Source organism: Paenibacillus sp. DMB5 (assembly GCF_001517085.1).
Lineage (GTDB): Bacteria > Bacillota > Bacilli > Paenibacillales > Paenibacillaceae > Paenibacillus_AQ.
Genome location: NZ_LRAC01000143.1, coordinates 1 through 57,539, shown reverse-complemented (window position 1 = coordinate 57,539; position 57,539 = coordinate 1). Strand labels below are relative to the sequence as shown.

At 52.8% G+C, this 57,539-nt stretch carries 55 protein-coding genes, 1 other RNA gene and 3 pseudogenes (1 of these 59 running past the window's edge); 40 read left to right on the top strand and 19 right to left on the bottom strand.

Features of this window, described 5'->3' with window-relative positions; translation table 11 throughout:
• The 8 genes from AWJ19_RS24705 to AWJ19_RS24670 all read left to right on the top strand — a co-directional run.
• Positions 1-477: the 3' portion of a histidine kinase gene (locus AWJ19_RS24705; RefSeq protein ID WP_068727908.1), read on the top strand. The gene continues 1,269 nt to the left of window position 1, outside the view; the window shows 477 of its 1,746 coding nt (coding positions 1,270-1,746); its start codon lies off the left edge, out of view; the stop codon is at positions 475-477.
• Complete coding sequence (locus AWJ19_RS24700) at positions 455-2,089, top strand: helix-turn-helix domain-containing protein (RefSeq protein ID WP_068727907.1); 1,635 nt, start codon at positions 455-457, stop codon at positions 2,087-2,089. Before AWJ19_RS24705 ends, AWJ19_RS24700 begins: the two co-directional genes overlap by 23 nt.
• Entirely contained in the window at positions 2,089-3,447 is a 1,359-nt protein-coding gene (locus AWJ19_RS24695; protein ID WP_082708096.1) for an FAD-dependent oxidoreductase, read from the top strand. The genes AWJ19_RS24700 and AWJ19_RS24695 overlap by 1 nt, the downstream gene beginning before the upstream one ends.
• Before the next feature lie 19 nt (positions 3,448-3,466).
• Positions 3,467-5,605, top strand: coding sequence for a family 16 glycoside hydrolase (locus tag AWJ19_RS24690; protein ID WP_068727905.1), 2,139 nt, complete (start codon positions 3,467-3,469; stop codon positions 5,603-5,605).
• A gap of 92 nt (positions 5,606-5,697) precedes the next feature.
• Positions 5,698-5,949, top strand: coding sequence for a hypothetical protein (locus AWJ19_RS24685; protein WP_068727904.1), 252 nt, complete (start codon positions 5,698-5,700; stop codon positions 5,947-5,949).
• Between the two features lie 134 nt (positions 5,950-6,083).
• The gene (locus tag AWJ19_RS24680; protein WP_020426768.1) at positions 6,084-6,386 is read left to right on the top strand and encodes a heme biosynthesis protein HemY; all 303 of its coding nucleotides are present in this window, start codon (positions 6,084-6,086) and stop codon (positions 6,384-6,386) included.
• Between the two features lie 37 nt (positions 6,387-6,423).
• Positions 6,424-6,666: a DUF1450 domain-containing protein gene (locus AWJ19_RS24675; RefSeq protein ID WP_039871963.1), complete on the top strand. Its 243-nt coding sequence runs from the start codon at positions 6,424-6,426 to the stop codon at positions 6,664-6,666.
• A gap of 295 nt (positions 6,667-6,961) precedes the next feature.
• The gene (locus AWJ19_RS24670; protein ID WP_068727903.1) at positions 6,962-7,786 is read left to right on the top strand and encodes an aldo/keto reductase; all 825 of its coding nucleotides are present in this window, start codon (positions 6,962-6,964) and stop codon (positions 7,784-7,786) included.
• A gap of 110 nt (positions 7,787-7,896) precedes the next feature.
• On the opposite strand, the gene AWJ19_RS24665 is transcribed toward AWJ19_RS24670, so the two are convergent.
• On the bottom strand, positions 7,897-9,036 hold the full coding sequence (locus AWJ19_RS24665; RefSeq protein ID WP_068727920.1) for a class I SAM-dependent RNA methyltransferase: 1,140 nt from the start codon (positions 9,034-9,036) through the stop codon (positions 7,897-7,899).
• Between the two features lie 191 nt (positions 9,037-9,227).
• Between AWJ19_RS24665 and AWJ19_RS24660 the strand changes: the two genes are divergently transcribed.
• Positions 9,228-9,857 (top strand): O-methyltransferase, encoded by a 630-nt coding sequence (locus tag AWJ19_RS24660; RefSeq protein ID WP_068727902.1) that lies wholly within the window; start codon positions 9,228-9,230, stop codon positions 9,855-9,857.
• Between the two features lie 16 nt (positions 9,858-9,873).
• On the opposite strand, the gene AWJ19_RS24655 is transcribed toward AWJ19_RS24660, so the two are convergent.
• The gene (locus tag AWJ19_RS24655; protein ID WP_068727919.1) at positions 9,874-11,094 is read right to left on the bottom strand and encodes an MFS transporter; all 1,221 of its coding nucleotides are present in this window, start codon (positions 11,092-11,094) and stop codon (positions 9,874-9,876) included.
• 239 nt (positions 11,095-11,333) lie between these two features.
• Here AWJ19_RS24655 and hemE point away from each other — a divergent pair, with 239 nt between their 5' ends.
• The 11 genes and pseudogenes from hemE to AWJ19_RS24605 all read left to right on the top strand — a co-directional run bounded on the left by hemE (position 11,334) and on the right by AWJ19_RS24605 (position 22,116).
• On the top strand, positions 11,334-12,395 hold the full coding sequence (gene hemE, locus AWJ19_RS24650; RefSeq protein WP_068727901.1) for a uroporphyrinogen decarboxylase: 1,062 nt from the start codon (positions 11,334-11,336) through the stop codon (positions 12,393-12,395).
• Positions 12,396-12,413: 18 nt separating this feature from the next.
• Positions 12,414-13,364 (top strand): ferrochelatase, encoded by a 951-nt coding sequence (gene hemH, locus AWJ19_RS24645; RefSeq protein WP_068727900.1) that lies wholly within the window; start codon positions 12,414-12,416, stop codon positions 13,362-13,364.
• Positions 13,361-14,812, top strand: a complete 1,452-nt coding sequence (hemG, locus tag AWJ19_RS24640; protein ID WP_068727897.1) for a protoporphyrinogen oxidase — start codon at positions 13,361-13,363, stop codon at positions 14,810-14,812. Before hemH ends, hemG begins: the two co-directional genes overlap by 4 nt.
• Positions 14,813-15,248: 436 nt before the next feature.
• Complete coding sequence (locus AWJ19_RS24635) at positions 15,249-16,652, top strand: CapA family protein (protein WP_068727895.1); 1,404 nt, start codon at positions 15,249-15,251, stop codon at positions 16,650-16,652.
• A gap of 80 nt (positions 16,653-16,732) precedes the next feature.
• Entirely contained in the window at positions 16,733-17,470 is a 738-nt protein-coding gene (locus AWJ19_RS24630; RefSeq protein WP_241781871.1) for a glycerophosphodiester phosphodiesterase family protein, read from the top strand.
• Between the two features lie 38 nt (positions 17,471-17,508).
• Positions 17,509-18,132, top strand: coding sequence for a fumarylacetoacetate hydrolase family protein (locus tag AWJ19_RS24625; RefSeq protein WP_068727893.1), 624 nt, complete (start codon positions 17,509-17,511; stop codon positions 18,130-18,132).
• 15 nt (positions 18,133-18,147) lie between these two features.
• A pseudogene (locus AWJ19_RS37685) lies at positions 18,148-18,576 on the top strand (DUF92 domain-containing protein); the annotation flags it as partial.
• Between the two features lie 112 nt (positions 18,577-18,688).
• Positions 18,689-18,949 carry a DUF92 domain-containing protein gene (locus tag AWJ19_RS37680; RefSeq protein WP_347231148.1) on the top strand — a complete coding sequence of 87 codons (261 nt, stop codon included), beginning with the start codon at positions 18,689-18,691 and terminating at the stop codon, positions 18,947-18,949.
• The gene (locus AWJ19_RS24615) at positions 18,882-19,610 is read left to right on the top strand and encodes a TetR/AcrR family transcriptional regulator (RefSeq protein ID WP_241781870.1); all 729 of its coding nucleotides are present in this window, start codon (positions 18,882-18,884) and stop codon (positions 19,608-19,610) included. The genes AWJ19_RS37680 and AWJ19_RS24615 overlap by 68 nt, the downstream gene beginning before the upstream one ends.
• 48 nt (positions 19,611-19,658) lie before the next feature.
• The gene (locus AWJ19_RS24610) at positions 19,659-21,569 is read left to right on the top strand and encodes an ABC-F family ATP-binding cassette domain-containing protein (RefSeq protein WP_068727889.1); all 1,911 of its coding nucleotides are present in this window, start codon (positions 19,659-19,661) and stop codon (positions 21,567-21,569) included.
• Positions 21,570-21,612: 43 nt separating this feature from the next.
• Positions 21,613-22,116: a tetratricopeptide repeat protein gene (locus AWJ19_RS24605; RefSeq protein WP_241781869.1), complete on the top strand. Its 504-nt coding sequence runs from the start codon at positions 21,613-21,615 to the stop codon at positions 22,114-22,116.
• Positions 22,117-22,320: 204 nt separating this feature from the next.
• Here AWJ19_RS24605 and AWJ19_RS24600 read toward each other — a convergent pair whose 3' ends face one another.
• From AWJ19_RS24600 to AWJ19_RS24580, 5 genes are all read right to left on the bottom strand, one after another.
• The gene (locus AWJ19_RS24600; protein ID WP_068727887.1) at positions 22,321-23,157 is read right to left on the bottom strand and encodes a hypothetical protein; all 837 of its coding nucleotides are present in this window, start codon (positions 23,155-23,157) and stop codon (positions 22,321-22,323) included.
• Positions 23,141-24,184, bottom strand: coding sequence for a M42 family metallopeptidase (locus tag AWJ19_RS24595; RefSeq protein WP_068727885.1), 1,044 nt, complete (start codon positions 24,182-24,184; stop codon positions 23,141-23,143). Before AWJ19_RS24595 ends, AWJ19_RS24600 begins: the two co-directional genes overlap by 17 nt.
• Positions 24,185-24,232: 48 nt before the next feature.
• On the bottom strand, positions 24,233-24,535 hold the full coding sequence (locus AWJ19_RS24590) for a lipopolysaccharide assembly protein LapA domain-containing protein (RefSeq protein ID WP_068727883.1): 303 nt from the start codon (positions 24,533-24,535) through the stop codon (positions 24,233-24,235).
• A 97-nt stretch (positions 24,536-24,632) separates the two neighbouring features.
• Positions 24,633-26,423 (bottom strand): oligoendopeptidase F, encoded by a 1,791-nt coding sequence (pepF, locus tag AWJ19_RS24585; protein ID WP_068727916.1) that lies wholly within the window; start codon positions 26,421-26,423, stop codon positions 24,633-24,635.
• Between the two features lie 375 nt (positions 26,424-26,798).
• Positions 26,799-27,032, bottom strand: coding sequence for a hypothetical protein (locus AWJ19_RS24580; protein ID WP_039872008.1), 234 nt, complete (start codon positions 27,030-27,032; stop codon positions 26,799-26,801).
• Positions 27,033-27,203: 171 nt separating this feature from the next.
• On the opposite strand from AWJ19_RS24580, the gene AWJ19_RS24575 reads away from it, so the two are divergent.
• On the top strand, positions 27,204-27,401 hold the full coding sequence (locus tag AWJ19_RS24575; RefSeq protein ID WP_039836470.1) for a cold shock domain-containing protein: 198 nt from the start codon (positions 27,204-27,206) through the stop codon (positions 27,399-27,401).
• A 171-nt stretch (positions 27,402-27,572) separates the two neighbouring features.
• Here the strand turns inward: AWJ19_RS24575 and AWJ19_RS24570 are convergent, their stop codons facing one another.
• Positions 27,573-28,880 (bottom strand): MFS transporter, encoded by a 1,308-nt coding sequence (locus tag AWJ19_RS24570; protein WP_082708094.1) that lies wholly within the window; start codon positions 28,878-28,880, stop codon positions 27,573-27,575.
• Between the two features lie 202 nt (positions 28,881-29,082).
• Between AWJ19_RS24570 and AWJ19_RS24565 the strand changes: the two genes are divergently transcribed.
• Together AWJ19_RS24565 and pfkA are read left to right on the top strand one after the other, a co-directional pair.
• Entirely contained in the window at positions 29,083-30,165 is a 1,083-nt protein-coding gene (locus AWJ19_RS24565; protein WP_068727915.1) for a tetraprenyl-beta-curcumene synthase family protein, read from the top strand.
• Positions 30,166-30,231: 66 nt separating this feature from the next.
• Positions 30,232-31,203 carry a 6-phosphofructokinase gene (gene pfkA, locus AWJ19_RS24560; protein ID WP_068727881.1) on the top strand — a complete coding sequence of 324 codons (972 nt, stop codon included), beginning with the start codon at positions 30,232-30,234 and terminating at the stop codon, positions 31,201-31,203.
• A gap of 131 nt (positions 31,204-31,334) precedes the next feature.
• Here the strand turns inward: pfkA and AWJ19_RS24555 are convergent.
• The 4 genes and pseudogenes from AWJ19_RS24555 to AWJ19_RS24540 all read right to left on the bottom strand — a co-directional run bounded on the left by AWJ19_RS24555 (position 31,335) and on the right by AWJ19_RS24540 (position 35,480).
• Positions 31,335-32,704: pseudogene (locus AWJ19_RS24555) on the bottom strand (MATE family efflux transporter).
• 119 nt (positions 32,705-32,823) lie between these two features.
• On the bottom strand, positions 32,824-34,050 hold the full coding sequence (locus tag AWJ19_RS24550; RefSeq protein ID WP_068727879.1) for a putative glycoside hydrolase: 1,227 nt from the start codon (positions 34,048-34,050) through the stop codon (positions 32,824-32,826).
• Between the two features lie 238 nt (positions 34,051-34,288).
• Positions 34,289-34,483: a hypothetical protein gene (locus AWJ19_RS24545; RefSeq protein ID WP_068727877.1), complete on the bottom strand. Its 195-nt coding sequence runs from the start codon at positions 34,481-34,483 to the stop codon at positions 34,289-34,291.
• Between the two features lie 163 nt (positions 34,484-34,646).
• Positions 34,647-35,480 (bottom strand): YitT family protein, encoded by an 834-nt coding sequence (locus AWJ19_RS24540; RefSeq protein WP_277815838.1) that lies wholly within the window; start codon positions 35,478-35,480, stop codon positions 34,647-34,649.
• A gap of 317 nt (positions 35,481-35,797) precedes the next feature.
• On the opposite strand from AWJ19_RS24540, the gene AWJ19_RS24535 reads away from it, so the two are divergent.
• Positions 35,798-37,459 carry a DEAD/DEAH box helicase gene (locus tag AWJ19_RS24535; protein ID WP_068727873.1) on the top strand — a complete coding sequence of 554 codons (1,662 nt, stop codon included), beginning with the start codon at positions 35,798-35,800 and terminating at the stop codon, positions 37,457-37,459.
• Between the two features lie 105 nt (positions 37,460-37,564).
• Here the strand turns inward: AWJ19_RS24535 and AWJ19_RS24530 are convergent, their stop codons facing one another.
• Positions 37,565-37,663, bottom strand: a complete 99-nt coding sequence (locus AWJ19_RS24530; RefSeq protein WP_068727871.1) for a dihydroorotate dehydrogenase — start codon at positions 37,661-37,663, stop codon at positions 37,565-37,567.
• Between the two features lie 179 nt (positions 37,664-37,842).
• Between AWJ19_RS24530 and AWJ19_RS24525 the strand changes: the two genes are divergently transcribed.
• The 3 genes from AWJ19_RS24525 to AWJ19_RS24515 all read left to right on the top strand — a co-directional run bounded on the left by AWJ19_RS24525 (position 37,843) and on the right by AWJ19_RS24515 (position 39,581).
• Positions 37,843-38,694: a DUF624 domain-containing protein gene (locus AWJ19_RS24525; protein WP_068727869.1), complete on the top strand. Its 852-nt coding sequence runs from the start codon at positions 37,843-37,845 to the stop codon at positions 38,692-38,694.
• Positions 38,695-38,798: 104 nt separating this feature from the next.
• Positions 38,799-38,991: non-coding RNA, 6S RNA (gene ssrS, locus AWJ19_RS24520), on the top strand.
• Positions 38,992-39,191: 200 nt separating this feature from the next.
• The gene (locus tag AWJ19_RS24515; RefSeq protein WP_068727867.1) at positions 39,192-39,581 is read left to right on the top strand and encodes a DUF1499 domain-containing protein; all 390 of its coding nucleotides are present in this window, start codon (positions 39,192-39,194) and stop codon (positions 39,579-39,581) included.
• A gap of 159 nt (positions 39,582-39,740) precedes the next feature.
• On the opposite strand, the gene tpx is transcribed toward AWJ19_RS24515, so the two are convergent.
• Positions 39,741-40,259, bottom strand: a complete 519-nt coding sequence (tpx, locus tag AWJ19_RS24510; RefSeq protein ID WP_068727865.1) for a thiol peroxidase — start codon at positions 40,257-40,259, stop codon at positions 39,741-39,743.
• Between the two features lie 111 nt (positions 40,260-40,370).
• Here tpx and AWJ19_RS24505 point away from each other — a divergent pair, with 111 nt between their 5' ends.
• Together AWJ19_RS24505 and AWJ19_RS24500 are read left to right on the top strand one after the other, a co-directional pair.
• On the top strand, positions 40,371-40,997 hold the full coding sequence (locus AWJ19_RS24505) for a rhomboid family intramembrane serine protease (protein ID WP_068727863.1): 627 nt from the start codon (positions 40,371-40,373) through the stop codon (positions 40,995-40,997).
• A 13-nt stretch (positions 40,998-41,010) separates the two neighbouring features.
• Positions 41,011-41,922, top strand: coding sequence for a LysR family transcriptional regulator (locus AWJ19_RS24500; RefSeq protein WP_068727861.1), 912 nt, complete (start codon positions 41,011-41,013; stop codon positions 41,920-41,922).
• Positions 41,923-41,969: 47 nt separating this feature from the next.
• Here AWJ19_RS24500 and AWJ19_RS24495 read toward each other — a convergent pair whose 3' ends face one another.
• Together AWJ19_RS24495 and AWJ19_RS24490 are read right to left on the bottom strand one after the other, a co-directional pair.
• A complete protein-coding gene (locus AWJ19_RS24495) occupies positions 41,970-42,635 on the bottom strand; it encodes a zinc metallopeptidase (protein ID WP_068727859.1) in 666 nt (221 codons plus the stop codon).
• A gap of 33 nt (positions 42,636-42,668) precedes the next feature.
• Positions 42,669-43,100: a MerR family transcriptional regulator gene (locus tag AWJ19_RS24490; RefSeq protein ID WP_068727857.1), complete on the bottom strand. Its 432-nt coding sequence runs from the start codon at positions 43,098-43,100 to the stop codon at positions 42,669-42,671.
• Positions 43,101-43,700: 600 nt separating this feature from the next.
• On the opposite strand from AWJ19_RS24490, the gene AWJ19_RS24485 reads away from it, so the two are divergent.
• Genes AWJ19_RS24485 through AWJ19_RS24475 form a run of 3 tightly spaced genes read left to right on the top strand, consistent with a single transcriptional unit; the run spans position 43,701 to position 46,950 of the window.
• Positions 43,701-45,095 carry an ammonium transporter gene (locus AWJ19_RS24485; protein WP_068727855.1) on the top strand — a complete coding sequence of 465 codons (1,395 nt, stop codon included), beginning with the start codon at positions 43,701-43,703 and terminating at the stop codon, positions 45,093-45,095.
• 35 nt (positions 45,096-45,130) lie between these two features.
• Positions 45,131-46,204 (top strand): DUF294 nucleotidyltransferase-like domain-containing protein, encoded by a 1,074-nt coding sequence (locus AWJ19_RS24480; protein WP_068727914.1) that lies wholly within the window; start codon positions 45,131-45,133, stop codon positions 46,202-46,204.
• Positions 46,201-46,950 carry an exonuclease domain-containing protein gene (locus AWJ19_RS24475; protein ID WP_068727853.1) on the top strand — a complete coding sequence of 250 codons (750 nt, stop codon included), beginning with the start codon at positions 46,201-46,203 and terminating at the stop codon, positions 46,948-46,950. Before AWJ19_RS24480 ends, AWJ19_RS24475 begins: the two co-directional genes overlap by 4 nt.
• Here the strand turns inward: AWJ19_RS24475 and AWJ19_RS24470 are convergent.
• Positions 46,932-47,408 carry a M67 family metallopeptidase gene (locus tag AWJ19_RS24470; protein ID WP_068727851.1) on the bottom strand — a complete coding sequence of 159 codons (477 nt, stop codon included), beginning with the start codon at positions 47,406-47,408 and terminating at the stop codon, positions 46,932-46,934. The two genes, AWJ19_RS24475 and AWJ19_RS24470, sit on opposite strands and share 19 nt — an antisense overlap.
• A 135-nt stretch (positions 47,409-47,543) precedes the next feature.
• Between AWJ19_RS24470 and AWJ19_RS24465 the strand changes: the two genes are divergently transcribed.
• Complete coding sequence (locus AWJ19_RS24465; protein WP_068727850.1) at positions 47,544-48,101, top strand: TlpA disulfide reductase family protein; 558 nt, start codon at positions 47,544-47,546, stop codon at positions 48,099-48,101.
• A gap of 98 nt (positions 48,102-48,199) precedes the next feature.
• Here the strand turns inward: AWJ19_RS24465 and cimA are convergent, their stop codons facing one another.
• Positions 48,200-49,819 (bottom strand): citramalate synthase, encoded by a 1,620-nt coding sequence (gene cimA / locus AWJ19_RS24460; RefSeq protein ID WP_068727848.1) that lies wholly within the window; start codon positions 49,817-49,819, stop codon positions 48,200-48,202.
• 361 nt (positions 49,820-50,180) lie between these two features.
• Here cimA and AWJ19_RS24455 point away from each other — a divergent pair, with 361 nt between their 5' ends.
• From AWJ19_RS24455 to AWJ19_RS24445, 3 genes are all read left to right on the top strand, one after another.
• Positions 50,181-51,473 carry a DNA polymerase IV gene (locus AWJ19_RS24455; protein ID WP_068727913.1) on the top strand — a complete coding sequence of 431 codons (1,293 nt, stop codon included), beginning with the start codon at positions 50,181-50,183 and terminating at the stop codon, positions 51,471-51,473.
• A 159-nt stretch (positions 51,474-51,632) separates the two neighbouring features.
• Entirely contained in the window at positions 51,633-51,875 is a 243-nt protein-coding gene (locus tag AWJ19_RS24450; protein WP_068727846.1) for a ferredoxin, read from the top strand.
• 179 nt (positions 51,876-52,054) lie between these two features.
• Positions 52,055-53,500, top strand: a complete 1,446-nt coding sequence (locus tag AWJ19_RS24445) for a L,D-transpeptidase (protein ID WP_068727844.1) — start codon at positions 52,055-52,057, stop codon at positions 53,498-53,500.
• On the opposite strand, the gene AWJ19_RS35990 is transcribed toward AWJ19_RS24445, so the two are convergent.
• Complete coding sequence (locus tag AWJ19_RS35990; protein ID WP_167360562.1) at positions 53,497-53,634, bottom strand: hypothetical protein; 138 nt, start codon at positions 53,632-53,634, stop codon at positions 53,497-53,499. The two genes, AWJ19_RS24445 and AWJ19_RS35990, sit on opposite strands and share 4 nt — an antisense overlap.
• Positions 53,635-53,844: 210 nt before the next feature.
• Between AWJ19_RS35990 and AWJ19_RS24440 the strand changes: the two are divergent.
• From AWJ19_RS24440 to AWJ19_RS24425, 4 genes and pseudogenes are all read left to right on the top strand, one after another.
• Positions 53,845-54,937 (top strand): annotated as a pseudogene (locus AWJ19_RS24440) (quinone-dependent dihydroorotate dehydrogenase).
• Positions 54,938-54,965: 28 nt separating this feature from the next.
• Entirely contained in the window at positions 54,966-55,778 is an 813-nt protein-coding gene (locus AWJ19_RS24435) for a GTP pyrophosphokinase family protein (protein ID WP_068727842.1), read from the top strand.
• Positions 55,768-56,220: a DUF309 domain-containing protein gene (locus tag AWJ19_RS24430; protein WP_068727840.1), complete on the top strand. Its 453-nt coding sequence runs from the start codon at positions 55,768-55,770 to the stop codon at positions 56,218-56,220. The genes AWJ19_RS24435 and AWJ19_RS24430 overlap by 11 nt, the downstream gene beginning before the upstream one ends.
• A 99-nt stretch (positions 56,221-56,319) precedes the next feature.
• A partial coding sequence (locus AWJ19_RS24425; RefSeq protein WP_068727838.1) for an NOL1/NOP2/sun family putative RNA methylase occupies positions 56,320-57,539 on the top strand: 1,220 nt, incomplete at its 3' end.

Sequence of the window (57,539 nt, the reverse complement as noted above, 5' to 3'; positions counted from 1 at the left end):
GTGCTCGGGAGCTATGTACAGGTAATGCAGATCCGCAACCGGCTTGACATCACGTTTGATTGTACGCTTGATGACAGGGCAGGGGCGGTGATGCTGCCGAGGCTGCTGCTGCAGCCTGTTGTCGAGAATGCCATCAGCCACGGCTTCTCTGCACGTCCGGACAATCCGGTAATCCGGCTTGAAGCCTCTCTGGAGCAAGGTATGTTAACAATCAGTATAAGCGATAACGGACGGGGCATGCCGGACGATAAGCTCCAGCGTCTGAACCGCAGGCTGCTTGGTGATGAGGATGAGACGCTCTGGCCGGAAAAAGGAGTCGGGCTGATCAACACTGCACGGCGCCTGCAGGTATTATACGGATACCGTTCACGGCTGACGGCGCAGCTGCGGTCAGCAGGTGGCATGACCTTTACGTTTATGATCCCGGTTACAGCTGAGAAGGAGGCGGATGCCCATGATGACCCTGATGCTGATTGATGACGATGTCCCGATGCTGGAATATGTGGAATTTCTGCTGGGCTCACTCGGCCTGGAGCTGCAGCTTGCAGCTTCCGCCTGCAGCAGTGAGGAAGCGCTGGAGCAGTTCCATAGCGTACTGCCTGATCTTGTCATTGTTGATATCGGCCTGCCGGGGATGGACGGGCTGGAGCTTGCGGATGCATTCCGGATCACCAAGCCGGAAGTGCGGCTCATTTTTTTGACCTGCTATGAGGATTTCCATTACTCGAAACGGGCTATTCAGCTGGAAGCGGACGACTATCTTATCAAGGATGAACTGTCACCGGAGCAGCTGAAAATCAGCCTGAGCAAAGCGATGAGCCGCTTCCGGAGCCGCCAGGAGCTGCTGGAACGGTATTCCCTCCGCCAGGCTATTGAGCGCAATAAGGAAGTGTTGAAACAGAACTTCCTGAAACAGCTGCTGTCCGGAACGGCAGACAGGGAGGATACGCTGCAGTTCGGCGAAAGTCTGGGCATCTCTTGGAAGTACCCTTTTCTGCGCCTGGGATTTCTTCATATGGATGCCGCATCAGTAACTGAACGTTACCGGTACAAGGATTTCCCGCTGATTCACTTTGCGGTGAATAATATTGCGCTGGAGCTGTCTGCCGGGGATTCCTCGATTACTCCGATTATGACCCGGGACGCCGACATTTTTCTGCTGTGGAATGTTGCTGATCCCGCCTGCCCTGCAGACGGTATTGCGAGATATATGGATTCATTGGTCTCAAAGGTGGAGCAGTACCTGAAAGTTACCGTACGGGGCTTCTACTCAGCGGCTACCGGATCAATCCGGCAATTTGAAACGCTGTATCTGGCGTTTACAGAGAGCCGGGATAACAACTTTTATAACGCTGTTACACCCGTGGCACTGCTCGGAGAGCCTACGGGTTTCGGGCAGACAGCGGAATCGAGGGGCGACAAGGAGCGCGGTATGCTGTCACTGGCGCTGGAGGATCAGAATGCCGCCTGGATTGATCTGGCGGTCAATCAATGGACTAATCACGTTTCGGAGCAGCGGCTGCTGCCCCGCCTGGCAAGGGAGTTATATGCTAATTTCGTACGCCAGATGGCATTTGAGTCGGGAGGCCTTCCCGAGGAGGATTATTTCATTCAGCTGGAGCAGACGGTCCATGTCACGGAGGTGGCCCGCCTGACCAAGCGGGAGCTGAGGAACCTGTGGAGACAGTATACGCTTGCGCCGGCGGCTGCTGCACAGAAGGATATCAGGCTGCAGGCGGTTGACAGATTCCTTGAGGAGTATGCCGACAAAATGGTGACTTCCATTGATTTGGCGGAGCATCTGCATCTGAATCCCAGCTATTTTTCCAGATACTTCAAGAAGCTGTCCGGTGTTAATTTTACCGATTACGTCAATCAGTACAAAATGAAAATGGCGATCACGATGCTCTCCCGTCCTCACGAGACGGTAGAGAATGTTGCCTATCTCCTCGGCTTCTCCGACCGTGCCTATTTCTCAAAGGTTTTCAAGAAGTACAGCGGTAAGAACCCCAGTGAATTCAAGATCCAGCCGCTTGAGGCGGAGGAGCAGACAATTAAAGCAAACGGAGCAAGCTTCGGGAGGGAATAATATTGAAGAGAGCATCTTTTACATTACCGGCGGAAGAAGTCGGCATATCACAGGAAGTGGATGTGCTGGTTGCGGGCGGCGGTCCGGCAGGCATCGCGGCGGCAATGTCTGCAGCAAGAGCAGGCGCGCGGACACTGCTGATTGAACAGCGCGGCTTCCTGGGTGGAATGGGTACCGTTGCCCTGGTGCCGGCCTTCTGCCCCTACAGTGACGGGGAGAAAGCCGTTGTGCGCGGCATCGGGCTGGAGCTGATGGAACAGATGAAGGCAGCGTGTGAACCGGGCTTCCGGGAACAATACGGCTCTGAGCTGGATTGGGTGCCTATCGATCCGGAGGTGCTTAAGCGGGTGTACGACAAGGCGGTTCTGGAGAGCGGGGCAGAGATTCTGCTGCACACTGTCGTGAGTCAGACTCTGAAGGATAAAACAGGGCGTAAGCTTGAAGGTGTGGTTATTGTCAATAAATCCGGCAGAAGCGTGATCCGGGCGAAGACGGTAATCGACACAACCGGTGATGCGGATTTAGCTGCTTTGGCGGGAGCCCCGTTTCATAAGGGCGGAGAAGCCGGTGAGCTTCAGGCTGCGACCATGTGCTACTTGCTGGCCAACGTAGACCGCCGGAGGTTTGAGCATTACAGGAATGAAAGCGGTGACACCGACCAGCTTCACCGGGCTGTGCAACAGGCCCAGGCTGACGGTAACCTTCCCCCCGGCCGGGACTCAGTCTCCGGGCTGGCCTGGATCGCGGATTATCTGGTCGGCGTGAATTTCGGTCATGTATTCGGCGTTGACGGTACGAGCGCGGAGGACTTGACCCGCGGGGCGGTGGAAGGGCGGAAGCTGGTCAGTCTCCAGCTGGATTTCTTCCGCAAGTATGTCCCCGGGTTTGAACATGCTCATCTGGTGTCCAGCGGAGAGCAGATCGGCATCCGAGAAACAAGACGGATAGTGGGCGATTATATACTGACCCAGGAGGATTTCATGAATATGGTATCCTTTCCGGATGATATTGCCCGCAACAGCTATTTCATTGATATCCATATGGCCCGCAGCAGCGGTGCCATGCATATTCACCATCTGCCGCCCGGCAAATCCCACGGTGTACCCTACCGCTGCATGCTGCCGGCCGGTCTCGACAATCTGTGGGTGGCGGGACGTGCTGCCTCCTCTGACCGTGTAGTTCAGGGCTCGCTGAGGGTGATGCCCAACTGCTTTGCAATGGGGCAGGCGGCGGGTCTGGCAGCAGCTATAGCCTGCAGCACGGACGGCCTGAGCCGCGGGGTTGATATACCTGCTCTTCAGCACAGGCTGGTCCAAGAGGGGGCCTGGCTCGGTGAGGCGTTGTCGGCAACTGACTAATTACGGGAGAGTGATTAGAATGACAAGAAAAGGAACGTCCCGCAGGCTATCCTTGCTTACCCTTGCCGGAATTTTGCTGTTCAGTCTCATATCCGCAGCTTCTTTACCGGTTGCAGCTGCCGCAGGGAACACTTATTACGTGGATTCAAGCCTGGGCAGTGACAGTGCTTCAGGTACAAGTGAAGCCGCTGCATGGAAAACGCTGGATAAAGTGAACAGTGTAACGTTCAGCCCGGGCGACCGGATACTGCTGAAGGCGGGTGGCATATGGATTAACCAATACCTTGATCTAAAGGGCTCAGGCTCTGAAGGGAATCCGATTACCGTAGACCGCTACGGCACTGGTGCCAAGCCGCTGATTCATTTCGGGAACACGGCCGTGAACGGGGAAGGCTTCGGGGTAAGTTTGCGCAATGTCTCCTACTGGGAAATCAGTAATCTGGAGATTACGAGCGGCCAGCAGGCGACAGATATGAGAAGAAGCGGAGTTCTTGTTATTGGAGAAGGAACAGGCGCCGGCAATTTCCGGCACATCTATATCCGCAATCTGGATATTCACGATATTTTCGGCACGGACCGCAGAACAGGCGGCATCAACTTCCATGCGCGGGGAGCCAATACGGCACCGGAAAGCACCTGGCAAGACATTCTTATAGAGAATAACACCGTCGTTAACGTGGCTGATACGGGCATTCAGACGATGACCGACGCTTTTTTCAACAGCTCATGGGTTCATAAATTCGACGCTTTCCGCAATGTGGTCATTAGAGGCAATATCGTAGAAAAGATACACCGGGACGGTATCCTGGTCAGAGCAGGCGTCTCGCCGCTGATAGAGTACAATAAGACCAAATCCATCGGGGAAGCCTGCGACGTCAACACCGAGGTTGTCACCTACCTTGATAATATTGCAGTGGTGGCAGCCCAGTGGGCCTACTATACGACAGGTGCGGTGTTCCAGTACAATGAGGCCTCTGATACCCGGATGCTGGACGGGGACGGGCAGCCGTGGGATTTTGACATCGAAGTGCATGACAGCATCTACCAGTACAACTACAGCTATAACAATGAGGGTGGCACACTGCTGGTCATGAACAATACAAATAATAATATCTTCCGCTACAACATTAGCCAGGATGATCTGGACGGCAACGGGGCGTTTCATCTGGTTAACGGAGGAGGGGAGCTGCATATCTATAACAATATTATCTACCGGTCAGGCACGCAGAACCGGGCGCTTACCCATGCCAGCAATACAGGAATGGCTTATTTCAGGAACAATATCTTTTATAATGCTGCAAGCGGTCAATATACGAATAGCACAAGAATGACCTATGATCACAACAGCTTCTACGGGCTTAATTCCAGTGTGCCGAATGATCCTCACAAAATAGTCGGAAACCCCGGATTTGTCAGTCCGGGTACAGCAGCGGGGCGGGAATCGGCGGACGGTTATAAGTTGGCGCTGTCTTCTCCTCTAATCAATGCCGGTTCAGTGGTTGCAGGCAACGGAGGGCAGGACTACTTCGGGAATACACTGTATAACGGTGTGCCGGATATCGGAGTATTCGAATATCAGGGGGCGGTTCCGCAGCCGGCCATTTTGTTTCAGGATGATTTTGAAGACGGCAATTACAGCGGATGGACGACTTCCGGTGGAACTTGGACTGTGGACGATGATGGTACGAGGGCTTTGTCCCAGACCGGGTCATCAGGTGAAGCACTGGCTTATTCCGGCGAGGCATCCTGGAGGGACTATACGTATTCGGCCAGAATCAAGCTGCTGAATGCGTTTGCCAATGCGGGCCTGCTGTTCCGGTATGCAGACGCCAATAATTATTATATGTTCAGGCTGAATGATGCGGGTGACAAGGCTGAATTGTTCAAAAAAACAGCCGGAGCACTGACGATGGTCGGCAGTGCCGGTGTAGCGGTAACGCCCGGCCAGTGGACTGAGCTGAAGGTGAAGGTTAGCGGCAATACGGTCACAGCCTCTGCCGGCGGTGCCCAGCTGATCCAGTGGACGGATACGGCAGTGCAGCCCGCCGGCGGAAAAATAGGTTTCCGGATGCACTCCAGCACCGCCCGGTTCGACGATGTTAAGGTTACGGAATTTTTAATTAAAAGTGAAACGATATCTGCAAATTTGCGTAAATGAACAACAAAGGGTACAGCCGCAATCCTTCAACAGGTGCCAAAGCGGTTGTACCCTTTTCACTAGATGCAAATTAGCAGGGAGGAACTTAATCTATGAAACTAAGAAAACTGCTGTCGCTGAAACAGTGGTCTCATATATTCAGCAATACCTGGAGGTACATCAGCTCGCCTGCGGTCACAATGGGGGACAAGCTGCTTTTTACGATTCCCGTGCTGCTGTATTGGATTTTGCCGGATGTGATGCCCTTTATGCCGATTGATGATATAGGGGTAACGATGCTGGTGATGGGCTGGTTTGTCTCGCGTATGGACCGCAAATATCCGGCGCTCCGGAGCGGAAGATGAAAGTTTAAAGAATATTTGTGCGAAATCTGTCATTAGACGCTCTTCTATTTGTCCGGGAAGGTTGCTTTTGCAGACTACTTTCCTTAAAATGAATTATTGAGGTTTTGAAGTAGATGCAGAGGAGATGGATGAGGATGAACGTCAAAATTACCCGCAACGCGGCTAAAGTGATAAAAAAAACCATGGAACTTGAAGGCAACAGCGAACTCAAGCTGCGCGTAGCGATTACGCATGCCCACGGCGACCACGCCCACTATGGTCTTGATCTGGACACGCCTAAGGAAAATGACATCGTGGTTTCCACCGACAAAGAAATCGATGTTATTCTTGATCCGAACCAGCCGCTGCTGGACGGTGTGAAGATTGACTACTTGTACTTCCCGGAAGAAGGCTTTGTCATCACTAATCCGTCCAAAGGTAATCACGGCGACCACTAAACCGCCGCTGTAAATAAGGACAAAGAAGGGTTGCTCCATGGCTAACGAAATACAGATTTGTGATCAGTGCAATCACACCAGAATGAAGACGATTATGCCCAAGCTGCGCAAGATGGCACCGGATGCAGAGATCAAAGTCGGCTGCAAGTCCTACTGCGGACCATGCGGCAAACGGGCCTTTATCTATATTAACGGACGTTATGTAAGTGCTCCTACTGAGGATGAGGTGCTGGCGAAGGCGGAAGCTTTTGTAAAGAAGCCGGCGGCAGTTAAAGAATAAATTCAGATTTCGGGCTGCCGGATGTGCCGGTGTACCCGGGCAAAGTCTCCGCTTTCGGGCGGAGGCTTTTTCTGTTTCATACAAGAAACCTCTCTCATTTGGGAACGTGCTGCGGCTCATGTTATAATGGACAGGTTGTTGAATGGATTTTTAAAATATAAGGATTTACAGGTTGCACATCATAAATGATCCTTATATTTCTCGCAGAAACGGATACCGTCCTTTAAAGGACGGCAAAGCCGTTTCTGCTTACATAGGCGGCAGCCGCCATTATTTGAGGAGGGAATGAAACGGTATGAAGCATCTTAATGACAGCACGATTCTGAATAACGGGGTTCATATGCCCTGGTTTGGTCTTGGCACGTTCAAAGCAGAGGGAGCCGAGGTGGCTAATGCGGTAACAACCGCACTTGAGCTGGGATACCGGAGCATCGATACTGCGGCAGTATATGGCAATGAGGAAGAGGTAGGCCAGTCGATTGCGTCAAGCGGAGTGGCGCGTGACAGCCTGTTTGTTACCACCAAAGTGTGGAATTCCGATCAGGGCTATGACACTACGCTGAAGGCCTTTGACACCAGCTGCCAAAAGCTTGGGCTTGATATTATCGACTTGTACCTGATTCATTGGCCGGGCAAGGACAAATATAAAGACACCTGGCGCGCACTCGAACGCTTGTATGAAGAAGGCCGCGTACGGGCAATCGGCGTCAGTAATTTCCAGATTCATCATCTGGAGGAGCTGCGCAAGGACAGCGGTATCGTGCCTGCCGTCAATCAGGTGGAGCTGCACCCGCGGTTTATCCAGAAGGAGCTGCATGACTACTGCGTACAGCACCAGATCCAGATTGAGGCCTGGGCGCCGCTGATGAAGGGCAGACTGCAGGATAACGAACTGCTGCAGGGTATTGCCGGTAAGCATGGCAAGACCGTGTCCCAAGTGATTTTGCGCTGGGGGCTGCAGAACCGGATCGTGATTATTCCGAAGTCGGTCACTCCGTCCCGGATCAGGGAGAACAGCGAAATCTTTGATTTCGAGCTGTCGTCTGAAGAAGTAAGTGCAATCAGCGCGCTGGATGCCGGTGAGCGGATCGGGACTGACCCGGATAAGCTGATGTTCTAGCAGAAGGAACAAATAAGCAGAGCTTTGAAATACAACTTACATGTAGCCTCAAAAAGAGCCTTAGACCCGTACAGCAAAGCTGCGGTGGTCTAAGGCTCTTGTCTAATCCCTTATTGAGGGTTGCGCGGCGGGAGCGGTCCCAGGTACTGATAGTACTGGCATTCGATCCGGCCGTTGTACAGCTTGCGGCGCTTGTCCGCTTTGCGCCCGTAGTACTGCTCGAACTCCTTATAGGGGCTGATCGCGAAGAAGGACCAGGTCGGCAGATACAGCATCATCTCGCCGAACTGGCGGGTAAGCTTCTCTACTTCCTTGTCGTTACTGATCCGCTCGCCGTAAGGAGGATTCGTGATGATGCAGCCGTACTCGCCTTCAGGGCGGGCTTTGGCGGCAGCCATATGCTTGAACGTAATTTCTCCGGCCAGACCGGCGCTCTTGGCAGCGGCTTCGGCAATTTCAATCGCAGCCGGATCAATGTCGGTACCGGTCAGCTGCAGCGGGTAATCGTCACGCACAGCATCAAAGGCCTCATCGCGGGCTTCTTCCCACAGGCGCTTCGGAATCTCCGGCCAGTGCTCGGACGGAAATGAACGGCGCAGTCCGGGCGCGATGTTCCAGGCGATCATCGCCGCCTCGATCAGGATCGTGCCGGAGCCGCAGCACGGATCGTACAGCGGACGGTGTCCGTTCCAGCGGCTGAGCTGGATGAGAGCGGCGGCCATTGTCTCCTTCAGCGGTGCTTCGGTTGCCTGGCGGCGGTAGCCGCGCTTGTGCAGTGCAGGACCGGTGGTGTCCAGTGTAATCAACGCGATGTCATTCAGCAGAATGACTTCAACGACATAACGCGGCCCGTTCTCCGGGAACCACTCGGTGCGGTACGACTGCTTCAGCTTCTCAACAATCGCCTTCTTGACAATCCCCTGACAGGCGGGTACGCTGGTAAGCTGGGATTTGTGTGAACGTCCCTCCACCGGGAACTCGCCGTTCTCGGGAATCCAATCCTCCCAGTTAATGGCCTTGACCCCTTCGAACAGCTCGTCGAAGGTCCGGGCAGGGAACTGGCCCATTTTGATCAGCACCCGGTCAGAGGTACGCAGCCATAAGTTACAGCGGCAGATATCGATAAGATCCCCGCTGAACAATACCCGCCCGTTCTCGGTGGTGGTCTCATAACCCAATTCGTTCAATTCGCGTGCTACTACAGCCTCCAGCCCCATAGGGGCGGTGGCGATCAGTTGTAATTTACCCAAAATGCGCTCAACTCCGTTTAGCTTGTAGATGGTTGCACCCAGCCAGTACAATAAGAAAAGCAGATAAGCAAAGAGGTACCCTGTACCGTCTTTATCCCATACATGCATACGCTTAGTAAAGCTTGGCCTAGCCAATCCTTTTCAGTATAGGGGAATGAGCGGGACTTCACAACATGATAAGGAGAATACATATGCCAAATCAGGAAGAATACAGCGAACAGCTGTACACAGAAGATGAATTATTGCTGGAGGTAAAAAAAGCGATCGCCGAAAACGGGATGCCAGAGGTGTCCATCGCCCCCGGCTATGGCCGGCTGCTGACGATGCTGGTCAGCCTCTCACGGTCCACGCGCATCCTGGAAATCGGCGCACTGGGCGGATACAGCGGCATCTGCCTGTGCCGCGGCTTCGCCGGCGGCGGGCAGCTGACCTCGCTTGAGCTGAAGCCGGAGTATGCGCAGCTGGCCCAGAGCCATTTGGCCAAGGCGGGCTTTGCTGATAACGCCGAATACAAAATCGGCCCTGCGCTGGACAGTCTCAAGCTGCTCGAAGCGGAGGGCCGGACCTTTGATTTCTTTTTTATCGATGCGGACAAGGAAAACTATCCGAACTATCTGGAGTACGCGATCCGGCTGGCCTCGCCGGGAGCAATCATCGCCGGAGATAACATCTTCCTTCGGGGACGCACACTGAATACGGACAAGAACGGGCCGGCAGTGCAGGCGATGCGCCGGTTCAACGAGATGATTGCCGGCGACGAACGGCTGACCAGCACGCTCCTGCCTGCATATGACGGCCTGGCTCTGGCAATGGTGAAGTAAGCATCACACCCGAGCCTTAGCGGAACAACTGATGCCGGCCCGGCTTGTACAGCTTAAGCCGCACCCAGACCGTGTTAATCAGCAGGAAGGCGCCGGAGATTATGAACAGGCCTTCGATTCCGATATAACCCGACAAAAAACCGCCGATTACCGCACCAAGCATATTCCCCAGGGCCAGCGTGCTGCTGTTGAAGCCGAAGGCCCTGCTTTCCTTCCCGTCAGGGGTGTAGGAGCGGATCAGCGCGTTCACACTCGGCAGCAGGCCTCCCATGAACACCCCCATCAGGAACCGGACTACAATCAGCTGCCACACACTGGTCACAAAAGCCTGCGGAATCAGGAACAGTGCCGCTCCAATTAGCGCATACGTCAGAATGCGATGGGCCCCGACCTTGTCACTTAGCTTACCTAATAGCGGCGACGCCAGCATGTTAGAGATCCCGGTTACTGCGCTGACCATTCCCGCCCAGAAGGCGATATTAACGGCTGATCCGTGCAGTTTCTCCACGTAGATCGGCAGCAGCGACATCGGGCTGATCATCGCAAACTGCAGCAGAAAGGTAACACCGAACAGTGCAGGCAGCTGCGGCACCTTGGCCAGCTCCTTAAAGCCCTCCAGTACAGACACCTGCGGAACTTTGGCAGCCTCTACACGGTTGAATTTTTCTTTTACCAGGAATAAGGCGAGTAATGAAGCTACGAACAGCAAGGCACCGACAACATAAAAAATCGGCCGGAAGCCGATCCAGTCAGCAAGCAAGCCCCCGATGAGCGGTCCAAGGATGGTCCCGGCCACCGAGCCGGACTGCATCAGGCCCATGGCAAAGCCCATGCGGTGCTTGGGTGTCGTCCCTGACACCAGGGCGATAGAGGCCGGATTGAAGCCGGAGATCGTCCCGTTCAGCAGCCGGAGCAGCAACAGCTGCATCGGGGTCTGGGCGAAGCCCATCAGCACAATGACAATGGCCATGCCGAAGCTGGAGCGCAGCAGCATGATTTTGCGGCCGTATTTATCGGCAAGCTTACCCCACAGCGGCTGGAATATAAATGAGGTCAGAAAATTTGCGGCAAAAATAAGTCCGGCCCAGAGGCCGATCTCCCTGTCACCCGTGACACCCAGATCTTTGGCGAGATAAAGCGACAGGAACGGGGTAATCATAGTCATACCGGCATTTACAAGAAACTGGCCAAACCAAAGCACCATGAGGTTGATTTTCCAGGTCTCCCAATTCTTCAAAGTGCTTTCACTTCCTTTCAGCAGATTCAGATTATTTGCGAAAAAATTCACGAAAAATTGACATTCTATCAGTATATCATATATTTTCCTCTTTCCGGTGCAACACTTGTCATAGTAATGTCATTGGATTGTCATTCTAGGACGGCGAGAACGGTTGTTACCAACTTTTAAAAGGGGCATAATAAGTTATATGCGTGTGCAACTATCCTATCAAATCTAAATTCAATGGAGATCTTATCATGACCTACAATGACACTTTTATCCGCGCCTGCAGACGGCAGGAGACGGACCACGTTCCCGTATGGTACATGCGGCAGGCCGGCCGTTATGATCCCGAGTACCGTAAAATCAAGGAGAAATATTCGCTGCTCGAAATCTGCAGCCAGCCGGAGCTTGCGGCCGAAGTAACCTTGATGCCCGTGCGCAAGCTGGGTGTGGATGCGGCTATCTTGTATTCCGACATTATGAATCCGGTCGCTTCAATCGGTGTGCAGTTCGACATCGTGAAGAATATCGGCCCGGTCATCGAGAATCCCATTGCGACCGCTGCCGACGTAGACCGGCTGAAACCGATTGACGTAGAGGGTGATCTCGGCCATGTGCTGGAGACGATCGCTATTCTGGACAAGGAGCTTGATGTGCCGCTGATTACGTTTGCGGGCGCTCCGTTCACGATTGCCAGTTATCTGATAGAAGGCAGACCTTCCAAGAGCTATCACCGGACCAAGGAAATGATGTTCAGCCAGCCGCGTGTCTGGGAAAAGCTGATGGATAAGCTGGGCGATATGGTTATCGCTTACCTGCGGGCCCATGTAAAGAGCGGCGGCAAGGCCTTCCAGCTGTTCGACAGCTGGGTCGGAGCTCTGGCCCCGCGTGATTTCGAGCGCTACGTGCTGCCAACGATTTCCCGTATTTTTGCCGAATTATCTGATCTTGATGTACCGAAAATTTATTTTCCCGGCGTCAGCTCAGGAGAGCTCCTGCCAAGCCTTAAGGGGCTGCAGACCGATGTAATCGGACTGGACTGGCGTGTAAGCCTGACTGAGGGCAGACGCCGAATCGGAGAGGGCTTTGCCGTTCAGGGCAACCTCGATCCTTACCTGCTGACTGCACCGATGGAGCTGCTCAAGGAACGGGCGAAGGATCTGATCGACGAAGGTATACAGCAGCCGGGATATATTTTTAACCTGGGGCACGGCTTATTTCCCGAGGCTTCGCTGGATACTCTAAGAGAGCTGACGGAATATATCCATGACTATTCGAAGCAGGCGCTGAAACAGGCGGCCAAGCCGCAAATCTAATACAAGGAGCTGGAATCCATGACTGCAAAAATTGGTGTACTTGTGATGTCCTACGGCACACCCGAGAGCCTGGACGGAGTTGAGGCTTACTACACCCATATCCGGCGCGGGTATGCCCCGACTGCAGAACAGCTCAAGGAGCTGAAGGATCGTTATGAGGCGATTGTCGGAGGCGTATTCCCGCTGCGGGAAAATACGAACCGGCAGGTTGAAGCGCTGCAGGATGCACTGAACAAATCCGGCGGTGACGTAGAGTATGTGTGCTACCAGGGACTTAAGCATGCCAAGCCATTTATCGAGGACGGCGTGGAGGAGATGGTGCGTGACGGCATTAATCATGCTGTAGGTGTCGTGCTCGCGCCGCATTATTCGGTTATGAGCGTAGGAACATACATTAAGCGGGCAAAAGAAAAAGCGGAGGCCTGCGGAATCACCATGGAATTCGTGGAAAGCTACCACCTGCATCCTGAGCTGGTTGATGTGCTCAGCCGCCGGGTATCTGCGAAGCTGGACCAGTTCGAAGAGTCAGGAGCGTTACGGGGGGATGTGCGGGTGCTGTTCAGTGCGCACAGTCTGCCTGAGCGGATTCTGGCCATGGGCGACCCTTACGTGGATCAGCTGCTTGCAACCTCGCAGGCCATTGCGGAGCAGACCGGTGTAACCAATTGGCAGTTTACTTGGCAGAGCGCCGGCAGAACGGCAGAGCCGTGGCTTGGCCCGGATATCCTCGATACGATGCGCGAGCTGGCGAAGAGTGAAGTGAAATATATTTTGTCGGCACCGATCGGATTCGTATCCGACCATCTCGAAGTGCTGTACGATCTGGACATAGAGGCCCAGGCGCTGGCTTCCGAGCTGGATCTGCGTCTCATGCGCATTGAGTCATTGAACAGTGATCCGGCCTATATGTCTGTTCTCAGCGATGTGGTCCGTGCCAAAGCTGGAGAATTAAAGGTGAACCAGCCATGACCGGTTCGCGCCGCAAAGTCGTGATTATCGGCGGAGGCCTTAGCGGCCTCAGCGCCGCTTTTTATGTGCGCAAGTATTACCGGGAGGCAGGCGTGCAGCCCGACATCGTTCTCCTGGAGAAAGAAAACGTCCTGGGCGGCAAAATTGAGACGCTGCAGCGTGAGGGCTTCGTTATCGAGAAAGGCCCGGATTCCTTCCTGGCCCGCAAAACAGCCATGGTCGAGCTGGCCCAGGAGCTGAATCTTGATCACGAGCTGGTGACTACCAATCCGAATGCCAAAAAGACGTACATACTGCAAAAGGGCAAGCTGCATCCAATGCCTGCGGGGCTGGTTCTTGGTATTCCGACCGAACTGAAGCCGTTTCTGCAGAGCGGTCTTGTCTCCTTCAGCGGCAAAATGCGGGCCATGCTGGACTTCGTGCTCCCGCCGCGACGGAGCAAGGAGGATGAGTCGCTGGGCGAGCTGATCGAGCGCCGCCTGGGGACAGAGGTGCTGGAGAACATGACCGAGCCGCTGCTGGCCGGTATTTATGCCGGCGATATGCGCAAGATCAGCCTTCAGGCAACCTTTCCGCAGTTCGGAGAGATAGAGCGCAAGTACGGAAGTCTGATCCGGGGAATGACCACGGGCCGCAAGCCGGTGGAGACTCATACCGGAACCAAGAAAAGTGCCTTCCTTACCTTCCGGGGTGGACTGCAAAGTCTTGTGCAGGCGCTGATACAGGAGCTGCACGATGTTGAGCAGCGGACCGGAACGGCTGCAGTGGCTATTAAACAGAGCGGAATAACAGAAGCCTCGCGTTATTTCGTGCAGCTGGACAGCGGCGAAGTACTGCAGGCGGATGATATTTTCGTTACGGTGCAGGATTTTGCCGCCGCAGGCCTGCTCCGTCCGCATGTAGATGTGGCACCGCTGGAGGATGTCAACTATGTCTCCGTAGCCAATGTTGTATTGGCCTTTGCCAAAAAGGACATTGTTACTGAATATGACGGCTCGGGCTTTCTGGTTCCACGCAAAGAGGGACGGAATATAACGGCGTGCACCTGGACCTCGACCAAGTGGCTGCATACCAGCCCGGACGATAAGGTACTGCTGCGCTGCTATGTCGGCCGCTCCGGGGATGAGCAGAATGTAGAGCTGCCGGATGCGGCGCTGACCGAGCTGGTGCTGAAGGATCTGCGCGAGATTATGGGGATTACCGCCAAACCGCTGTTTGCGGAAATCACCCGGCTCCGCCGCTCCATGCCGCAATATCCGGTCGGCCATCCGGCCCGGATTGCCGGGCTGCGCAGTGAGCTGGGGCAGAAGCTGCCCGGCGTATACGCTTTTGGAGCAGGCTATGATGCCATCGGCCTGCCGGATTGCATCAGGCAGGCGAAGGAGGCCGCGGGGGCCGCTGCTGCCGGTTTAAATAACCAGCATGAGCTTGAGCCGGCGGTCCGATAAGAAGAAACGGTGAAGCCAGGCTTCACCGTTTTTTTTTATTTCTCCCCGGGCCAGGCCGGGTCAGATTAACGGAAAATCCCTTTGAATGCGCGTATGCAGCGCTGATCGGCTCCCTCAAAGGGAAAAATCCCTTTGAATGCGCGTATGCGCGCTTATTGGCTCCCTCAAAGGGAAAAATCCCTTTGAATCACGCATGAGCCGCTGATCGACTCCCTCAAAGGGAAAAATCCCTTTGAATCACGCAAATGAGCCGCTGATTGGCTCCCTCAAAGGGAAAAATCCCTTTGAATCACACACATGCGCCGCTGTCCGGCCCAGAGCCACTCAAATATATTATTTTACTAGATTATATGCTGCGCTTGGGTGGTTTGGAGGGCTGTGTATCAGATATGCTATAATAGAAACACTTTATATATAAAGGAGATTATTTGTACCCATGTATCCACCGCGATCTCAGAGCCGGGAGAAAGACAAGCATAGCAGCAAACGCCGACGCAGAAGGGCTTGGGCATGGATCAATGTAAGTCTTTTATTATTGATTACCGCTATGTTAACTTATTATTTTGTCGGAGACGGCGGCAGTTCACCTGCAGCACAGCCTCCGCCGGCGGAGAGTACCGCCTCACCGCCGCCATCATCAACGCCGGAGCTCCCGGCGGTTCAACCCTCTGCATCGTCTGATATACAGCCGGAAGCGACAGTCACGCCGGAGCCGGCGCAGACGGCTGTTCCCGCTCCGGAAGCGACACCGGCTCCATCACCTTCAGCGGAGACGGCAGCAACGCCATCACCCCTACCGTCGCCGGATAACAGCAAGCCGGCTGATGAACAGGGAGGCGGTGCTGCCCAGGGCGGAGCAGCCTCGGGATTGCCTGAGGATGCCGGAGGACAGACCGTTACCCTTAATTTTGCCGGGGACGTAATCTTTGCAGGTAAAGTGGCTGAGCTGCTGCAGAAGCAGGGCTACAACTATTCCTACTCTGCACTGGACGGGATATTCAAGAAGGATGATCTGACGGTTGTGAATCTGGAAACTCCGATTACAACCGGCGGGGTTGGCGCTGCGGATAAGCAGTTTGTTTTCAAGGGAGCCCCGGAGGCGCTGGATGCGCTGAAATCTGCCGGTGTGGACGCGGTTAATCTGGCCAATAACCATACGCTGGACCAGGGCGAACAGGGGCTGCTGGATACCTTGAATCACCTCAATACAAGGGGCATCCCTTACGTCGGTGCCGGCAAAAACAGCAAGGAAGCCTATACCGCCCAGTATTTTGAGCGAAATGGTATCAAAATCGCCTTGCTGGGCTTCACCCGGGTTATTCCGCGCAGTGACTGGGCAGCCGGTGCCGCCAAGCCGGGGCTGGCTTCGGTTTATGACAGTACGGAAGCGCTCAAGACGATCTCAGCCGTGAAGAAAAAGGCCGACATTGTTGTTGTAGTGGTCCACTGGGGGAAAGAGCGGATGGAGCAGTATGATTCCACGCAACAGACGCTGGGACGCAGCTTCATTGATGCCGGAGCAGATCTGGTCATAGGCGGGCATCCGCATGTCCTTCAGGGAATTGAGCCCTACCAGGGCAAGTGGATTGCCTACAGTACAGGCAATTTTATTTTTACCCGTTCCGCAACGCCTGCCACCTGGGAAACGGCGGTCTTTCAGGCAGAGTGCAGCATCAAGGGCCAGTGCTCGCTGACGCTGCATCCGATGTATGCCGAGCTGGGCCGGCCGGTGCCGATGAATGATGCTGACGGTCAGCTGCTGCTGAACAAGGTGCAGTCCTTGTCTGCAGGCCTGATCAGAATCGGCAATGACGGGCGTGTTACCCAGGCGGGCAGATAAAAGCGGCGGTCCTGCATGAGCAGCCCGCCTGCCGGAACCTTTACCGGTGCCGGGTCAGACTACTTCTGCTGGAGGGATAGATGCTGATGCAAAACCTATGTGTAGCCCATCGCGGGTTTTCCGGCAAAGCCCCGGAGAATACTTTAGCCGCCGTACGCATGGCGCTCGCCCTGCCTTTTGTCAGCTGGATGGAAATCGATGTGCAGCTGACCAGGGACGGTGTGCCGGTCGTCATTCATGACTTCACGCTGGACCGGACGACCAACGGGCACGGCAAGGTGAAGAATATGGATTTTGAGCATATGCGGCGTCTGGATGCGGGAAGCTGGAAGGGGCGTGCTTTTCGCGGAGAAAAGGTGCCCTCACTGGAAGAAGTGCTTGAGCTTGCATCCGGCAGGCTGAAGCTGAATATTGAACTGAAGACAAGCGGTGATATGTACCCCGGTCTGGAAAAGGCGGTTATCGACCTAGTCTCCTCCAAAGGCATGCGGGATGAGGTTGTCCTGACCTCGTTCGATGCAGGAGTCCTGAAACGGATTAAAGAGCTGGACGCCCGCTTTCACACCGGATTGATTTACGATTCACGGCTGGGTGACCCTGCGCGCAAGGTTAAGGAGCTGGACTGCTCCTTTCTGTCGATCAGCTTTGCCAGGTTAAGCCCGGGGCTGGCCCGTCTGCTTGCGGAGCGGGGGGTTAAAATGATGGCGTGGACTGTGGACAAAGCCAAGGAAATGCACCGTCTGGCCGAGATGCATTCGGATATTATGATCTGTACGAACCGTCCGGACATCTGGGGGGACACTTTTCTGAAAGCCTGAACGGATTCCAAATTTAACGGGAAAAGAGCTGAGCTATAATGTGCGCTGATATTAATAATGTGTATTGCGTTGGACGGAACTACAGATTACACGCGGAGGAGCTGGGGAACAAAGTTCCTGCGGAGCCGCTGATTTTTCTAAAGCCTTCCCATGCTGCCGTGCCGCTGGATAAGGCCATTATCCATCTTCCCCAGAACGCCGGCCAGATCCATTATGAAGGTGAACTGGTTCTGCGCATTGCCCGTGATTATGTTCCCGGGATGAGTGTGGAGGAGCTGGTGGATGTGATGGCACTTGGCCTGGACTTCACGCTGCGTGATGTACAGGAGGACCTGAAGAAGAAGGGGCTGCCCTGGACAGCGGCAAAAGGCTTCAAAAACGCTGCCCCGCTGACGCCGTACATCGCTTTACCTGAACAGGAGGAGCTGGAGGCTACTGACTTTACTGTGCGTAAAAACGGGGTTGAGGTACAGCGCGGCAATGTGAAGGATATGATTTTTTCGCTGCAGAAGATTGTTGAATTTATAGCGTCCAGGTACGGGCTCGGAAAAAATGATCTGATCTTCACAGGGACACCGGCAGGAGTCGGCCCCGTTGTTTCCGGTGATTCCTTCGAGCTGTTCTGGGGCGAGCGGCTGCTTGGCACCTGCATCATCGGATAAAGGAGCTGGCCGGTAATGGTGTCTTGGATAATTGGCGCCCTCGGCGCTATGCTGGTGGCTGGAGCGGCTTACCGCAAACGGTCGCTCAGCTTCTCGGGGATGATCGCAGCCTTTGTTATGGGGACCGTGTATTTCGGGGCGGGCAATGCGTTCTGGTTTGGGATTCTGCTTATTTTTTTCATTTCCTCCAGCCTGCTTTCGAAGCTTCACCACGAGAACAAGGCGGAGCTTGAGCTGACATATGACAAAACGGGGACGAGGGATGCCGGGCAGGTGTTTGCCAACGGCGGGATGGGCATGCTGCTGGTTCTGTTGAACGCTGTGTATCCTCTGGAGCTATGGGAGCTGCTGTTTATCGGCGTTATGGCTACCGTTACCTCAGATACCTGGGCGACCGAGATCGGCACACTTGCCGGGCGGCCGCCGCGATCCGTGCTGACCGGCAAGGTGGTGCGGCCGGGCACCTCGGGCGGGCGTCTCCCTGCCGGGGTCGCTTGCTGCCGCAGCCGGCGAGCCCTGATTGGCGCAGCTCCTGCTGCTGCGGACGGTCTCCGGCATGGAGGAGCGCTCTTTCCTGCTGCTGACGCTGGCAGGCCTCTTGGGCGGGCTTGCCGGCGCGTTCGCCGACTCGATCCTCGGGGCAACGGTGCAGCGGATGAACCGCTGCACCGTATGCGGCCGCGAAGTAGAAGCCTCGCGGCACTGCGGCCGGCCTACTGTGCACGCCAGAGGCTGGCGCTGGATGAACAATGATGCCGTCAACGCACTCAGCACGCTGGCCGGCGGCGCCGCCGCCCTGCTGGTCAGCCTGCTCTGACAAAGAGCCGGCAGAACGCTCCTTCAAGGGGCACAGAGATTATGATGTGGAGGTGAACCGGTTGGGCAGCACAGTAAGTCACAAGCATACAGCTATACTCGATGCCGGTTATGAACTTTTCGGTTCAGGGGGCTTTTACGAGACGAAGATGTCAGAAGTGGCCGAAAAGGCGGGAATCGCCAAAGGGACGGTCTATCTGTATTTTAAAAGCAAGGAAGAGCTGTTTCTCGCTGTTACCCGCCGTGATTGCGAAGGGTTCCTCGAGCAGCTGGATGTGAAGCTCAAGGCATGCGGCAGCCTGCAGGAACAGCTAACGGTGATTGCCGGACATCATCTGATGTACTATTATGAGCGCAAGCAGCACACGAAGCTTTTCTTCAGGGCTCCCAACAATCATTCCGAGCTGGTAGCTTACATGGCGCAGTTTATGGAAGAATACATGCGGGCAGTTATGAGGGTGATGCAGGACAGCGGTGCTGCCGAGCCAGAGCTGCTGGCAGAGTCCTATATCGGCACGCTCGACAGACTCAAAATGGACATCATGCTGCGTCCCGGCTTCACAGAAGCGGATGCACGCAAAAGGGCTGAATTTGCCGCAGGCCTGTTTATCCACGGTGCACTCGGCAGCCGCAAGGAACAGACAACACCAGAACGGGATTGAGACGAAAAGTAACCCGCTATTAAACTATAAGGCAAGTGAGGACAGAGCATGAATATTATGACAGTGGAGCATCTTTCCAAAAGCTACGGGGAAAAGGTGCTGTTCCAGGATGCCTCTTTCGGCATGGATGAGCGGGACAAGATTGGCGTTATCGGTGTGAACGGAACCGGAAAATCAACCTTTTTGAAAATAATCGCAGGTCTTGATACTGCAGACGAAGGACATATTGCCATCGGCAATAATGTACGTGTCCAGTATCTGGCCCAGAATCCGCCCTATGAGCCGGACAATACCGTTCTCCAGCAGGTGTTTGCAGGCGATGACCCGGATCTGCGGACGATGCGTGAATATATGGAAATCCTCAGCGGACTGGAAAAAGACCCCGGTAATGCCGCTCTGGATGCGGCCATGGTCCGGGTCGGCCAAAAAATAGACGCCGCAGGCATCTGGCATCTGGAGAGCGAGGCCAAAACCGTGCTGACCAAGCTGGGGATTACCCGGTTTGACGCACTGATGGGCACGCTGTCCGGGGGACAGCGCAAGCGTGTAGCCCTTGCCGCCGCCCTGATTACCCCGTCAGAGCTGCTGATTCTGGATGAGCCTACCAACCATATTGATACTGACTCGGTAGCCTGGCTGGAGCAGTATCTGCAGAAGCGCCGCGGTGCGCTGCTGATGATTACGCATGACCGCTACTTCCTGGAACGCGTAGCCAGTGTAATGCTGGAGCTGGATGGAGGCCGCCTGTTCCGCTATGAAGCGAACTATTCGCGGTTTCTGGAACTGAAGGCCGAGCGTGAGGAGCGTGAAGCGTCCGAAGAGCAGAAGCGCAAAAATCTGCTGCGCACCGAGCTGGCCTGGATCCGCCGCGGAGCCAAGGCGCGCACGACGAAGCAGAAAGCGAGAATCGACCGGTTCGAGAAGCTGAAGGACAGTGTGGGCGGAAGTAGCGCAGGTTCTATGGATATCTCGGTGGCATCCACGCGCCTGGGCCGCAAGATTATCGAAATGAAGGATCTAAGCAAGTCGATGGACGGCCGGAATCTGATCAAGGACCTGACATACATCGCCGTTCCGCAGGACCGGGTCGGGATTGTCGGCCCGAACGGGAGCGGTAAATCTACGCTGCTCAACCTGATTGCAGGCAAGCTGCAGCCGGACAGCGGCGAGGTAGAGCTGGGGGCGACGGTCAAGCTGGGCTACTTCACCCAGGAGCATCAGGATATGGATGATACGATGCGGGTCATTGAATATGTAAAAGAAGAAGCGGAAATCGTCCGCACCGCCGACGGAAGCGTGATTACTGCCGGTCAGATGCTGGAACGTTTCCTGTTCCCGCCGGCGATGCAGTGGACACCAATCGCCAAGCTGTCCGGCGGCGAAAAAAGACGGCTGTACCTGCTGCGTGTTCTCATGGGCGCGCCCAATGTACTGCTGCTGGATGAGCCGACAAATGACTTGGATATCGGTACGCTGGCGATACTGGAAGATTATCTGGATGAGTTCCCCGGCGTAGTTTTCACGGTATCCCATGACCGTTACTTCCTGGACCGCACTATTGATAAGCTGATCGCGTTCGAGAACGGCACCATCCGGCTGCATGTCGGCGATTATACCGAATATGAGGAATGGCTGGCCAAGAATGTACCTGCCGGTAACGACGGGGCAGCCAAGAAAAGCACAACCCAGGAACCCGCTGCTGCAGCTGCACCCCCGGCGAGGGAAAAGGTCAAGTTCACCTTCAAAGAACAAAAGGAATACGAGACCATCGACGAAATGATTGAGCAGGCCGAGCAGCATCTCGCTGATCTTTCTGCGAAAATGGAAGCGGCCTTCTCCGATTCGGCGACCCTGCAGGAGCTTGTTGAAAAACAGAAGCAGGGCGAGGCGGAGCTGGAACGCCTGATGGAGCGCTGGACGTATCTCAATGAGCTGGCAGAGCGGATTGCCGGCAAATAAATTCCGGTGTATGCATCACCTTGCAGATCAGGAGGCTTCTACTGTGGATAAAAGGATGCAGGATGCCATAGCCTTGCGTGAGGCCGGACAGGCAGAAGAGGCAAGAGCGCTTCTGCTGGATTTACTTACGGCAAACAGCAAGGGGGCCGGCGCTGATACGGATGCCGAATTGCTGTACCAGCTGGCCTGGACCCATGATGTGCTTGGACTTGAGCGGGAGGCAGTTCCTTATTACGAGCGGAGTCTTGCCTTAGGACTGCCGCCGGAGCAGCGGGCAGGCGCAATGCTTGGCCTGGGAAGCACCTACCGGACCTTAGGTGAATATCAGCGCGCGAAGACCGTGCTTCAGCAGGGAGCCGAGGAGTATCCTGAACGGGCAGAGTTCCGGGCCTTCCTGGCAATGGCGCTGTATAACCTGGGGGAGCACAGCTTAGGTATGGGGATCTTGCTGAAGCTGCTGGCTGATACCTCTGTTAATCCAGGCATACAAGAGTACCGCAAGGCTATCTCTTTTTATGCAGACAAACTGGACAAGGTATGGCCTTAACCTTTCGTTACCAATCCAAAAAACAAGCTGAGACCGGAGCACCCGGTGTTCAGCTTGTTTTTTTGTATAGTCACTGATGCTGTTAGTGTGAACGGCAGTTGATGAGGCCAAATAAAAAATGCAGAACCGGCAGCCGTGCTGCCTGATCCTGCATTCAATCCGTTAATCCCTAATCATCTCATCAACTCAAGCTAATCGAGTCGGCTATTTCCCGCCCGCCACCGCAATCATTTGCACGACCGGGCGGGAGTCGCCGGTGAGTACAGCCTCATCGGCATTCAGCTGCGAGGAGCCGTCGCCGTCGAGGAAGATGCCTTCCCGGCCTTCACCGTGAACGGCGTCCAGCACGGCCAGGCGGAACTCCTCGGCCGTACAGAGCGTAGGCGTGACGATCAGCCACAGCTTCCCGTCACTGTTGTAGACAAGCCCCGAGCGCATGCGCTGCTCCTCAGCAAAGGGCAGATGCTCGGCCTGACTTGCGGCCTTCCACAGCTCCTCCCGCTGCAGGTTCATGCTGATCCCGCCCTGGGCCCAGTAGCGGCTGCGGTCGGTGACAGCCAGCTCGTCCCCGGAGGACACGGTCTGGACCGACAGCCTGCCGGCAGCGCCGTCCCAGACCAGCGTGCCGCGGGCATACTTGGCATTGAACCAGCCGGAGCCGTAGGCTCCCTTGTCCCCGTTAACAGGGACATCATTCATTATCGCTACAGACAGAAGGTCTGTGCCATAGAAAAAGCCGCCGTTAATCCCGTAGGCGGCAATCTGGCGCAGCGGCAGATTGGCAGTCCGCAGGATCACATCCTCCGGAGACACGGCCAGCATATAAAGCTGCACCTTGCCAAGGCTCTCCGCTTCGAGATACTCATAGCTATGCGGGAGCCCGCTGAAAACCTCCTGCTGCTTGTCCGGCTTATTCAGCAAAGCCGCCACTGCCAGAATCAGCAGCAACAGCAAGGCGAGCAGGGCAGACCCGAGCTGCCAGCGTCTTCGTTGCCAGAGCTGCCGCCATTTACGGTCTGCTGATTCAGTTGGTGCCGACATAGGCGGCCAGCAGCTTGGCTGTGTTCAAGACAGCCTGCTTATGCGTACGCTCCATGGAGTGGGAAGCATGTACGCCCGGGCCGATCAGCGCTCCGCGGATATTGTTGCCGCCGCGCAGTGCAGCCGAAGCGTCTGAGCCGTATTGAGGATAGATGTCTACTGCAAAAGGAATAGCCAGGCTGTTCGCCAGCTCAATCAGACGTCCGGTCATAGCGTAGTCATAAGGTCCGGAGGAATCCTTGGCGCAAATGGAGACGTCCGTTTCCTTACAGCTAAGGTCATCACCCATGGCGCCCATGTCTACTGCGATAAATTCACTGATGTCACCCGGAATCCATGCCGTTCCGTGGCCGACCTCTTCATAGTTGGAGATCAGCAGAGCGAGGTTGTGCAGCGGCTTCCAGCCTTCGCGCTTAATGCTTTCCAGTAGTCCGAACAGGGCAGCTACACTGGCTTTGTCGTCCAGATGGCGCGATTTGATATACCCGCTGGGTGTAATAACCGCCCGCGCATCAAAGGAGATGAAGTCGCCAACGGAAATGCCGAGCTTAAGTACATCGTCTTTGGTGGAAACCAGCTCGTCGATCCGGACTTCCATGTTTTCTTCGGCACGCTTGAAATCACGCGCGTCGGCGTAGACGTGCACAGAAGGGTGGCTGGTCAGAATCGTACCGGTATAAGTCAGGCCGCTGCGGGTATGAATGACGCAATATTCATTTTCGATGCTGTTCATTGTAAAGCCGCCGACAGAGGTCAGACGCAGCGTTCCGTTTGGCTTGATCGAGCGGACCATGGCGCCAAGCGTGTCCACATGGGCGCTGATGCCGATGGTACGGGAAGGGTCGAGGCCCGGTACAGTGAGGATGACGCCGCCTTTCTCATTCCAGCTGAGCGGAACGTTCAGAGCTGCGGCTTCCTCTGCAACCACCCGCATGACTTCGGCAGTAAAGCCGCTGGGGCTCGGGGTGTCCAGCAATTTTTTGAGCAGGGATAGAATGTAGTCTTCATTAGGCTGAATTGTAAGCATTGGTTAAAATCCTCCATTCATCAATTAAGATAAGGTAGTAACAGATGATCAGACAGTCTCATCCGGCAGCGGCTGCTGCATGGAGTCAAGCGAATGATCCGCATCGCGCAGCTTGGACAACTCTGCATTAAGCGCCTTGATTTGCTTCTGCAGCTTGTACTGGCGGAAAATCCCGTAGGAACCGACGATGATGCCGCCGATCAGGGCACAGCCCAGTATGACGAGAATCAGCGGGATGCTGATCTGATCGAAGCCGAAATTAACCTGAACCGGATCGACATTAATAACTGCAAACACAGCTGTAATCAGTGCGAAAATCAGACCGAGAATAAGCGACCATTGAAATTTCATAATATTTTTTACCCCCCATGGACGAGAATGACAAATATAAATCCCCTGCCCGCAGAGGGCAAGGGATTACAGCAGGATTAAGCGGCTTGTTGAGGCTTTATTTAGTCAATTGCTCCATCTGCTCGATAACACTCTCGAATACACTCATTGCTTCGCGGATCGGCTCCGGAGAGGACATATCGACACCGGCCTTGGCCAGGATGTTGATGGAATAATCGCTGCCTCCGCTCTTCAGGAAGCCGAGGTAACGGTCTACTGCCGGCTTGCCTTCCTCCAGGATCTGCTTGGAGAAGCTGGTTGCTGCCGAGAAGCCTGTAGCGTATTTGTAAACATAGAAGCTGTTGTAGAAATGCGGAATCCGTGCCCACTCCATCTCGATGTCCTTATCTACAACCATATCTGCACCGTAATATTTAACGTTAAGATCGTAGTAGATGGCCGACAGATCCTGCGGAGTCAATGATTCTCCTTCCTCTGCACGCTGGTGGATAATTTTCTCGAATTCAGCGAACATCGTCTGGCGGAACACTGTGGTGCGGAACTGGTCGGCGTAGTAGGTCAGCAGGTACATTTTTTCCTTAGGATCAGTCGACTTGTTCAGCAGATAGTCCATCAGTAGCGCCTCATTGGTGGTAGAAGCCACTTCCGCAAGGAAAATGGTATACTGTGCGTCACGGTATTTCAGCGCATTGTCCGAATAGTACGAATGCAGGGCGTGACCCATTTCGTGCGCCAGTGTGAACATGCTGTTCAGGTTGTCGTTATGGTTCAGCAGGACATAAGGGTGGGTGCCGTAAGCCCCCCAGCTGTATGCGCCGGTGCGTTTGTTCTCATTCTCGTAGATGTCGATCCAGCCGTTGTCGTATCCTTCCTGCAGTACGCTCAGATAATCGTCGCCGAGCGGCTTCAGGCCTTCCTTGGTGATCTGCTTCGCTTCTTCAAAAGTAATATCCAGCTTATATTCGTCCACAAGCGGAGCGAACAGGTCGTACATATGTAGTTCATCAACCCCGAGCAGCTTCTGGCGCAGCTTCATGTAGCGGTGCATCAGCGGCAGGCTTTCGTGAATGGTGTCAATTAGATTAGTGTATACTTCCTTCGGAATATTATCGCCGTACAGCGACATTTCCAGAACAGACGGATATTTGCGTACCCGTGAGTAAAACACATTTTTGTTCACGTTCGCGCTAAGTGTAGCGGCAATCGTGTTCTTTTGCTTGGCATAGGTTTCATACACAGCTTTAAAGGCATTCTTACGCACTTCGCGGTCCGGGCTTTCCAGAAACTGAATATAGCTGCCGTGAGTCAGCTCGACTTCCTTGCCTTCCTCGTTCTTGATCTTGGGGAATTTAAGGTCAGCATTGTTCAGCATGCCAAAAATATTCTGCGGCGCCTGCGAAATGTTACCAACCTGAGCCAGCAGTGCTTCTTCAGCCTTGGAAAGGACATGGGCCTTTTCACGCTTCATTTCATTCAGAGTAAAGGTGTAAGCGGAGAGGGTAGGGTCAGCAATGAACTGATCCAGCTTTTCTACCGGCAGGGACAGGATTTCCGGTGTTACAAAAGAGAGCGCTTCTCCGGCTTCGACACTGAGCTTCTTGGCCTTTTGGGTTAGAGCCTGATAGGTAGGGGCTGCAGTATCCTCATCCTGGCGCATATGCGCGTATACATAGAGCCGCTCTGTCAGCTGCGAGAGCTCATCATCCAGCTCAAAGCAGGCTTTGAGCTCTTCTGCTGAATCCAGCTTGCCCTGAAAGGCGGAGGCTTTCTTGATCAGCGCTTTTGCTTCATTGTATTCTTTATCCCACTGTTCCTGTGATGCAAACATATCTTCCAGCTTCCAGCGGTTCTCGGCAGGCACTTCACTTCTCTTCAATAACTGTTCCATGGAAATCCTCCTTAAATGATGGGATGTAGCAGGCATAGAGTTCTGTGCTGCAGCGTTTGAGGAGCCGGCCGGCAGCAGGCTCAGTGCCAGCAGAAGACGAAGAGATCTGGCGGTAAAGGACATCACTTAGGCCTCCTGGATCATAGAGTCGGCTTAGTATGCCCTGCCAGTTTCTGATTATGATCTTCTTAACAAGAGTTATGCCAGCAGGCTATAAATAATGAAGATAAAGGCGAGAGCAATCAGAATGACTGCAGTCAGAGCCATGCCGCGCTTCAGGCGCGGCGGCAGTTTGTCCTTACTCATAATAAGAACGGCTCCGAGGCAGAGGACCACAACGATATAAATAACCAGACTTTCGTTATCCATACCAGCCTATACCTGTTTAAACGCTGCGATAATATTTTTGTATTCTTCTTCGTTGTCTTTATAGGACTCTTTATTGAAGCGGTTGTTCACCCATTCCATCATGGCCGGACGGCTCATAAAGGTATGCGTTTCTTCTCCCCACTGGTCGGAAATTTCCCTGAGGATAATGTAGCGTCCCTGAACCTCGACGGTCATCATATTCCATTTGTCTGTTTTGTATATTTCGTGTTTTTTGATCATGTCATTACCACCCTGGCGATTTTTGGCTTTTGGGTCAATGATAACGCACCGGGGAAGTGAAAAGCAAATGAATTCACTAATAAAGGGAAATCGTGGATTGCTTTGCAGGAATAGTTGGGGTATAATGTAAGCATACGCCATATATGGCGGTATTTTTAGGAGGTTGTTCATTTGAAAGGTACAGTAAAATGGTTTAACGCAGAAAAAGGTTATGGTTTTCTTCAGGTAGAAGGCGGCGAAGATGTATTCGTTCACTTCTCAGCTATCCAGGGCGAAGGCTTCAAGACTTTGGATGAAGGCCAAGCGGTTGAATTCGACATCACTGACGGTAACCGTGGTCCTCAAGCAGCTAACGTAGTTAAATTATAAGAAACGGCTGGACAGTTTGCTGTCAGCTGCAATATATATTTGATTTATGGCAGGCACTTGCAAGAGTGGTAACCATCAACTTACAAAGTACACAGTTCTCTCGGGAACTGTGTTTTTTTGTGCCATAAAAGTCCTTGCCGCCGCTGGCGGACAGCAAGGACCGGGATATGGCTATAGTGTTGCCTTTTGTGAGGGAAGAACTTCCGGCGGCGGTACGATAGCGGGCTCTGATTCCGGCGGTACTGCGGGAATAACTCTTTTGCGGAAGTAGCTCCGTGAAGGTCCTCCGATATCCAGCAGATGCTTGGTTAAAAAACCGATGAATGCAAGCACAGAGAAGAAGGTTGCTACCAGATAGAAAATGCGGCGTCCTGCATCCTCATAGATCAGACCTCCGAAAGTTCCGCTGAGCAGACCGGAAGCACTGGACCAGACTACGGTGAATAGCGCCAGGCCGGTTGCCCGAAGATGGTCGGGGATAACTCGTGTAATGTAGCGGACCGCTGTCACATAGAAAATGCCGAATGATATGCTGTGCAGTGCCTGAATCGCAATGATGGCGCCCGGGTGGACAGCAAGCGACATGAACAGAAAGCGCATTCCGTACATGAGACTTGCAAAAGCGAGCAGCGGCAGCTCCTTGAACCGTTCACCGTATTTACTGAGCAAAAAGAAGATGGGGATCTCACTCAGCGCGGATGCGAGCAGCGCCCAGCCGATTACGTCGTCGCCGGCGTTCATGCTCTTGAGGCTAAGAGTCAGAAAAGCTTCATTCATCCGGTGCCCGAGGGCCAGAATAAAGACACAGCCGAAGAACCACAGCACTTCTTTTTGCAGCAAAATCTCCTTCAGGCCGTTGCTCTTTACAGCAGATTTAGGAGATGGGCCTGTATTACCGTCCGCCTCAGGAGAACGTTTGATATCCTTTAATCCGATGGATAAAAGCAGGGCTGCGATAATAATAACGATACATACGCCAATGCTGTAAGAGGAACCGAGCGCTCTCAGCACATACCCGATAGTCAGGGCAAAAAAAGAATAGCCGAGTGATCCGAACACGCGGATAGCTATAAAGTTCCGCCCATGCCGCTGGGCAACTTTTATCGCCATGGTGTCCGCCAGAGGGAAAACAGGGTAATAGAAGAAATAGAATAAGGATATTATAAGCATTACCATTGAAAAATCAGTAGCTTTCGCCAGCATGATAGCTGTAACTAATTGTCCTGCGAGCAGAATGGCCATAATTTTTTTGATTGTTCCGAGCCGGTCGCTCATCATGCTCCAGAAAAGATTGGACAAGATGGATATCAGCGGTCCGAGGGAATACAGCAGTCCCACCTGCGTGCTGCTGAAGCCGAGATGGGTGTAGAAAAGCGGAAAATAAGAGACCACCAGTACACTGGTGCCGAAAAGTGTGAAGATGAAGGAACGCAGCCAATTTTGATCGCTGTACTGGCTGCCGGTCCGTCCTGATTCCATGTGTTTGCACTCCTTGGGTATCAAATACGCTCAGTATAGCATAAAGGCTGTATCTGATGTTTGTTAAAAGTTTGTTAAACTGGGGTGATTTCTGAATATTTCAAGGTTTTGCGAAAGTGATTTTGTTGTTTGTACAAAAACGTTCCGCATATTATAATAATGATGATTTGGATAAGGAGACAACAATGTGGAGGCACTGTCATTGAATGAATTTGAGCAAGGCCGTAACCTAAGCCCGCGCGGCCCGATAGGGCTTATGAGCCGGGTTTATAAGTACGTGCTGCCGGAAGTCCGGGAGTGTCTGCACTCCTGGCGTGAGGATGCAGAAGGGATTCCCGATCCCGAGCTCCGGAAACAAGCGCTTGCCAGCATTGAAACCAAACAGTTTCATTGTGAAGGCGGCGGAATTTATGCCGCCGGCAATTTGTCGATGAGACATATACTGATTCCGCTTATTGTCGCCTATCAAACGATCAGTGATTATCTGGATAATCTGTGTGACCGCAGCACCTCGCTTGATCCGGCCGATTTCAGGCTGCTGCATCAGTCGATGCTGGATGCAATCAGACCGGATGCCGAACCCGTCAATTACTATGCGCTGCGCAGCGAGCAGAATGATGGGGGATATCTGCAAAGGCTGGTCCGCAAGTGCCAGGAGATGACGGCGCTTTTACCGGGCTATGCTGCAGCTGCTGAAGAGATTTATGATCTCGCTGTGCTATATACAGATCTGCAGGTGTACAAGCATATCCGCCCCGAGCTCAGGGAAGATGCCCTGAAGGAATGGTGGGCTGTGGAAGGCAAGCGTGCCCCCCATCTTCACTGGAATGAATTTGCGGCGGCCACCGGCTCTACGCTGGGGGTGTTTATGCTGTTTCTGTCTGCGTGTGACCCCCGTCTGGACAAGTCGAAAGCGGCTTCGATCCGTGCTGCTTACTTTCCGCATGTCTGCGGGCTGCACATTATGCTGGACTACCTCATTGATCAGGATGAAGACCGGGCCGGCGGTGACCTCAATTTCTGCAATTATTACGACAATACTGATACCATGCTGAATCGGATTGCTTCCATCGTGGAGTGGGCCCGCAAGGATGTCCGGAGTCTGCCTGAGAACTCAATGCATCGGATGGTTATCGAGGGGCTTCTGGCACTTTATTTATCCGATCCAAAAGTCAGCGAACAGCGGGAGGTTCGTTCGGTATCCAAACGCCTGATGAGAAGAAGCCCGCTTACCAGATTGTTCTTCTTCGTCAACAGCCGCTGGATCCGCAAGCACATGTACTAAGGCTGCGGGGCTTAATTTCCGCTTAAGGGAACCATGCTTCGCACAATTTAAGGAGGAACTAACAGGATGTCAAACGTAAAAAAAATCGCAGTACTTACCAGTGGTGGAGATTCACAAGGCATGAACGCGGCTGTCCGCGCGGTAGTGCGCAGCGCAATCTTTTATGGAATTGAAGTGTACGGGATTCAACGCGGCTACCAGGGCCTGCTGAACCGTGATATTTTCCCGATGGATCTGCGCAGTGTAGGAGACATTATTCAGCGCGGCGGTACGATTCTGCAGTCGGCACGCTGTCTGGAGTTCATTAAACCGGAAGGCCAGCAGAAGGGTGCGGATATCCTTAATGAAATGGGTATCGACGGTCTGGTGGTTATCGGCGGTGACGGTTCCTATCAAGGCGCCAACAAGCTCAGCAAGCTTGGTATCAAGACAATGGCTTTGCCGGGAACTATTGACAATGATATCTCCTTCACAGACTACACCATTGGCTTTGATACAGCGGTAGGCGTTGTTGTAGATGCCATCAACAAGCTCCGCGACACTATGTCCTCCCATGAGCGTTCTTCCATTGTCGAAGTTATGGGCCGCCACTGCGGAGATATTGCTCTGCACGCCGGTCTTGCATCCGGCGCTGAAACCATTCTTGTCCCGGAAATGCCGTATGACCTTAATGAAGTGGCAGACCGCATGAAGGACAACTTTGCCAGAGGCAAACGCCACAGTATCGTAATTGTTGCTGAAGGCGTAGGCAAAGGCGAAGATGTAGCCCAGGCACTCAAAGACCGCCATGCTTCACTCGACGCCCGTGTGACGGTGCTGGGCCACATTCAGCGCGGCGGCACGCCGACTCCGGCTGACCGCAACCTGGCAAGCCGTCTCGGCGACTTTGCCGTACGTAAGCTGATTGAAGGCGAATCCGCCAAAGCTTGCGGAATCATTAAAGGTGAGTTGACCATTACCGATATTGATACAGTAGTAAATACCAAGAAGGCATTCGATACTGAATTGTACGAGTTGGCTTCCCGTCTGTCCCAATAACATCAGCATATGCCTTACAGCCGCCTAGTAATAGGCGGCTTTTTGCATTTCGGGAACAATGCTGAGTATGAAAAAGCGCCCTGTCCTTCCCCGAGTTCAGGAGGAGGACAGGGCCGCTTGCAAGAGTAGTGTCAGCCGTTAATTTGCTCTATGGTCCGGGCGGAAAAATTCCGCTGAACCTTAACGAGGCGGCCCAGCAGCAGAATGGCTCCGATAGCGAGACCGGCGATCAGCCCGATCCAGTAGCCGTATGCCCCCATGTCTGTATAGGTGGCCAGCAGATAACCTGTCGGAAGACCGATCACCCAATATGCAATAAAGCAGATGATGAAAGCCGGATTTACATCCTTGTACCCTCGCAGCACGCCTTGGGTTGGTGTGGCTATTGCATCGGAAATCTGGAAGAAGATTGCGTAGATCAGAAAATGCTGGATCAGGGAAATCACCTCGGATTCGTCCGAATAGAGACCGGCTACGTGATTGCCAGCGAATAACAGGACGAGTGCTGTTAGCAGCGACAGTGCAGCAGCGGAGCCGATGCCCATAATACTGTATTGGCGGGCATCCTTCAGCCGGCCGGACCCGCTCTCAAAGCCAACGAGAATAGTCAGGCTCATACAGATGCTCAGCGGGATCATGTATAGAGTAGAGGCAAAATTGATGGCTGCCTGATGAGCAGCTATCGTAACAGTGTCGAAGCGGCTCATCAGCAGTGTGACGGCTGAGAACACAGCTGTCTCAAAAAAGATGGAGAACCCGATCGGCACGCCGATCTTGAGCAGCTCCTTGAAGCTCGTTAGAGAAAGTCCGTAGAACTTGCGGAACAGCTGCAGGCTCTTGAACGGCTCAAACCGGTAAATGAAATGCAGGGCGACTGCAAAGATCACCCAATAGGTAATTGCCGAGGCACACCCGCCCCTACGCCGCCCATCTCAGGGAAGCCGAGCTTCCCGAAGATCAGCAGATAGTTTAGGCCGACATTGACCGGAAGGGCAATCAGCGTAATTAGCATCGAAACGCGGGTCTGTCCCAGGGCGTCAATGGTGCTGCGCAGTACGGTATACCCGAACAGGGGGATAATTCCGATGGAGATGGCACAGAGGAAACGGAAGGCAATATCCCTGACCTGCGGCTCCAGATTCATAAAATGTAGTACCGGGGACAGAACAAGGCTGCCAGCAGCCAGCACAAGCAGTGAAATCAGCAGTGAAAGCCAGATGCCCTGGGTCACCTGATAAGCTACATCTTTATTTTTCCGGCTGCCGATCAGGTGGGATACGATAGGAGTAATGCCCATCAGAATCCCGCTGAGGCCGGTCTGGATCGGAATCCACAGGCTTGTGCCGATTGCTACACCGGCAAGATCGTCCGTGCCGTATTTGCCGGACATATTGGTGTCGAAGAAGGTAATGGCCGATAAAGCGATTTGGGTAATCAGAATGGGAAAAAGAATATGTAAGAACTGCCCGGCCTTTTGTTTGAGTGAATGCGTTTGTTTCATAGATAGCTGCCTCATTATCTGGATAAGATTTTTAAAGTTTTTTTCAGGAAAAGACCCGGCATATGCCGGGTCCGGAATCCGCTTAACAGCCGGATATAATGGATATGATGGCTTAAATATTATTGCTCGTAATCCACTTCTGAGGTGTAACGGTTATTGGCGTTCCAGAGCAGGAACTCATCCACGTTCTCGTCCTTCAGCGCACGGATCTGATCTTCAACCTGCTGCTTGCCGTATTTAATGAAATGACCGCTTCCCAGCCAGCTGGCGGTAAAGTCCTGAATCCAAGGCCGGATCACTGGTTTGAAGCTGCCCAGAGGGTCAAGCTTCTTATGGGTATCGACCATGGAGCCCTTGATTGTCGCGTATGGATCCTTATCGGGATCCTTAACATCGAACCAGCCGGTGGAGTAATGACTTGGATATACCATTGGACTGATTACGTCGACATTCTTGGAGATTTTGACAAAATCCTGGCCGATGCCTTCCGCTGCAGGGACAGATGCCGCATAACCGAAGATATCAACGGATACTCTGACGCCGAGCGGAGCAAGTTCAGCCTTGGCATATTTGACGAAGTCAGCAACGATTTCGACTCGGGGCCGGTCACTCTTGGTATATTTCAGCGCATCGGCACGCTTTTCAAAACCCTCAGGGAACCGGACGTAATCGAATTGGATTTCCTTGAACCCGAGCTTCGCTGCTTCCTTCGCAATGTCCACATTGTATTTCCATACATTCTCATTATACGGGTTAACGAAGCTGTCGCCGCCTTTGTTCTTCCAGACGCTGCCGTCAGAATTGACGAAGGACAACTCCGGATGCTTCTTGGCCAGTACAGAATCCTTGAATACAACAATACGGGCAATCGGATAGACGTCATGCTCCTTCAGCCGTGTCATGAGCTTGTTGATATCGCCGATGAAATTCTGGGGTGTACCCATTTCCTGAAGCTCGGCATTGTCAGTCTTATATGTGATATATCCGGCGTCGTCCTTAATGTCGATGACCATCGAATTGAGTTCAGTCTTGTCAAGGAGAGCAAGAAGCTGCTCCATCCGGGAGCCGCCTGCACTGTAAGCTGTGACGTAGATGCCTTTGACCTTGGGCGCATCAGGCTGCGGATCCGTATGAAGTGCGCTGTCCGCTGCAGGTGTAGCACTTGGGGCAGGGGAAGGTGATGCATTGCCGGCTGACGTATTCGGTGCAGCGGATCCGGCCTGTTCTGCCGTGACAGGTGGATTAACAGCCGACTGCAGGGCTGCGGAGACGTCGGATTCATGTCCGCCGGACTGGACGCCAACGCTACCCAGAGCCATCATAAGTAATGCCCAGGTGATGTTCATTGTGTATTCTCTCCCTTTATGTACATTCCTTTAAAGTATAATGGAACGGCAGCATCCAAAAAGAACAGACTTGTAACAATCCGTGTAATTTTGGAAAGCCAGGAAATTTACCGCCCTTTGAGTTTTTAAACGGTCTGTACCGATTCTAAACCTCCATATTAAAAGTAAATGCCGCCCGGAGCGGCAATTGCTGGCTCCGGGCGGCAACAAATCAAAACTTGCCATCAAGCGGTCGTGCTTATTGAAGATACGCAGGATTCTGATGCTCACAAATGCTGTAATGGATGATATCCATGGCATCCGCCGGTTCCAGAATGCTTAGACCGTCGCGCAGCACGATTACAGAATTTAATTCGTCCTGCTTGAGAAACGGCATCATATCGGGATACCACCTCATGACGATTGCTGACAGTTTTACCGTTTCCATTTCCATAAGAGTCACCCTTTCCTTTTTCGAATGGTACTGAACGGTTCATTCAGGGAACATCCGTAAAACGAAGTGCCTGGAAAAAAGAGGGGTAAAGCACAATCCTCATGAATTTATTCGGTCCTGCGTGAATCTAATATATCACAATTTTAAAATACGCGCATTTCTTTCAGCTGGATCTTCTCCGGAAGGAGCCCATGACGCCTACAGTTTCCACAATATTGACAAAGGCCTGCGGGTCGCTGGCTTTGATGATCCGTCTCAGCTCTGCCAGTTCATAACGTGTTGTCACAGTCATTAGCATGTCCCGTTCGATATGAGAATAAGCGCCTTCGGTCTTTATCTTGGTTACGCCGCGCTGAAGCGGAAGGAGCTGCTCAAGCAGCTCTTCGGTACGGGTTGTTACAATATATACGGTAACTTTGATGTGGCTGACGTGAATCAGATCGACTACCTTGCCGGTTACATAAATCGAAACCATGGAGGCCAGCGCCAGGTTCCAATTATCGTCGAAATAGGCGGCGGCCAGAATGACTAATCCGTTAAGCCCGACGAGGATATTGCCGATTGGAAAGTCACGGTAACGGGTAATAATGGAACCGAGAATATCAAAGCCGCCGGAAGATCCGCCCATACGGAAGGAAATGCCGGCCCCTACGCCAACAAGCACTCCGCCGAATACGGAAGCCAGCAGCATATCGGAAGCTACAGTAACTTCAGGTATCAAGGCCATGAGCCAGGTGGTGGAGCCGACAGAAAGGATGCTGAGAATGATAAATCTCCGTCCCAGCTGAAACCAGCCGGCAACGAGCAGCGGCACGTTGAACAGCAGATACAGCAGGCTGATATTGAACGGGGTAAAGTAACCGACCAGCATGGCCAGACCCGAAACCCCTCCGCTAAGCAGCCTGTGCGGGATCAGAAACAGATTAAAGCCGCAGGCAATCATTGCTGAACCGAAGATTACAGCAAGGCAACTGCCGATTTGTCTAAGTTTTAACAAGCGTTTCACCTCTGACATGTAATGTAAGTAATGAAAGAAAGGAATACACTGGTATTCCTAAATAGGTTTGTGATATAATGTATAGGATATTCTTGAGTAGAACGTTACAATGGTATTTTTGCATTGCTTCGGATGTGAAGCTACAATTGTTCAGGCCGTTAATCAGACCTGATCTAAGGACATTTTTTTTCGTCCCATACGCGTAAACCCATGCAGAGATTACGGCATGATTGGACAGCCTATAAAGGTGTTTACCGCTACTTAAGAATACAGATAAGCATGTGGAATGTCCACTGTATAGAAGGAGCATGAATAATTTGAAAACATTCGCAGAATTCGGCCTGGAGCCCAAAGTGCTTCAGGCAATCACAGAGCTAGGATTTGAGGAATCAACACCGATTCAGGAGCAGGCGATTCCGATCGCGCTGACAGGAGCGGATATGATCGGCCAGGCTCAGACAGGTACCGGTAAAACCGCTGCCTTCGGTATTCCTCTTATCTCCAAAATCTCCCGGGAAGACGAAAAAATCACGGCGCTTGTTATGACGCCTACCCGCGAGCTGGCAATTCAGGTTGCTGAAGAAATCGGCAAGCTGTCCCGCTTCAAAGGTCTCCGTTCCCTGGCCATCTACGGCGGACAGGACATCGGACGCCAAATCCGCGGATTGAAGAAAAAACCTCAGATCATTATCGGTACACCAGGCCGTCTCCTGGATCACATCAACCGCAAGACCATCCGCCTGGACGACGTTCAGACCATCGTACTGGATGAAGCTGATGAAATGCTGGATATGGGCTTCATGGAAGATATCCAGAGTATCCTCAAGCTTGTTCCGGAAGAGCGCCAGACTATGCTGTTCTCAGCCACTATGCCTCCGAACATCCAGCGTCTTGCCCAGCAGTTCCTGAAGAATCCGCAGCACGTATCAGTAATTCCTAAGCAGATCAGCGCACCTCTGATCGACCAGGCTTACATTGAAGTTCCTGAGCGTCAGAAGTTTGAGGCCCTGAGCCGCCTGATCGATATGGAATCCCCTGAACTGGCTATCGTATTCGGCCGCACTAAGCGCCGTGTTGACGAGCTTGCTGAAGGCCTGCAGAAACGCGGATACTCCGCTGACGGACTGCACGGTGACCTTTCACAGAATCAGCGTGATGCAGTTATGCGCAAATTCCGCGATGGCAGTATTGACGTTCTGGTAGCTACTGACGTAGCTGCACGCGGACTTGACGTATCCGGTGTAACACATGTAATTAACTTTGACCTTCCGCAGGATCCGGAAAGTTATGTACACCGTATCGGCCGTACCGGCCGTGCCGGTAAAGAAGGTACAGCATGGTCGTTCGTAACACCGCGCGAAATTGATCACCTGCACCTGATTGAGCGTGTTACGCGTCACCGCATCACCCGCAAACCGCTGCCTACAATGGCAGAAGCTATTGAAGGCAAACAACGCATTACAGCAGAACGCCTGCTGGCGATGGTTGAAACCGGAGATCAGCTGAACGAATACAAAGGTATTGCGATCCAGCTTCTGGAGCAGTATGATTCCGTACAGCTGCTGTCTGCAGCAATGAAGCTGCTGACTGGCGAATCCAAGGATGCGCAGGTTGAACTGACGCCTGAGGATCCGATCCGTGCTAAGCGCCGCGGCGGCAAATACGACATCCGCAGCGGACGCAAGCCAAACGGCGGCTACGGCGGCAACCGTTCCGGCGGAAGCGGCGGCGGATACCGTGGTAACCGTGAAGGCGGCAACCGTGAAGGCGGAAGCTACGGCGGCGGTTACAAGGGCAACCGTGACAATGCCGGCGGAACAACACGCGGCGGTTACAGCAGCGGCTATGGCGGCAACAGCAGCAGCGGCGGCTACAAAGGCAACCGCGATGATGCAAACCGCAGCTCCGAGCGTAAGCCATACAACCGTCCAAGCGGTACTGGCACACGTCCAGCTAAGCGCGAAGACTTCGATAATTAAGCAGCAGCCGGTATTCCGGCATTAAAAAGGCGAGAGACCGCTTAGCGGTTTCTCGCCTTTTTGGTGCCTGGCACCTATTATTGGTGCTGCATGAATAATCCGTTATTATACAACAAATGTGCGGGTGATGATAACAAGCAGGATGAACAGGACCAGGATAGTACCTGTGGAAGTCCAGAGGCCATAGCCGGCAGGTGTAGACATAGGATTAACCTCCTTTAAAATAAGGTTATTGTCATGGTTACGTTCCTAATATATGGCCATTCCTTCCGGCCTGCGTAGACGATTACCCAGATTCATTAGAATGGGCGCTGGAAAAGTCCAGGTCAAATAGGTTATAGTTAAGGTACGCAGTATGCGCGAGACAGACAGGAGGAAGGGAATTGGAGTTTAAAGGAGCTATGGGCGGTTTATACCGCATCACGGAATGGATTTCACGTATTGCCTTCAGCAATATACTATGGGGGCTGTGTTCGATTCCGTTTTTGTTTATCGCTGTGATGAAGATTATTATGCTGGGTTCAGCAACAGGCGGGCCCAACGAACAGATTACGCTTAACTGGGCACTGGGGATTTTGGCACCGTTTACGGTATTCCCGGCTACGGCTGCACTGTTTACGGTTGTACGCAAATGGGTGATGGGCAACACGGATGTCAGCACGTTCCGCACTTTTTTTCAGGGATACAAAGAAAATTATCTCAAGAGCATGCTTGGGGGACTCATCTATACCGTGCTGTTTGTTGTAATGTACGTTGATGTGACCGTATACATGACTCAAATGGCCAATTTCAGAATCGTCGGTATTCTGATGCTGGTGCTGATGATTATTCTGTTTGTATCGATGTTTAACTTCTTCTCAATTGTCGTTCACTACCAGATGACTTTTAAGGAAGTTATTAAGAACTCTGTCCTGCTGACCATCGCCCGGCCTATTCGTGTGTTCTCTACACTGATCGGTTCTGCGTTGCTTGCATATATAGGTCTGCGGTACCCTGTACTGTATGTAATCTGCATTCCTACACTGGTTGCTATGCTGGCCTTCTTTAACTTCTTTGCTACATACAACAAGCTGCAGCTGCAGGCTGAGAAAAAGCAGCAGCAAGAGCTGGAGGCACAGGAAGCGGCTGAAAAAGAATCGGCAGAGCGGCTGCTTGCGGAAGACGATGACGATGATGACGATGATGATGACGATTTCGATGATAAGGATAATTCCAGATCATCTAAACGAATTTAATATCAGCGTTACAATCACCGGCAAAAAGGGACGAGAATTTTATTCCAGTGTTAATTAAAGCGCATACAGGTTTACATTTTCGTCAAAACGCAATATAATAGTTATAAATCCTGCGATGTACGTTACGGTTGCTCGTTGTTTTGAACCAATGATAATGTCTCGGGAGACTTAATACGGAGCGCGGCTGAACAGCCCTGTCTATACGACTTGGGGAATTCAAAAACGACTTCTGCGGTCACCCACCTGCTCTCGCAGGTTCAGAAGACACTGTAGCCGGACGGCATAGGCGGGTTTTCTGCTGATTTTGACAAGGTGCCCTGTATCCCGCAATTGCGGATTCAGGGTACCTTTTTGTTTGCTGTGCCTTTTTGGAAACGGTGTCTGCAGATGCCTTTCTTACATAGAGGTCCAGGAAAGTGAGCTATGCTCTTTTGTTCCTGGGTTAAGAATGTTACACTGATAATAATGAACTTGGGACTAAAAGAGGGGGAAATATTTTGTCGCTCAAAAGAACATTGGTCGGTATATTCCGCAGTCATGACGGAACTAGCGACCGTGCAAAGGATCCGGCATTAAAGACACGTTATTACACTCTTTCGAAAGACAAGGCATGGGATGAAGTATCTTCAACACTGAAGAAAATTCCCGGTTACAAGGTTCTGCATGAGGTGCAGTCCGTAGGAGAAATTACCCTGGAGAAAAGAACGGGGTTTGGACGTACGCTGGATATAACAGTATCCGTACTGAATACATCGCCGGTACGCTGCGGTATCGACATATATTCCGCATCAAGAGGCTCGCTTGGTGACCTGGGTGCCAATTACCGTGTCATTCAGCGCCTGTATGAATCACTGGACAAGAAGCTGGGCAAGTACAAGACAGACTAATGAACCGCCGGTCTTGCTGTCCGGTGATTGTATGCGGTTTCCGGAAGAACCCGGCTATATAATAGGATGTTTTATCTATAGCAAAAAGCGGCGGAAGGAAAGCCTTCTGCCGCTTTTTTAACATATCGTATTTCTGTTATATCGTCCGGCTTTGTGGATCTACAGCAATTCCTTGACGGCGGCAATCGCTGCTTCGTAATTCGGGTGCTCGGACATTTCGCCAAGGTACTCAACATAAGTTAATTTGTCGTTCTTGTCGATAACGAAGATGGAGCGCATATCCAGGCGGAATTCCTTGATCAGTACGCCGTAGGCTTGTCCGAAGGCGGCTTCCTTGTGGTCTGACAGGGTGATAACCCGGTCAATGCCGGCGGCGCCGCACCAGCGGGCCTGGGCGAAAGGCAGATCTGTGCTGATGGTGAGGATGACTACGTCGTCTCCAAGCTCAGCTGCTTCGCTGTTGAAGCGGCGGGTCTGGGCGTCGCATACTCCTGTGTCCAGGGAAGGCACGACACTAATCAGCTTGATTTTGCCGGCAAAATCACTCAGTGTAGCGTCCTCCAGCAGGTTCTTGCTTACTGTGAAATCCGGAGCGCTGTCCCCGGCTTTGAGCTCAGGTCCTACCAGTGTAATCGGATTGCCTTTGAATGCGGCTACGCCTGTTCTTTCTTGCGTCATGTCCTTGTTTCCTCCTCAGGTTACAATATTGGATTGTTACTGCCAGAATAAATTATAATCGTTTTAGAAGGTTGATGTCCAACCGGACAACATACATAAAGGATGGGTGCCATGATATTTATACGCTACGAAAACTGGAAAAGCTATCTGAGATACTATCCCGTAACCGTTATTCTTCTGTTAGCCAACCTTGTGATGTTTATTGTAGCATCCCTGAACGGTGGTTCAACAAATCTGGATACGCTTGTAAAGCTCGGTGCTGTGGTGGATAACGGGCCCGAAAAAGAAGAGCTGTGGCGTTATTTTGCTGCTATGTTCCTGCATAACGGATTTTCCCATCTTTTCTTTAACAGCTTCTCGCTGCTGGTGTTTGCCCCTCCGCTAGAACGGCTGCTGGGCTGGTGGCGCTATGCAATCCTGTACATTATCGGCGGGTTCCTGGCCAATGTGCTTTCGGTTGCACTCGGCGGGACGCCGGACCCTTATACCGCTACTGTATCTGTAGGCGCCTCAGGCGCGATTTACGCGATTTACGGCGCATTTCTGTATATCGCCACCCTGCAGCGAGGGATGATGGATGAGGGCTCGCGTAAGACGCTGTACGGGCTGCTGGTAATGGGGATTGTGATGTCGTTTGTTACTCCATATGTCAATTGGATGGCTCATATGGGCGGACTGGTCGCCGGTTTTTTCCTGTACGGGCTGATTATCCGTCTTTTAAAAAGAAGCAGGCGATAGGAGAGGTTGGGAAGTGGAACTTAGACAGCTGCAATACTTTCTGAAGGTTGCCCAAAAGGAGCATGTTACCAAAGCGGCGGAGGAGCTGCATGTAGCCCAGTCGGCGGTAAGCCGCCAGATTCATCAGCTGGAGCAGGAGCTTGGAGTGGATTTATTTATGCAAAAAGGCCGAAATCTGCAGCTTACGCCTGTAGGACAGCTTTTTTGCAAGCGGGTCGAAACGCTGCTTAAGGATCTCGAGCGCTCTGTAGCGGAGGTGCATGAATTCCTGGACCCGGAGCTGGGAGAGATTCGTATCGGCTTTCCGCACAGTCTGGGAACACACCTGATTCCCTCCATTGTGGCAGAGTTCCGCAGGCATTACCCTAATGTCAGGTTCCGCTTCAAGCAAGGGACCTATGCATCTTTGATTAAGGACGTCTCGTCGGGTGAGGTGGATCTGGCGTTTATTTCCCCTTTTCCGGAGAATGACGGCCATGTTGCCGGAGATATCGTAATGACGGAGGAGTTGTTCGCCATCCTGCCGCAGCATCATCCGCTTGCCGGCGAAACGGTGATCCGGCTTGAGCAGCTACGTGATGAGAAGTTCGTATTGTTCAGCCAGGGGTACTCCCTGAGGCCGATTGTCTGGCAGGCCTGTATCCAGGCCGGCTTTAAGCCCCAGATCGCATTTGAAGGCGGGGAGACGGATACTATCCGCGGTCTGGTAGCCGCCGGCATGGGCGTCAGCCTGCTTCCGGAGACGGCGCTGTACCAGACGAATCCGATGCAGCCTGCCCAGGTTAGAGTCGTAGAGCCGGCTGTTACCCGGACGGTAGGGATCATTCACCGCAGTGACGGTAAGCTGCCGCTGGTAGCCAGATCGTTCAGGACTTTCCTGCTTACCTATTTCAGGGACAAAAACAACAATAACCCGGAAGGCTAGAGCCTTCGGGTTATTTGTCTCAGCTGCACTTTGCAGCGCAGAGGGGATTATTCACGGTTACCAAGGAACATGGTGATTAGACGCAGAAGCTCAAGCAGGGAGACGAGAGCGGCAGCCACATAAGTCAGAGCGGCGGCATTCAGTACCTTGGCAACACCGCGTTCTTCCTCGTTGCGGATGAAGCCTTGCTCAACCATAACCTGACGTGCGCGGTTGCTGGCGTTGAACTCGACCGGCAGCGTAACAAGCTGGAATGCTACGGCAGCAGAGAAGAAGATGATTCCAAGTCCGATAAGATTGGTTGCGCTGAAAATGAAGCCTGCCAGCAGCATGAACGGCGCAACACCTGAAGCGAAGTTAACGACCGGGAACATCCGGTGGCGGAGCGTCAGCATCGGATAGTGTACCTTGTGTTGAATAGCGTGGCCGACCTCATGGCAGGCAACGGAAACGGCGGAAATAGAGTTCTCATAATATACCGGTTCCGACAGGCGGACTACACGGTTAATCGGATCGTAGTGGTCTGACAAAGCTCCGCGAACAGGTTCAATCGGGACGTCGTGCAGGCCGTTGGCATCCAGCATGCGCCTTGCCGCTTCATAACCGGTTAATCCGTTTGCGTTGGGAACTTTAGCCCATTTATTAAATGTACCCTTAACTCTGAACTGGGCCCACAAAGAGAACAGAAAGGCAACAATGACTAATAAAAACATATCTCATTCCTCCATCATGATGTGTGTGAGTAATTACATTGGCGGATTCTGCGTCAGCAGCAGCTTGATCGCCTCCATGCAGGCAACGCCTTGCGGAATAAGGGCAGCCAGCGCACGTCTGGCCTGTACAGGCTTCAGTCCGTTAATCATTGGCTCCAGCGCCTTGACTTCGCGTTCCAGACGCTGCATCTGAAGCTCCAGCTCCGCCAGTTTGTCCGAAACATCGGCTTCAGGAGTGGCTGCATTCCATTTATCCATCATGGATTTGATTTCTTCCAATGTATATTTCTCTTGCTTTAGCTGATTAATACGTTCCAAGGCGGCTAAGGTTTCATGGCTGTACAGCCGATAGTTCTTCATGCTTCTTGATTCCGGCTTGATCAGGCCAAGCTTCGTATAATAGTCGATGGTCCGTTCGCTTAAACTGGCGGCTTTGGCGAGCTCGCCAATCCGGTAAAGGATCATATCCCCAATTGAGTTCACCTCGCTGTATAATCCTCCCGCTGATGAAGCGGAAGTTTCTCATTTAATGATTGATAATATCTATATCAAAAATGATACCAAAAATCGAACCGTACAGTCAAACGTCATACTTACTTTAAGTATATGCGATATTAATAGGAAAGATACTGCTGATAATTTTAACAACGTAACATACTCATGTCATATATTGAACTCCTGGCTCGTCTTAGAAAAGTGTGTGCTTAGTTTTAATGCTTGAAAACGAAGCTAATTGTCACTGTTTTACTGCAATGTCAGCATAATTAAGCAAATAATACACAAATAGAGCAGCATGTTTAAGCGAACTTGTTAATAAAAATACAATACATAATGTATGAAGGTTGTATGCGTTTGCAGAAGGAAAGGCTTAAAAGTGCGGATATGGCGCTACTTCACCCGCTGTGTTTCTTCAATGCTATCCAACTGAGCAGAAATAATGGTATTCAAAAATAAAAGGACAGACTATCAAAAAATAGTCTTGTCAATTTACCTGACTTCTGATTATAATGACATTAAGAGTTTCATGCTTTGTTAGAAAATATAACATTGGGGAGTGGGGTTAAGATGAAGAAAAAGTTGTTGATGATGTTTCTGGCCATGATTACCTTAATGATCTATCCGGTCAGCGCCTTTGCTGCTGACGGTCCGACAGCACCGGACCTGCAGATCGGACTGGACACTGCGTTTACGTTTCTGGCATTCATCTTAGTATTCTTTATGCAATCAGGATTTGCACTGCTTGAAGCAGGATCGGTCCGGATGAAGAATGCCGGTCACGTAGCCGGTAAGACAGTTCTGACACTGGCAATTGCCAGCTTGTGCTTCTGGGCTGTCGGTTTTGCCTTTGGTTTCGGTAACGGTAACGGCTTAATCGGACTTGATGGTTTCTTCTATGGTGGAGATTCAATGTCCGCAGCTTTTGAGTCGCTGGCCTTCTCCGATGTAACGCTTAACACTAAATTCCTGTTCCAGATGGCTTTCGCTGCAGTATCATTGGCTATCGTATCCGGTGGTATGGCTGAACGCGCTAAACTGAGCGTGTATATTATCTTCGGGATTTTGTTCTCCGTTATTATCTATCCTGTCGTAGCACACTGGGTATGGGGCGGCGGCTGGCTGGCTACTCTTGAAATGCAGGACTATGCAGGTTCTACAGTTGTTCACCTTACCGGTGCAACGGCTGCTGTAATAGCGACCATTCTGCTTAAACCGCGTCTCGGCAAGTTTAATAAAGAAGGCAAACCGGTTATTATCCCTGGTCACAACCAAGTGTTCACAGTACTTGGTGTGATTATCCTCTGGTTCGGCTGGTTCGGCTTCAATCCGGGTAGCGCATTGTCTCCTATGGGCGGTTTCTTCGGACACGTAGCGCTGACAACCAACATTGCAGCTGCTGCCGGCGGTCTGGCTGCACTTATCGCTTCATGGCTGTACTTTGGTAAATCTGACATTCCGGCAATGCTGAACGGCGTACTGGCTGCACTGGTTGCGATCACAGGTGCCTGCGCATTCGTAGAGCCTTGGGCAGCGATTGTTATCGGTCTGGTTGCCGGTGCATTTACCTTCATGACTTCGCAATGGCTGGAGCGCGCTGGTCTTGATGATCCGATCTACGCTTTCTCTGTACACGGTATTGCAGGTATGTGGGGTGCGTTGTCCACAGGTCTCTTCGCAACTCCTGAGTTGATTGAACAAGGCGCACTTGTAGGTGAACCTGGTCTGTTCTACGGCGGCGGCTTCCACCAGCTGGGCGTTCAGGCACTTGGTGTGGTCGGAACCTTCGCATTCGTAGCTGTTCTGTCCTTTGTAATCCTATATGTTATGAAATTGGTTATGGGCATCCGCGTTACTGAAGAAGAAGAATTGATGGGTCTGGATATCAGTGAGCACGGTACTTACGGCTATCCTGAGCAGATGAAGCTGATTGCAGATTCCGAATCCAAAACCCACAAAATGTAATTATATACAGATGGGGGGCGGACCGCGTGGCTGGGATGGAAATGACAGAGTGGAGTAAAGATAAAAGAATGCTATCCATCGCAACGGCCGGTTCGCCGCAAGAGCTAAAAGACAGGCGTACCGCCTGCCAGCAGGCCCTTCTGGAGCAGTTAAATGTGATTCCGATCGAGGAATGGGTGTCCAAAGTCAACGCAATGCATGATCTGATTGCGGCGGCTGCGGTGAACATTTGTGAGGCGCAGATGAAAGAGGCGGGCTACGGCCCGCCTCCCTGCGCCTATTCCTTTATTGTATTCGGCAGTGCTGGCAGACAGGAATCCACCCTTTGGAGCGATCAGGATAATGGCCTGATTGTTGAGGGGGAACAGGATAACGTCAAGCTGACCTATTTTACTGCTTTTGGCGAATTGCTGTCCGATGTGCTTGAGGCAGTCGGCTATGAGAAATGTGAAGGCAGAGTCATGTGCTCCGAGCCGCTCTGGCGGAAGACGCTGCCGGAGTGGAAGGAGCAGCTGAACAGCTGGATGAGCCAGCTGGAATGGGAACCCATCCGTTATCTCATTATTGCTTCGGATATGAGGCATGTGGCTGGAAGTGCGGAGCTGTCGGCTGAATGGAGGGAAGCCTTTCATGCCGGCTTTGTGGGCAATGATAAATTGACTACGGCTGTTTTACGCAACACTGTCCGCCACAAAGCAACCTTGAACCTGCTTGGACAGGTGCTTACCGAACGTTTTGGCGATTATGCGGGCGGCTTTGATGTAAAATATGGCGTTTATATTCCGCTTGTTAATATAGTCAGGCATTTAGCGCTGCTGAATGCGGTCAAGGACAGTTCAACCCTGAAACGGCTCGCAAGTCTGGAAGTAGTCGGGGAATACGGGCATCTCAAGGAGATCCGCGATGCCTTCCTGACCGCTTTGCGGATGCGTGTGAATACCCCGCATACGGTTCAGGACGGACTGCTGCTCAGCAGTGATTATATTTCCGAAAATGATCTGAAGAATAAACAGCTTATGTCCGAGCTTCGTGAAAGTCTGCTGCTGGTCAGAAGATTGCACAGGGCCTTACAGCGCCAGCTCCGGTCAGCGGAAAGGAGGCAGTCATGAAGGAGCCGAATAAAGGCGGCGGATTCTGGAACAACTTGCGGCAGGGCGGAATGCCCTCCGCAATTGCATCTATAAGAGGCGGCGAATCCGCCCAGCAAACTGCGCAGCAGATGGCCTTTATAAGGTCGCTTATGCGTGAGAAACGGCGGCCGGAAGTGCTGCATACTCCGCTTTCCGAGCTGGAGACGGTTATATTTGATCTTGAAACGACCGGTTTTTCCCACCAGCATGGCGATGAAATTATGTCATTTGGTGCAGTCCGGGTAGTTGGTGAGGAAATTAAGGAAGAAGAATGCTTTTATACGCTGGTAAAATGCCAAACGGCTATACCGGAGAATATTACCAGGCTCACAGGAATTACGGAAGAGATGACGGCTGCGGCTCCTTCATTGATTGATGGCCTGCATAACTTTATGGCTTTTGTCGGCCAGCGTGTCCTGGTGGCGCATGGCAGTGCACATGACAAATCCTTTCTGAATGCGGCGCTCTGGAAAACCTCCAAGGTTCAGCTGACCCACCGTGTACTGGACACGATGATGCTGGCCCGCTGGCTGGAGCCGCAGCGCAGCAATTATACGCTGGATGAGCTGCTTGCAGTTCATAATATTCCGATTCAGGGGCGGCATCACGCACTGGAGGATGCCAAGATGACAGCACGGCTGTGGGTATCGTATCTCCGTGAGATTTCGAACAGACGTCAGGTCGATACACTTGGTGATCTCTACGCCTATTTGAGCAGAGCCTGAAGCACTACTGGCAGCAATTGAGCAGCGGTCTTGCCCTCAGTACGGCACTCCCGGCTGATAATAAAGCCGTTAAGAACCGGAAGCGGGCCGCTGTCTGTTCCCGGAGAGCCGATCAGATAAACCATGAATTCCGGCCCCAGCGCTTCAAGCCCTTGCATATCTGCAGGGGAAGGCAATGGCGGTGAGGTTGGATGGGAATGGAACAAGCCGATGGGGGAAGGGTCACTGTAAAGCGCCTTGACCCATTCCCGCGGATCAGGCTCAAAAGCATGCAGCGGGTCAGGCGCTACGTTACTCAAAGGCACATAGCTGCTTATGAGTATGCCTCCCGCTGCGGCAGTACCCAGCAGTATTCCACACGCTTCGTGTGGAAGACAGGTCAGCAGATGCTTCCCCAGCATGAGCTGTACGGAGGAATCCAGCCAAACCGGCGGGGTTGTTCCCTGGAATGCTGTCATGTATTGACCCCTCTCTCTTCATGGGATTCCGTCTTTGGACGGAGTCCTCTTTTTTATGTCTGGATGGTTTGAAATGGACGGCAATGGGGGTACAATAGGAGCAACCCATCCCATATGTAAAGGAACAGACATCTGATGAGAGCTGTTAATAGACGGAATGTTGCAGTCCTGGCACTGGTTGTCCTTGTTACAGCAGTCGTCCTGGTACGCTGGCTGAATGATGAACCGGAAGCTGTTCCGGCAGTCCAGCAGGCCTCTGCGGGCGGAATTGGAGTCGGTCAGCCGGCCCCTGCCTTTTCGCTCAAGGATAACGCCGGCCGTGAGTATACGGTTGGCGGTCCGAGGGATAAGGCGCTGATTGTGAATTTCTGGGCTTCCTGGTGCGACCCTTGCCAGCAGGAGGCGCCGGAGCTGAATGCGATGGCACTGAAATACAAAAATGTGCTGGATATCTACGGCGTTAACGTGACCAGCCAGGATTATAAGCCGAATGCCGAGCGGTTTATCAGGAAGTATATGCTGGCTTTTCCGGTTATGTTTGATCTTAAAGGTGAAGTGTTTGACCAGTACCGGGGCCAGGTTTTCCCGACCAATGTGCTGATTGACAAGAATGGCAAGGTCACCGAGGTTGTGCTGGGTGCCCTGACCGGAGAAGAGCTGGAGAAAAAAATAAAAGCTCTGACCGGCTCCTGAGCATTCAGCATCCGGAAATGAAGCCCCTCTGCCAGTTCGGGAATAGTCTCCCGCTGCAGAGGGGCTTCATGATGTGAGGCTTGCGAAGCAGTCTAATATTAGTGATTGACCAGACCCCGCGGTTCGCTGCTGTTTGTAGTTTCATTCTCCAAAGAGATCTGTCCGAGCAGGGCATACCGCATACTGTCTACCAGCGCTTCCCAGCTGGCCTCGATGACATTGCTGGACACACCGACTGTGCTCCAGGTATTATTGTAATCCTTCGATTCGATCAGCACGCGTACCTTGGCAGCAGTCTGATCCTGCTCATCAAGAACACGTACCTTATAGTCGGAGAGATGCATTTCATCAAGCCGCGGGAAATAGGTCTTCAGCGCTTTGCGCAGCGCATTATCCAGCGCGTTGACCGGGCCGTTGCCCTCGGCAGCAGTATAGAGGCTGTCACCGCCTACGCGGAGCTTAACGAAGGCCTCGGAGACTACAGGCTGGCCGGCATTTTTTTCAACAAGCATCTTAAAGGATTCAAAGACAAACAGCTCGTTCAGCTCACCGGTTGCTTCACGCAGCAGCAGTTCCAGGGAAGCATCGGCGCCTTCAAACTGATAGCCCTGATGTTCAAGATTCTTGATCTTGTCAATGACTTTGCGGGCCTGCTCGCTGGTCGGGTCAAGACTCAGCCCCATATCCTGGGCTTTGGAGAGCACATTGCTCTGGCCGGCAAGCTCGGAGACGAGTACGCGCTGCTTGTTGCCGACCAGCTCAGGGGCGATGTGCTCGTAAGTGCGGGAATCCCGGAGGATTGCCGAGACATGGATACCGCCTTTATGCGCGAACGCCGCTGCTCCGACATAAGGCTGATTCACAGGCATATTCACATTGGCCACTTCGCTTACATAACGGGCAGTATTGGTCAGCTGCGGCAGAGAGTCGCCAGGTATGCAGTGATAGCCCATCTTGAGCTGGAGCGTCGGGATGATGGAGCACAAGTTGGCATTGCCGCAGCGTTCGCCGTACCCGTTGATGGTGCCCTGTACCTGGCGTGCGCCCGCGTTAATTGCACTTAGTGCATTGGCAACAGCAAGCTCGCAGTCATTATGGGTGTGAATGCCCAGAGCAGCACCGGGAAGATGGCCTGAAATAGCAGTTACGATATCATATACTTCATTTGGCAGAGTGCCGCCGTTCGTATCACACATGACAAGCCAGTCTGCACCCGCCTCCCGGGCTTTGGCCAGGACGGCAGCAGCGTATTCCGGATTATTTTTGTAACCGTCGAAGAAATGCTCGGCATCGAAGATGACCTCAAGGCCTTTTTGTTTAAGATAGGAGATGGAGTCGCCAATCATCGCGAGATTCTCCTCGAGCGTGGTCTGCAGTGCAGTATGCACATGGAAATCCCATGATTTGCCGACCAGCGTAGCTGCAGGAACACCTGCATCGATCATTCTCTGCAGATTATCATCATGCTCGGCAATGGAGTTTTTGCGGCGGGTGCTGCCGAAGGCGGTGATTTTGGCGTTCAGATACAAATCCTTGACCCGTTTGAAAAACTCAATGTCTTTATTGTTGCTTCCCGGGATGCCACCTTCAATATAATGCACACCGAGATCATCGAGCTTCTTGGCAATTTTCAGCTTGTCATCTGCCGACAGACTGATGCCCTCGCCTTGTGTGCCGTCGCGAAGTGTCGTATCGAAGATGGAAATGGACTTAGACATTAAGTCTCCTCCTAAAAGTTTTGTGAGCATCTGCTCCATTGAATCGGCTTCGGACAAAACTGGCCTCGGAAGCATACGCTTGGTTTTGTGAGCATCTGCTCCATTGAATCGGCTTCGGACAAAACTGGCCTCGGAAGCATATGCTTAGTTTTGTGAGCATGGCTTCCACGAACTGCTTCGCGCAAAACTGTCTTCGGAAGCATCAACTACGTATTGAAATAATTTTTATATTATAGCATTTTTACGCGGGAATGTAACAAAGAACTTTACAGGAGAGATACGTCTTTAATTGACCTCCTGCAGACAAAAGCGTTATGCTGAATTGAACAATGGAAACCATGTAGATAAGAAGGTAGATATTGTGCAGAATGTAGACCAGTATTATCCGGCAAGCGGAAGGGTTATCCTGCATGTGGATATGAACGCTTTTTACTGCTCTGTGCATGAAGCGGAGGACCCGGATCAGTATAAAGGCAAGCCTACTGCCGTTGCCGGGAGTGTCGAGCAGCGCAGGGGGATCATTGTGACCTGTTCCTATGCCGCGCGCAGATTCGGGATATCTACAGGTATGCAGGTGCAGAAGGCGCTGCGCATATGCCCGTCCCTAACTCTTATTCAGCCGAACTTTCATCTATACCGCAAATATTCCAATGCTTTTATGCAGATTGCCTATAGCTATACCCCGCTGCTTGAGGCGGTCTCGATCGATGAGTGTTATCTTGATATTACCGGCTCCAAGCAGTTTGGGACTCCGCTTGAAATTGCCGGGGAGATTCAGCGGCGGATTATGGATGAGCTGGGTCTTCCCTGCTCGGTCGGGGTTGCCCCCAACAAGCTTCTGGCCAAAATGGCCTCGGATCTTAAAAAGCCGAACGGTATTTCGGTGCTGCGCCTGCGTGATGTGCCTGAGGTGCTGTGGAACAAGCCGTGCGGTGAAATGTTCGGGATTGGCGGCAAGACGGCCGAGAAGCTGCGCAAGCTGGGAATCTACAATATAGGCCAGCTTGCGGCTGCCGACGAGCGGATGCTTACGGACCATTTCGGGGTGATGGGCTCCTGGCTGAAACGGGCCGGAAACGGCATTGATTACGGAGTGGTAAATCCTGAGCGTGAACAGAGCAAGTCCATCGGACATACGACAACCTTGCCTAAGGATGTGGTCGGGCTGGCAGATGCCAGGCCAATCCTGCTCAATCTCAGCGACCAGGTGGCAAGGCGGCTGCGAAAGCAGGGGCTGGTGGCTTCAGGCGTGCAGCTTACAATCCGTACCCCTGATATGAAGACCATTACGCGCTCCCGGCAGCTTGAGGCTCCGACAGAAACCGCGGAGGACATTTACAAGGTAGTATGCGACCAGTTTGCCCGCCACTGGAAAGGCGACAAGCCCGTAAGGCTGCTCGGCGTAACCCTGCAGAACCTGAGCCCCAAGGAAGAGTCCGCGATTCAGCTTGATCTGTTCGATTATGAACGGCAGCCGAAGAAGGAATCCCTGAATAAAGCCATGGATATGCTGCGCAACAAATTTGGTGAGAATGCCGTACTTACCGCCGGAATGCTCAGTGACAGCCATTCCGCCCGGCTGCGTAACCATAAGGAGCGCGGCACCTCACTGCAAAAGGATAATCTGGGGCAGGTTGACACTGATAAGGACTGACAGAATTCCGCAGATGCAGAGGCCTATACCCGACAGATAATGCGGCAAAACTGTAAACTTGTTGAAATTTCATTGAAATTGTATTCTTTTTATATTAATATGAGTGAAATAACAGGCTGCTGCTGCAGGCTGTATTGTTCAACGGGAGGCAGAGATAAAATGGCTAAGTACACTTGGGTCGAGAAAGACACTTGCATCGCTTGCGGTGCGTGTGGCGCAACGGCTCCTGATATTTTTGATTACGATGATGAAGGTTTGGCAGAAGTGATTTATGAGAATGACGGAAACCGCGGATGCACAGTGATTCCTGATGATCTGTTCGACGATCTGCAGGATTCGGCTGACGGCTGCCCGACCGATTCCATTAAAATTGCGGACGCTCCTTTCAATAAGGAAGGCTAATCTTACAGGCTGGCGGTTTCGCACCGGATATGAGGGCCGGATATAAGATACAGGCTTATATTTGATTCTTGTATACACACATAAAGACATCTTACGCCGGCTTTAACCGGCGGGGATGTCTTTTTTTCATGGACAAGCCGATATAAGGTATAAAGAATCCATTACCCGCGGAGGCCCCGATGAAAAATTCGCAGCATCTCAAGGCTTATGTCCAAATGCACCCCGATAACAAGATGGCATGGTACTTGCTTGGTAAGGAATACTATAAGAACGGCCAGCAGGGAAAGGCAAACTATTGCTTCAATCAGGCCGGAGAAGTGTATGAAGCTTTTGAACGCAGTAAAGTTCCGGCAGACATGCTGCGTGAATATGAGGACGGCCTGCTCAAGATGGAGCATGAACGCCACCAGGCCAGGCTCCGCAAACGCCGGCTGCTGGTTGCGCTGGCACTTGCCCTGCTCGTGTTCCTGCCTTCCGCAGTTCCTGCCGGCCCGGACGAGGGGACCGGAGCAGCTCTGGCGTCGCTGCTTAGTGAAGCGGCGGACGCTTCTGTCGAACCTGCAGCGGATAGAACCGGGGCAGAGCAGACTAATGCGGCTGAAGATCCGGAGCCAGGGCTGGATTTCACGGCGATGGGCGGTGACGCTGCAGCCTCCGGCGCGGCGATCGCGCAGCTGCTGCGGGACGGAGCCCGGTCAGCTACAGCTATCCTGGCGATGGAGCGCTCCGGGAAGTGGCTGCTATGGAAAGAAAAGCTTCCGTTGGCCGCAACCGTGGTCCAGAGCGGAAATGGCCGCGCTGTATACCAGTCCTATGACAAGACGGCCTGCCACTGTGAGCCGCCGGAAGCCGGAGCCTTGCAGCAGCAGGCCGGACAGTGGCAGCGGCAGCAGGAGCAATTGGCTGTATTATGGAGCGCTATGCGCGCTTATAAGAGCAGCAAAGGCAGTCTTCCGCAATCCCTTGCCGCACTGACCGGTGCTTTTCCCGGTAACTGGCTTGGCGGAACTACTCCGCTGATGAAGGAGAAATTCGCTTCTGTACGGAGTGCGGCAGCCGAAGGAGCGGCACAGCAGCCTGCGGCAGACCCGGGCGGTAAGGAACCGGCTGCCGGCAGCGGGGAAGCCGCCGGAGGTAATGCTGGCGCCGCCGGAAGCGGGGGGCAGAAGCTGCCCTTTTTTACCGGACCGCTCACTATAATAGTAGATAAGCAAAATCACCGCCTGGCAGTAACCAGCGGCTCCGTTATTTTAAGGAATTATGAAGTGGGACTGGGCGGCGCGAGGACGCCGGAAGGGATTTTTACCATAACCGACAAGGTTGTGAACCCTAACGGTCGCGACAACGGGGAATTTGGCAGCAGGGGAATGCAGCTCTCGGACAGCAATTATGCCATTCATGGAACAGATGAGCCGGAGAGCATCGGCAAGGATGAATCGCTGGGCTGTATCCGGATGAGCCGCGAGGATGTGGAGGAGTTATTCGCCATGGTTCCTATGGGCACGAAGGTGCAGATAAGTAAAGGGGGTCTGCCTGAAGAACTGCTGGTTCCTGCGGATCGTTATCCTTCAGAAGCACCTAGCAATCAGACGAACCCCAATAAAGTCTACCACTGGCTAAATTAGTTGCCCGCTACCAGAAACAGAACGATAATCAGAAGAATCAGCAGGACCAGACTTGCACTAATCCACAGAATTGCTTTGCGGTTCACTTCTTCTTTCTTCTGCTGAAGTGTTGGAGGTTTGCGTTTTGTTGACATTATAGCCATCCCTCTTTCTCTCTTTATCGGTGATTACCCTTACATTGTAATGGGTTTGGATGAAAATTACTATACTCCCGGCCTCAGCATGGAAGATCCGCAGGGTAAAAAACTTTTCTTTTCGCCCGGAAACGGATAAAATTAAGAAGAAAACTAATGAAACGGGGAATCGGAGGACGATTCGGGTAATCCCTTGAAGGAGCGAGAACGTTGCTGTATCGGCATTTAGGCAAACCTATTTTCTTTAAAATGGACCCGGAAAAAGCGCATCATCTCGTGATCGGCGGATTAAACAAAGCGGCATTTGTTCCCGGCGGCAGCGCGGCTATGCGGCTTATGTACGGTGTCCCCGAAACTGCAGATATGGCAGTTGATTTGTTTGGTGTGCATTTCCCTACACCGGTGGCCTTGCGGCCGGTCTGGACAAAAATGCGGAGGCGGTCGGCGGCTTCTCATCCATCGGCTTCGGATTTATGGAAGTCGGCACAGTAACGCCGGTAGGGCAGCCGGGCAATGACAGTCCAAGACTGTTCCGTCTGATTCCTGATGAAGCGCTCATCAACCGGATGGGCTTCAATAATGAAGGCGCCGAGGCGATGGCGGATCGCCTGAAAGGGCTTAAGCAGCGCAGAATACCGGTAGCGGTCAATATCGGGCGCAACAAATCCACTCCGAATGAAACAGCGCATGAGGATTACCGCAAGTGTATCCGCACGCTGTATCCGTACGGTGATTTTTTTGTGGTTAATATCAGCTCGCCGAATACGCCGGACCTGCGCAGTCTGCAGCATGGCAATGAGCTGTCGAAGCTGCTCTCTGAGGTGAAGGAGGAGATGGCAGTCCAGCACAGCAAGAGCGGTACCCGCAAAAGCCTGCTGGTCAAGATTGCTCCGGATGTCAGCGACAGCGAACTTGAATTTATGGTACATACGCTTTCAGAAGCTGGAGTAGACGGCGTTATTGCCACTAACACTACGCTTAGCCGCGAAGGGCTGACCAGCGATAAAGCCGGGGAAACGGGAGGGCTGAGCGGCAAGCCGCTCAGGACCGGTCCACGGAAATTATCCGCAGCATTTACCGCCAGACCGGCGGCAAGCTGCCGATTATCGGCTCAGGCGGTATATTCAGCAGCCAGGATGCGTATGACAAAATCCGGGCAGGCGCAAGCCTGGTTGAAATTTATACAGCGCTCATCTATGAAGGACCAGAGGTTAACCGCCGGCTGCATGCAGGACTAAGGCAGCTTTTGCGGCGCGACGGATTCTCTCATATTCTGGAAGCGGTGGGCGCTGATCATCACTGAAGGATGAATGGACAGGAGGACGAAGGCGATGGACGGCAGGGATTGGGGAACTTTTTTACTTCCATATGAACAGACTGTGGAGGAACTCAAGGTTAAATTCAAAACAATGCGCTCGGAACTCAAAAAGAGAGAAGAATACACGCCGATTGAGTTCGTAACCGGACGGGTGAAACGGCTGTCCAGCATACTGGAAAAGGCCAAGCGTCTGAACGTGAAGATGGAGGATCTGGAGACAGGCATTGAGGACATCGCAGGCATCCGGATCATGTGCCAGTTCGTTGAGGACATCCGGAGAGTAGCGGAATATATCCGTGCCCGCAAGGATCTGGAAGTGCTGTACGAGAAGGACTACATCACCAATTATAAGGAAAGCGGCTACCGCAGCTTCCATATGATTATTAAATATCCGGTACAGACCGCCCTGGGACAAAAGATCGTACTGGCCGAAATTCAGATCCGCACGCTGGCAATGAATTTCTGGGCCACGATCGAGCATTCCCTGAACTATAAATACCGTGAAAGCCTGCCGGATGAAATGCGTGTACGCCTGAAGACGGCGGCGGAAGCCGCATCGATTCTGGACAGTGAGATGTCCAGCATCCGTGAAGAAATTCTGGAGGCGCAGAAGACCTTCGAGGAAAACTCCAATACAACCACACAGGTACTCACCGCTATTCATCAGCTGTATTTCTATCATCTGGTGAATGAGGCGATTGAAAGCCAGAACCGCTTCAATGAGATCTGGCAGACGCAGGATATGGAAGCAATGAAGCAGCTGCTGGAGCATGTGCGCGAACTGATCTCGAATGCCAAAAAGGACAGTCTGCCGGATGGCCTATGAACCGCTGTACCTGGCTTACCTGGTCTACTTTAACCGGGACAGGGATTATTTTGAATGCCATGAGGTGCTTGAAGAGCTGTGGCTGGAAAAAGACAAAGACCCTTTATACAAAGCGCTGCTGCAGGTGGCAGTCGGACTGTATCATTTCCGTAACGGTAATGTGCGCGGCGGCATGATTATGATGAACAGGTCACATGGCGTGCTGGGAACCTATCCGGGCGAGACGCTGGGCATTAATCTAGCCAAGCTGGTACAAGAAGTAGGGCTGTATGCTTCACAGCTCAATCACTACGCTGAAAGGCCGTTTGCTTATTACGATCTGACGATTGAAGTTGCCGATCCGGCGCTTGCACAGGAAGTAGAGCTGGCTGCGTCAGGCATTGTGCCTAACCGGCCGCAGCGGCGCGGCCCGCAAAGACCGGCGAGGGAGCACCGCAAATAACGACGCAATAATAGGAGCAGCTAATCAGGAGCACCCGCAAGGGTGTTCCTTGATTATTGATCCCCAAAATTCAGGTAACACAAGCAGGAGGACGGCATCATGGCAGCACAACTGCCCGGCACTTTCACAGAGCGGATGAAGGAGCTGCTGGGAACAGAATATGAGCAATTTGCGGAAACCTATAAGGAGACGCCTTATGCGGGTATCCGTGTCAATACACTGAAGATTACGGTTCAGGAGCTGCTCGAACGCTCACCGTTTGGCCTAGAGCCTATCCCGTGGTGTCCTACAGGCTTCTATACGGAAGAAGGCGCCCGGCCGGGCAAGCATCCGTATTACCATGCCGGTCTGTACTATATCCAGGAGCCAAGCGCAATGGCGCCGGTTGAACTGCTGGATATCCAGCCCGGTGACCGGGTGCTCGATTTGTGCGCTGCACCGGGAGGGAAATCGACCCAGATCGCTGCCAAGCTTCAGGGCACAGGACTGCTGATCAGCAATGATCTCCATCCGGACCGGACCAAGGCGCTGGCTAAAAATCTGGAGCTGTACGGCGTAAGGAACGGCATTGTGCTGAACGAGAGCCCGGAGCGGATTGCTGCGGCTTTTCCGGGCTTTTTCGACCGGATTCTGATCGATGCCCCCTGTTCCGGGGAAGGCATGTTCCGGAAAGACGAGGACATGGTGAAGCAGTGGGAGCCGGGCACTCCCCGGAAGTATGCCGACATGCAGCGGGAGATTCTGCTCGCGGCAGCGGATGCGCTGAAGCCGGGCGGTACGATTGTGTATTCGACGTGCACCTTCGCCCCGGAGGAGAATGAAGGGTCGATCCTGGAATTCCTCGCCGGGCATCCGCAGTTTACGGCGGTCCCGGCGGGCGGGGCCGGCTGGTTCGCGCCGGGCCTGGACGGGCTCCCCGAGGCCGCGCGGCTGTGGCCGCACAAGGTCAAGGGCGAGGGCCATTTCATGGCGGTGCTGCGCCATGACGGCAGTGCTGCTGCGCCAGGAAGTGCCGGGGACGCGGATACCGCGCTCCTGGCTTCCGTGCGCAGCAAAGGCGGTTCAGCCGCCCGGCCGGTCAAGGCGGGCGGCGGCAAGGACCGCGAGGCCAAAGGCGGCCGCGGTCAAGGCAAGGGCGGCAGCGCGCGAGGGCAGCGGCCGCAGGGCTCCGGCGAGGAAGCGGCATTGGCCGCGTTCGCCGGGTTCTGCCGGGAGCAGCTCGGCTGGCAGCCGGCCGGCTTCCCGGTGCTGTTCGGCGAGCATCTGTATGTCTCGCCGCTGCCTTCCTCAGCCCTGGACGGATTAAAGACTATCCGTCG

Coding starts and splice junctions, on each gene's coding strand:
- AWJ19_RS24505 (WP_068727863.1), top strand. CDS start 40,371: ATGATATTTATACGCTACGAAAACTGGAAAAGCTATCTGAGATACTAT.
- AWJ19_RS24690 (WP_068727905.1), top strand. CDS start 3,467: ATGACAAGAAAAGGAACGTCCCGCAGGCTATCCTTGCTTACCCTTGCC.
- hemH (WP_068727900.1), top strand. CDS start 12,414: ATGACTGCAAAAATTGGTGTACTTGTGATGTCCTACGGCACACCCGAG.
- AWJ19_RS24590 (WP_068727883.1), bottom strand. CDS start 24,535: ATGAAATTTCAATGGTCGCTTATTCTCGGTCTGATTTTCGCACTGATT.
- AWJ19_RS24600 (WP_068727887.1), bottom strand. CDS start 23,157: ATGTCGGCACCAACTGAATCAGCAGACCGTAAATGGCGGCAGCTCTGG.
- pepF (WP_068727916.1), bottom strand. CDS start 26,423: ATGGAACAGTTATTGAAGAGAAGTGAAGTGCCTGCCGAGAACCGCTGG.
- AWJ19_RS37680 (WP_347231148.1), top strand. CDS start 18,689: ATGGAGGAGCGCTCTTTCCTGCTGCTGACGCTGGCAGGCCTCTTGGGC.
- AWJ19_RS24480 (WP_068727914.1), top strand. CDS start 45,131: ATGGAAATGACAGAGTGGAGTAAAGATAAAAGAATGCTATCCATCGCA.
- AWJ19_RS24550 (WP_068727879.1), bottom strand. CDS start 34,050: ATGAACATCACCTGGGCATTACTTATGATGGCTCTGGGTAGCGTTGGC.
- hemE (WP_068727901.1), top strand. CDS start 11,334: ATGACCTACAATGACACTTTTATCCGCGCCTGCAGACGGCAGGAGACG.
- AWJ19_RS24545 (WP_068727877.1), bottom strand. CDS start 34,483: ATGGAAATGGAAACGGTAAAACTGTCAGCAATCGTCATGAGGTGGTAT.
- AWJ19_RS24615 (WP_241781870.1), top strand. CDS start 18,882: ATGATGCCGTCAACGCACTCAGCACGCTGGCCGGCGGCGCCGCCGCCC.
- hemG (WP_068727897.1), top strand. CDS start 13,361: ATGACCGGTTCGCGCCGCAAAGTCGTGATTATCGGCGGAGGCCTTAGC.
- cimA (WP_068727848.1), bottom strand. CDS start 49,819: ATGTCTAAGTCCATTTCCATCTTCGATACGACACTTCGCGACGGCACA.
- AWJ19_RS24435 (WP_068727842.1), top strand. CDS start 54,966: ATGGACGGCAGGGATTGGGGAACTTTTTTACTTCCATATGAACAGACT.
- AWJ19_RS24660 (WP_068727902.1), top strand. CDS start 9,228: ATGCCAAATCAGGAAGAATACAGCGAACAGCTGTACACAGAAGATGAA.
- AWJ19_RS24530 (WP_068727871.1), bottom strand. CDS start 37,663: ATGTCTACACCTGCCGGCTATGGCCTCTGGACTTCCACAGGTACTATC.
- AWJ19_RS24580 (WP_039872008.1), bottom strand. CDS start 27,032: ATGATCAAAAAACACGAAATATACAAAACAGACAAATGGAATATGATG.
- AWJ19_RS24635 (WP_068727895.1), top strand. CDS start 15,249: ATGTATCCACCGCGATCTCAGAGCCGGGAGAAAGACAAGCATAGCAGC.
- AWJ19_RS24625 (WP_068727893.1), top strand. CDS start 17,509: ATGTGCGCTGATATTAATAATGTGTATTGCGTTGGACGGAACTACAGA.
- AWJ19_RS24675 (WP_039871963.1), top strand. CDS start 6,424: ATGGCTAACGAAATACAGATTTGTGATCAGTGCAATCACACCAGAATG.
- AWJ19_RS24465 (WP_068727850.1), top strand. CDS start 47,544: ATGAGAGCTGTTAATAGACGGAATGTTGCAGTCCTGGCACTGGTTGTC.
- pfkA (WP_068727881.1), top strand. CDS start 30,232: ATGTCAAACGTAAAAAAAATCGCAGTACTTACCAGTGGTGGAGATTCA.
- AWJ19_RS24470 (WP_068727851.1), bottom strand. CDS start 47,408: ATGACAGCATTCCAGGGAACAACCCCGCCGGTTTGGCTGGATTCCTCC.
- AWJ19_RS24490 (WP_068727857.1), bottom strand. CDS start 43,100: ATGATCCTTTACCGGATTGGCGAGCTCGCCAAAGCCGCCAGTTTAAGC.
- AWJ19_RS24450 (WP_068727846.1), top strand. CDS start 51,633: ATGGCTAAGTACACTTGGGTCGAGAAAGACACTTGCATCGCTTGCGGT.
- AWJ19_RS24495 (WP_068727859.1), bottom strand. CDS start 42,635: ATGTTTTTATTAGTCATTGTTGCCTTTCTGTTCTCTTTGTGGGCCCAG.
- AWJ19_RS24485 (WP_068727855.1), top strand. CDS start 43,701: ATGAAGAAAAAGTTGTTGATGATGTTTCTGGCCATGATTACCTTAATG.
- AWJ19_RS24570 (WP_082708094.1), bottom strand. CDS start 28,880: ATGGAATCAGGACGGACCGGCAGCCAGTACAGCGATCAAAATTGGCTG.
- AWJ19_RS24475 (WP_068727853.1), top strand. CDS start 46,201: ATGAAGGAGCCGAATAAAGGCGGCGGATTCTGGAACAACTTGCGGCAG.
- AWJ19_RS24680 (WP_020426768.1), top strand. CDS start 6,084: ATGAACGTCAAAATTACCCGCAACGCGGCTAAAGTGATAAAAAAAACC.
- AWJ19_RS24685 (WP_068727904.1), top strand. CDS start 5,698: ATGAAACTAAGAAAACTGCTGTCGCTGAAACAGTGGTCTCATATATTC.
- AWJ19_RS24430 (WP_068727840.1), top strand. CDS start 55,768: ATGGCCTATGAACCGCTGTACCTGGCTTACCTGGTCTACTTTAACCGG.
- AWJ19_RS35990 (WP_167360562.1), bottom strand. CDS start 53,634: ATGTCAACAAAACGCAAACCTCCAACACTTCAGCAGAAGAAAGAAGAA.
- AWJ19_RS24670 (WP_068727903.1), top strand. CDS start 6,962: ATGAAGCATCTTAATGACAGCACGATTCTGAATAACGGGGTTCATATG.
- AWJ19_RS24610 (WP_068727889.1), top strand. CDS start 19,659: ATGAATATTATGACAGTGGAGCATCTTTCCAAAAGCTACGGGGAAAAG.
- AWJ19_RS24445 (WP_068727844.1), top strand. CDS start 52,055: ATGAAAAATTCGCAGCATCTCAAGGCTTATGTCCAAATGCACCCCGAT.
- AWJ19_RS24700 (WP_068727907.1), top strand. CDS start 455: ATGATGACCCTGATGCTGATTGATGACGATGTCCCGATGCTGGAATAT.
- AWJ19_RS24595 (WP_068727885.1), bottom strand. CDS start 24,184: ATGCTTACAATTCAGCCTAATGAAGACTACATTCTATCCCTGCTCAAA.
- tpx (WP_068727865.1), bottom strand. CDS start 40,259: ATGACGCAAGAAAGAACAGGCGTAGCCGCATTCAAAGGCAATCCGATT.
- AWJ19_RS24630 (WP_241781871.1), top strand. CDS start 16,733: ATGCTGATGCAAAACCTATGTGTAGCCCATCGCGGGTTTTCCGGCAAA.